This is a genomic window from Lonsdalea britannica (assembly GCF_002111595.1).
GTDB lineage: Bacteria > Pseudomonadota > Gammaproteobacteria > Enterobacterales > Enterobacteriaceae > Lonsdalea > Lonsdalea britannica.
This window is the reverse complement of record NZ_LUTN01000024.1, coordinates 1-48,178: the sequence shown is the minus strand read 5'-3', so window position 1 is coordinate 48,178 and position 48,178 is coordinate 1. Positions and strand designations below refer to the sequence as shown.

The 48,178-nt window shown below is 53.1% G+C and carries 33 protein-coding genes, 1 tRNA gene and 8 pseudogenes; 24 read left to right on the top strand and 18 right to left on the bottom strand.

Annotation, left to right across the window (positions count from 1 at the left end):
* Nucleotides 1–476: 476 nt before the first annotated feature.
* Nucleotides 477–989 (bottom strand): molybdopterin-guanine dinucleotide biosynthesis protein MobB, encoded by a 513-nt coding sequence (gene mobB, locus AU509_RS16350; RefSeq protein ID WP_094118832.1) that lies wholly within the window; start codon nucleotides 987–989, stop codon nucleotides 477–479.
* Nucleotides 982–1,560, bottom strand: coding sequence for a molybdenum cofactor guanylyltransferase MobA (gene mobA, locus AU509_RS16345; protein WP_094118831.1), 579 nt, complete (start codon nucleotides 1,558–1,560; stop codon nucleotides 982–984). Before mobA ends, mobB begins: the two co-directional genes overlap by 8 nt.
* A gap of 114 nt (nucleotides 1,561–1,674) precedes the next feature.
* Between mobA and AU509_RS16340 the strand changes: the two genes are divergently transcribed.
* From AU509_RS16340 to AU509_RS19150, 5 genes and pseudogenes are all read left to right on the top strand, one after another.
* Nucleotides 1,675–1,944, top strand: coding sequence for a YihD family protein (locus AU509_RS16340; RefSeq protein WP_085652541.1), 270 nt, complete (start codon nucleotides 1,675–1,677; stop codon nucleotides 1,942–1,944).
* A gap of 63 nt (nucleotides 1,945–2,007) precedes the next feature.
* Nucleotides 2,008–2,994, top strand: coding sequence for a serine/threonine protein kinase (locus AU509_RS16335; protein WP_085652536.1), 987 nt, complete (start codon nucleotides 2,008–2,010; stop codon nucleotides 2,992–2,994).
* Nucleotides 2,995–3,016: 22 nt separating this feature from the next.
* Nucleotides 3,017–3,640, top strand: coding sequence for a thiol:disulfide interchange protein DsbA (gene dsbA, locus AU509_RS16330; protein ID WP_085652535.1), 624 nt, complete (start codon nucleotides 3,017–3,019; stop codon nucleotides 3,638–3,640).
* A gap of 367 nt (nucleotides 3,641–4,007) precedes the next feature.
* Nucleotides 4,008–6,796, top strand: a pseudogene (polA, locus tag AU509_RS16325) (DNA polymerase I).
* Between the two features lie 296 nt (nucleotides 6,797–7,092).
* The gene (locus AU509_RS19150; protein WP_071892919.1) at nucleotides 7,093–7,140 is read left to right on the top strand and encodes a spot 42 RNA, inhibition of DNA synthesis; all 48 of its coding nucleotides are present in this window, start codon (nucleotides 7,093–7,095) and stop codon (nucleotides 7,138–7,140) included.
* Nucleotides 7,141–7,231: 91 nt separating this feature from the next.
* Here AU509_RS19150 and yihA read toward each other — a convergent pair whose 3' ends face one another.
* Nucleotides 7,232–7,888: a ribosome biogenesis GTP-binding protein YihA/YsxC gene (gene yihA, locus AU509_RS16320; RefSeq protein WP_303393921.1), complete on the bottom strand. Its 657-nt coding sequence runs from the start codon at nucleotides 7,886–7,888 to the stop codon at nucleotides 7,232–7,234.
* A gap of 217 nt (nucleotides 7,889–8,105) precedes the next feature.
* On the opposite strand from yihA, the gene yihI reads away from it, so the two are divergent.
* Nucleotides 8,106–8,642 (top strand): Der GTPase-activating protein YihI, encoded by a 537-nt coding sequence (gene yihI / locus AU509_RS16315; RefSeq protein ID WP_085652533.1) that lies wholly within the window; start codon nucleotides 8,106–8,108, stop codon nucleotides 8,640–8,642.
* 187 nt (nucleotides 8,643–8,829) lie between these two features.
* On the top strand, nucleotides 8,830–10,203 hold the full coding sequence (gene hemN, locus AU509_RS16305) for an oxygen-independent coproporphyrinogen III oxidase (protein ID WP_094118829.1): 1,374 nt from the start codon (nucleotides 8,830–8,832) through the stop codon (nucleotides 10,201–10,203).
* A gap of 83 nt (nucleotides 10,204–10,286) precedes the next feature.
* On the opposite strand, the gene AU509_RS18035 is transcribed toward hemN, so the two are convergent.
* From AU509_RS18035 to glnA, 4 genes and pseudogenes are all read right to left on the bottom strand, one after another.
* Nucleotides 10,287–10,409, bottom strand: coding sequence for a YshB family small membrane protein (locus AU509_RS18035; RefSeq protein ID WP_139171511.1), 123 nt, complete (start codon nucleotides 10,407–10,409; stop codon nucleotides 10,287–10,289).
* Nucleotides 10,410–10,555: 146 nt separating this feature from the next.
* A pseudogene (glnG, locus tag AU509_RS16300) lies at nucleotides 10,556–11,966 on the bottom strand (nitrogen regulation protein NR(I)).
* Nucleotides 11,929–13,022, bottom strand: a pseudogene (gene glnL / locus AU509_RS16295) (nitrogen regulation protein NR(II)). Before glnL ends, glnG begins: the two co-directional pseudogenes overlap by 38 nt.
* Before the next feature lie 202 nt (nucleotides 13,023–13,224).
* Nucleotides 13,225–14,633: pseudogene (gene glnA, locus AU509_RS16290) on the bottom strand (glutamate--ammonia ligase).
* 370 nt (nucleotides 14,634–15,003) lie between these two features.
* On the opposite strand from glnA, the pseudogene typA reads away from it, so the two are divergent.
* The 4 genes and pseudogenes from typA to fabY all read left to right on the top strand — a co-directional run bounded on the left by typA (nucleotide 15,004) and on the right by fabY (nucleotide 19,105).
* Nucleotides 15,004–16,826 (top strand): annotated as a pseudogene (typA, locus tag AU509_RS16285) (ribosome-dependent GTPase TypA).
* Between the two features lie 205 nt (nucleotides 16,827–17,031).
* Nucleotides 17,032–17,643, top strand: coding sequence for a glucose-1-phosphatase (gene yihX / locus AU509_RS16280; protein WP_094118828.1), 612 nt, complete (start codon nucleotides 17,032–17,034; stop codon nucleotides 17,641–17,643).
* Between the two features lie 47 nt (nucleotides 17,644–17,690).
* Nucleotides 17,691–18,128, top strand: a complete 438-nt coding sequence (gene dtd / locus AU509_RS16275) for a D-aminoacyl-tRNA deacylase (RefSeq protein WP_085652525.1) — start codon at nucleotides 17,691–17,693, stop codon at nucleotides 18,126–18,128.
* Between the two features lie 35 nt (nucleotides 18,129–18,163).
* Entirely contained in the window at nucleotides 18,164–19,105 is a 942-nt protein-coding gene (fabY, locus tag AU509_RS16270; RefSeq protein WP_085652524.1) for a fatty acid biosynthesis protein FabY, read from the top strand.
* Between the two features lie 104 nt (nucleotides 19,106–19,209).
* On the opposite strand, the gene AU509_RS16265 is transcribed toward fabY, so the two are convergent.
* From AU509_RS16265 to gmk, 7 genes and pseudogenes are all read right to left on the bottom strand, one after another.
* Nucleotides 19,210–20,910, bottom strand: coding sequence for an AsmA family protein (locus tag AU509_RS16265; protein WP_085652523.1), 1,701 nt, complete (start codon nucleotides 20,908–20,910; stop codon nucleotides 19,210–19,212).
* Nucleotides 20,911–21,070: 160 nt separating this feature from the next.
* Nucleotides 21,071–22,474, bottom strand: a complete 1,404-nt coding sequence (locus tag AU509_RS16260; RefSeq protein ID WP_085652522.1) for a nucleobase:cation symporter-2 family protein — start codon at nucleotides 22,472–22,474, stop codon at nucleotides 21,071–21,073.
* 130 nt (nucleotides 22,475–22,604) lie between these two features.
* A complete protein-coding gene (gene recG, locus AU509_RS16255) occupies nucleotides 22,605–24,686 on the bottom strand; it encodes an ATP-dependent DNA helicase RecG (RefSeq protein WP_094118827.1) in 2,082 nt (693 codons plus the stop codon).
* The gene (gene trmH / locus AU509_RS16250) at nucleotides 24,686–25,378 is read right to left on the bottom strand and encodes a tRNA (guanosine(18)-2'-O)-methyltransferase TrmH (protein ID WP_085652520.1); all 693 of its coding nucleotides are present in this window, start codon (nucleotides 25,376–25,378) and stop codon (nucleotides 24,686–24,688) included. The genes recG and trmH overlap by 1 nt, the downstream gene beginning before the upstream one ends.
* 6 nt (nucleotides 25,379–25,384) lie before the next feature.
* Nucleotides 25,385–27,483 (bottom strand): annotated as a pseudogene (gene spoT / locus AU509_RS16245) (bifunctional GTP diphosphokinase/guanosine-3',5'-bis pyrophosphate 3'-pyrophosphohydrolase).
* An 18-nt stretch (nucleotides 27,484–27,501) separates the two neighbouring features.
* Nucleotides 27,502–27,777: a DNA-directed RNA polymerase subunit omega gene (rpoZ, locus tag AU509_RS16240; RefSeq protein WP_026740808.1), complete on the bottom strand. Its 276-nt coding sequence runs from the start codon at nucleotides 27,775–27,777 to the stop codon at nucleotides 27,502–27,504.
* Between the two features lie 56 nt (nucleotides 27,778–27,833).
* Entirely contained in the window at nucleotides 27,834–28,457 is a 624-nt protein-coding gene (gene gmk, locus AU509_RS16235; RefSeq protein ID WP_094118826.1) for a guanylate kinase, read from the bottom strand.
* Between the two features lie 311 nt (nucleotides 28,458–28,768).
* Here gmk and ligB point away from each other — a divergent pair, with 311 nt between their 5' ends.
* The 4 genes and pseudogenes from ligB (at nucleotide 28,769) to AU509_RS16210 (ending at nucleotide 33,917) form a co-directional block, all read left to right on the top strand.
* Nucleotides 28,769–30,466 (top strand): NAD-dependent DNA ligase LigB, encoded by a 1,698-nt coding sequence (gene ligB / locus AU509_RS16225; RefSeq protein WP_094118824.1) that lies wholly within the window; start codon nucleotides 28,769–28,771, stop codon nucleotides 30,464–30,466.
* A gap of 381 nt (nucleotides 30,467–30,847) precedes the next feature.
* Nucleotides 30,848–32,526 (top strand): annotated as a pseudogene (gene eptB, locus AU509_RS16220) (kdo(2)-lipid A phosphoethanolamine 7''-transferase).
* A 131-nt stretch (nucleotides 32,527–32,657) separates the two neighbouring features.
* A tRNA-Pro gene (locus AU509_RS16215) sits at nucleotides 32,658–32,734 on the top strand.
* Between the two features lie 223 nt (nucleotides 32,735–32,957).
* The gene (locus tag AU509_RS16210; protein ID WP_094118823.1) at nucleotides 32,958–33,917 is read left to right on the top strand and encodes an arsenic resistance protein; all 960 of its coding nucleotides are present in this window, start codon (nucleotides 32,958–32,960) and stop codon (nucleotides 33,915–33,917) included.
* Between the two features lie 4 nt (nucleotides 33,918–33,921).
* Here AU509_RS16210 and AU509_RS16205 read toward each other — a convergent pair whose 3' ends face one another.
* Nucleotides 33,922–35,109, bottom strand: a complete 1,188-nt coding sequence (locus AU509_RS16205) for a BaiN/RdsA family NAD(P)/FAD-dependent oxidoreductase (protein WP_094118822.1) — start codon at nucleotides 35,107–35,109, stop codon at nucleotides 33,922–33,924.
* Nucleotides 35,110–35,382: 273 nt separating this feature from the next.
* Here AU509_RS16205 and pitA point away from each other — a divergent pair, with 273 nt between their 5' ends.
* Nucleotides 35,383–36,888, top strand: coding sequence for an inorganic phosphate transporter PitA (gene pitA / locus AU509_RS16200; RefSeq protein ID WP_085652513.1), 1,506 nt, complete (start codon nucleotides 35,383–35,385; stop codon nucleotides 36,886–36,888).
* 111 nt (nucleotides 36,889–36,999) lie between these two features.
* Here pitA and uspB read toward each other — a convergent pair whose 3' ends face one another.
* Nucleotides 37,000–37,338: a universal stress protein UspB gene (uspB, locus tag AU509_RS16195; protein WP_026743665.1), complete on the bottom strand. Its 339-nt coding sequence runs from the start codon at nucleotides 37,336–37,338 to the stop codon at nucleotides 37,000–37,002.
* A 591-nt stretch (nucleotides 37,339–37,929) separates the two neighbouring features.
* On the opposite strand from uspB, the gene uspA reads away from it, so the two are divergent.
* Both uspA and yidA read left to right on the top strand, forming a co-directional pair.
* Complete coding sequence (uspA, locus tag AU509_RS16190; protein WP_085652512.1) at nucleotides 37,930–38,367, top strand: universal stress protein UspA; 438 nt, start codon at nucleotides 37,930–37,932, stop codon at nucleotides 38,365–38,367.
* 668 nt (nucleotides 38,368–39,035) lie between these two features.
* A complete protein-coding gene (yidA, locus tag AU509_RS16185) occupies nucleotides 39,036–39,851 on the top strand; it encodes a sugar-phosphatase (protein WP_085652510.1) in 816 nt (271 codons plus the stop codon).
* Between the two features lie 78 nt (nucleotides 39,852–39,929).
* Here yidA and bhsA read toward each other — a convergent pair whose 3' ends face one another.
* On the bottom strand, nucleotides 39,930–40,187 hold the full coding sequence (bhsA, locus tag AU509_RS16180) for a multiple stress resistance protein BhsA (RefSeq protein WP_085652509.1): 258 nt from the start codon (nucleotides 40,185–40,187) through the stop codon (nucleotides 39,930–39,932).
* 237 nt (nucleotides 40,188–40,424) lie between these two features.
* Here bhsA and AU509_RS16175 point away from each other — a divergent pair, with 237 nt between their 5' ends.
* Nucleotides 40,425–41,726 carry a DUF3748 domain-containing protein gene (locus tag AU509_RS16175; protein WP_094118821.1) on the top strand — a complete coding sequence of 434 codons (1,302 nt, stop codon included), beginning with the start codon at nucleotides 40,425–40,427 and terminating at the stop codon, nucleotides 41,724–41,726.
* A gap of 52 nt (nucleotides 41,727–41,778) precedes the next feature.
* Here AU509_RS16175 and AU509_RS16170 read toward each other — a convergent pair whose 3' ends face one another.
* Nucleotides 41,779–42,138: a YceK/YidQ family lipoprotein gene (locus AU509_RS16170; RefSeq protein ID WP_085652539.1), complete on the bottom strand. Its 360-nt coding sequence runs from the start codon at nucleotides 42,136–42,138 to the stop codon at nucleotides 41,779–41,781.
* A gap of 348 nt (nucleotides 42,139–42,486) precedes the next feature.
* Between AU509_RS16170 and ibpA the strand changes: the two genes are divergently transcribed.
* The 5 genes and pseudogenes from ibpA (at nucleotide 42,487) to dcuR (ending at nucleotide 48,020) form a co-directional block, all read left to right on the top strand.
* Nucleotides 42,487–42,906 carry a small heat shock chaperone IbpA gene (gene ibpA, locus AU509_RS16165; RefSeq protein ID WP_026743660.1) on the top strand — a complete coding sequence of 140 codons (420 nt, stop codon included), beginning with the start codon at nucleotides 42,487–42,489 and terminating at the stop codon, nucleotides 42,904–42,906.
* 140 nt (nucleotides 42,907–43,046) lie between these two features.
* Nucleotides 43,047–43,502 carry a small heat shock chaperone IbpB gene (gene ibpB, locus AU509_RS16160; protein ID WP_094118820.1) on the top strand — a complete coding sequence of 152 codons (456 nt, stop codon included), beginning with the start codon at nucleotides 43,047–43,049 and terminating at the stop codon, nucleotides 43,500–43,502.
* A 646-nt stretch (nucleotides 43,503–44,148) separates the two neighbouring features.
* Entirely contained in the window at nucleotides 44,149–45,561 is a 1,413-nt protein-coding gene (locus AU509_RS16155; protein ID WP_026743658.1) for an anion permease, read from the top strand.
* 131 nt (nucleotides 45,562–45,692) lie between these two features.
* Nucleotides 45,693–47,305 (top strand): annotated as a pseudogene (locus tag AU509_RS16150) (sensor histidine kinase).
* Nucleotides 47,298–48,020: a two-component system response regulator DcuR gene (dcuR, locus tag AU509_RS16145; RefSeq protein ID WP_085652346.1), complete on the top strand. Its 723-nt coding sequence runs from the start codon at nucleotides 47,298–47,300 to the stop codon at nucleotides 48,018–48,020. The pseudogene AU509_RS16150 and the gene dcuR overlap by 8 nt, the downstream one beginning before the upstream one ends.
* Nucleotides 48,021–48,178 lie beyond the last annotated feature (158 nt).

Sequence of the window (48,178 nt, the reverse complement as noted above, 5' to 3'; positions counted from 1 at the left end):
TGGACGTGAGTCGGGTTCTGCAAGTGTCTGCGTGGCTCAAAAGACCGTTGTGATGACCTATTCCTGCTCAACAGCTTGCTCCCTTTACCCATCCTGACCCCATGCTCCCTTGATTCTGCACCTGGACCTATTTATCCCGCCGGTATCAGTCCTGAGTGAGGTTAAACTCTCTTTTGCCCCTGCTTTGTGATGACTCGGTACTGACCACGCCGATGAGGCGTCGCGCGAAGAGTCTGGCGTGAAATGCGAAAGGGCCGTCATACAGTGGATAAGCCCGCTGATGTCCACCATCATGAAGATCCAGATGCGCCAGCTTTAATACTGGCTCGAGGTGCTTATCGTTAAGGATTTTCTTGGTTGCTCCATAAAGGGAGCTATCACAGAGCGCTACTCTTGCCTTCCCCACCGACCCCTCTAATCCTTGTAGCGTTAAGTCACGGGCTAAGATCTGGAGGGGGGCTCACTCATATCCACGGCTATTGGGCATCGAGCCATTGGCATATAAAGGCGGCGATAGCGGAAGGATGGTTCAGATTGAGTTGAGGCACGGGGACGTTTAAGGGCACATCGCTGGCGATCGCCAGAGTGTCATTATCGATCAAATCAGCCACATTATGACCCGTATCCTGCCTATACAGGACGATTTTGGGGATCTTCTCGCGGCGAAAGCCTTCGACCAGCACCAGATCGAGCTTTGTATGATCCATTCTGCTCGCCAGCCACGCAAGATCAGGTTCTGACTGATCCGGCGTTTCCGTCATCAATGCCCAGCGTTTTGCGCTCGCGACCAGCGTCTGATCAGCCCCCGCTTTGCGGAGGCGATAACTATCTTTCCCCGGTGTATCGATATCCATCTCATGGTGCGTATGTTTAATCATGCCGACGCGAATACCAGATGCTTTGAGTAAGGGAATTAACTGCGTTAACAATGTCGTTTTTCCGGTACCGCTGTATGCGGCGATCGCCAGAAGCGGTACGGCGCTACTCATCTTTTAGGTCCTCTCGCCAATCAGCAAGTTCTTCTGGCGTATTAATATTGCGAAATGCCTTACGTTGATCGCCGAATGACACGGGTTGCACATCAATGTGATTGAGAAACAGCATCAGTTTGCGGTCACCCTTCGACAGAAAGGCCTCAAGCGCGCGGGTCTGGCTTTTATTGATAAGAAGTAACGTCGGATGGTCGCGTTCGCCGTCGGTCGCATAGGCCGCGGGATGATGTCCAATGTGCTGTTGTAAACGAGAGACGAGATTTAACGGTAGCGCTGGCACATCACAGGGAGCAAAAAGCGCCCATTCGCTTTCCATGAGGGCTAATCCCGAGTACATCCCCGCTAACGGTCCGGCAAATTGGCGGTTAATATCACCGATCACCGGATACCCGCTTTGCTGGTAACGTTCATGGTGCCGGTTGGCATTGATGAGTACGTTATCCACCTGGCTGACCAGCCGTGTTAAAACGTGTTGATACAGCGGAATGCCCTTCAGCAGGAGCAGACCTTTATCGTGGCCGCCCATCCGCGAGGATTGTCCGCCAGCCAGAATGATTCCCGTGATCATGATGTGTTGACCTGAAAATAAATGATGCTGACTGAGGGAAAACAATGGCGTAACGCCAAGCGCTTTCCTCATACTAAGTACACGACTATTAACGTTGAGTATGGAGAACCGACCATGAAATGTCATCGCGTGAATGAGTTAGTTGAACTGCTGCACCCGGCCTGGCAGCAGGAACCTGATTTGAATTTGATGGAATTTTTACAAAAACTTGCAAAGGAAGCAGGGTTTGAGGGGGCGCTAGGGGATCTGACTGATGATATCCTTATCTACCATTTGAAAATGCGTGGCTCCAACCAAGATCAACCGATCCCAGGGTTGCAGAAAGACGTAGAAGTGGATTTCAAAACGGCGATCCTGCGAGCCCGTGGAGTCATCAAAGACTAATGAAAAGCTCGTTTTTCGCGTCGATGCGCGCGTACGCCTTTTGCAACGGGAGCGTTAAACGCAATGCATGATGCTGTATTCAATTTTCATACCCTGTCGCCCGACGTCATCATGGATGCGCTTTGGTCTGCAGGCGTACGCGTCGACTCCGGATTAATCGCGCTCAATAGCTACGAAAACCGGGTATACCAGCTTAGCGATGAAGATCGTAAGCGCTACGTGGTCAAATTCTACCGTCCTCAGCGCTGGAGCAAGGCTCAGATCGACGAAGAACATCAGTTTGCTGCTGAACTGGCGCAGGACGAAGTGCCGGTTGTTGCGCCTTTGGCGCTGCAGGGGGAGACCTTGCATGAGCATGATGGCTTTTTCTTTACCGTCTTTCCCAGCGTAGGGGGAAGGCAGTATGAAATGGATAACGACGACCAGCTGGAAGGGGTTGGTCGTTATTTGGGACGTATTCATCAAACTGGTCGTAAACGCGATTTCGCCGCGCGGCCGACTATCGGCCTACAGGAGTATCTGTATGAGCCGTTTGATGAGTTATCCCGATGCGCTTTGATACCAGCTTCGCTGCGGGAAACCTTTCTGAACGCGACCAATCGTCTGATTCAAGAAGTGAAACGCTGCTGGCATGACGACTCGACGTCGGCCCGACTGCACGGAGATTGCCATCCCGGCAACATTCTGTGGCGTGACGGCCCTTTGTTCGTTGATTTGGATGATGCCCGCAACGGACCCGCCATTCAGGATTTGTGGATGCTTTTGCACGGCGAGCGGCGTGAGCAGCGAATACAGCTGGATATTCTGTTGGACGCTTACAGCGAGTTTTCTTCTTTCGATGAGAAGGAACTGGCACTCATCGAGCCGTTGCGAGCGATGAGAATGATTCACTATCTGGCCTGGGTTGCCCGTCGTTGGCAAGACCCTGCGTTTCCAAGGAGCTTTCCCTGGATGCAGGATGCCGATTTCTGGTCGAAACAAGCCTCCACCTTTGTCGAGCAGGTTAAGCTGTTGCAGGAACCGCCTTTGCAGCTGACGCCGATGTACTAAAGTTAACGGAGAAAAGAGTGATATGAAGAAAGTATGGCTAACACTGATTGGTGTCATCATGGCGTTCAGTGCTTCCGCTGCGGATTTCACCGAGGGGAAACAGTTTGTCACGCTGGATAGAACCGCGACGCAGGAGCCGCAGGTCCTGGAATTTTTCTCTTTCTATTGCCCGCATTGCTATCAGTTTTCCCAGATTTATCACATCCCTGATGCGATACAGAAAGGGTTGCCGGCTGGCACTAAAATGGTTAAGTACCATGTGGATTTCCTGGGGGACTTGGGAAAAAACCTGACGGAAGCGTGGGCGGTCGCTATTGCCTTGGGTGTTGAGGATAAAATCAGCCCGCTCATGTTTGATGCGGTACAGAAAAACCAGACGGTGCAGAAACCGGAAGATATTCGTAACGTCTTCATCTCTGCTGGGGTTAAAGGGGAAGACTACGATAGCGCGCTTAATAGCTTCGTCGTGAAATCTCTGGTGGTTCAGCAGGAAAAAGCAGCGGCGGATTTACAGCTGCGCGGGGTTCCGTCTCTGTTTGTGAACGGCAAATATATGGTTAAGAACGACGGTCTGGACACCAGCTCAATGGACGTTTACGTCCAGCAATATGCTGATGTCGTAAAATTCCTGATTTCTAAAAAGTAATTTAAGTCGACGCCATAAGGTGAGAGCCGTATGGCGTCGGTTTTTCTGAAAGCGAATCTTTTGGCAAAAATAACCGCGTGAAATTGAGTTTTATTTTCATAGGTATCCACAAATTATATGTTTTCCGTTAACGACAAGTGAATACAAGTTTCTATTTTAGTTAACTGATTTTGCTTAACAATTTAATTACCCCTCGCGATATTTATTCTCCTGTTAATTATTTAAGTATTTCTATGCACAAACTTATCCACAGGAGTTTCTGCGATACGTCACGAAAGCGTTGCCGTATTGACGCGTTATTATTCGTCTCTTCTTGTCACCTATGGCATGCTTATATGATGGCTGGAAATAACAATTGAAACAGATTATGGCTCAAATAGCAGACAACCCTTTAATTCTTGTCGACGGTTCATCTTACTTATACCGCGCCTATCACGCTTTCCCTCCGCTGACGAACAGTGCAGGCGAACCTACCGGGGCGATGTACGGCGTGCTGAACATGCTGCGCAGCCTGTTGCTTCAATATCATCCCAGCCACGTTGCGGTTGTGTTTGATGCGAAAGGAAAAACCTTTCGTGATGAGCTGTTTGAACATTACAAATCTCACCGTCCCCCGATGCCGGATGACCTGCGGGCTCAGATCGAGCCGTTGCATAAAATGGTCAGGGCGATGGGCCTGCCGCTGTTAGCGGTTTCGGGCGTGGAAGCGGACGATGTCATCGGCACTCTGGCTCAGCAGGCTGAGTTGAAGTCGACGCCGGTGCTGATCAGCACCGGTGATAAAGATATGGCGCAGCTGGTGACGCCCAACATTACTCTAATCAACACCATGAACAACGCTATCCTGGGTCCTCAGGAAGTGTGTGACAAATATGGTATTCCGCCGGAACTGATGATCGACTTCCTTGCGTTGATGGGCGATGCCTCCGATAACATTCCCGGCGTGCCGGGCGTGGGTGAGAAAACGGCTCAGGCGCTGCTGCAAGGGCTGGGCGGTTTGGATACGCTGTACGCCAATCTGGATAAAATCGCCGATCTTTCCTTCCGCGGCGCTAAAACCATGGCGGCTAAACTGGAACAGCATAAAGAGGTGGCTTATCTCTCTTACCAGTTGGCTACCATCAAAACTGACGTCGAGCTGGAGCTGAGCTGTGAACAGCTGGCGGTCACCGAGCCGCAAGTGGACGAGCTGAGTGAGCTGTTCAAGCATTATGAGTTCCGGCGTTGGCAGATTGAACTGGAATCAGGCGTCTGGTTGCAGGGCAAAAAGAGTCCGGTCGCAGCGAAAAACAAACCTGCAGCGGTTGAAGAAAAAAGTGTGGCGGCGGTTGAGCGCTCACTGTCGCAGGAAGGCTATGTCACCATTTTGGATGAGAAGACGCTCGAGACGTGGATCGACCGTCTGAAGTCTGCTGACGTTTTCGCGTTCGATACTGAAACCGACAGTCTGGACACGTTGAGCGCCAATCTGGTCGGTATCTCATTCTCTGATAAGCCGGGCGAGGCCGCCTATCTGCCGTTGGGTCACGATTATTTGGATGCTCCGGAACAGATGACGTGCGACAGAGCGTTGGAACTGCTTAAGCCGCTGCTGGAAGATCCTGCCGTACTGAAAGTTGGTCAGAATCTGAAGTATGACCGCGGCGTGCTGGCCCGCTACAACATTGAGTTGCAGGGCATGGCGTTCGACACGATGCTGGAATCTTACGTATTGGATAGCGTGAGCGGCCGTCATGATATGGACAGCATGGCATCACGTTACCTGCAGCATAAAACTATCTCGTTTGAAGAGATCGCCGGCAAAGGCAAAAACCAGCTCACCTTTAATCAAATTCCGCTGGAACAGGCGGCGGTGTATGCGGCGGAAGACGCCGATGTCACGCTGCACTTGCACCAGAAGCTGTGGGAAAAACTGGAAAAAGAGCCTGAGCTACGAAACGTTTTTGACAACATTGATATGCCGCTGGTGCCGATTTTGTCGCGCATGGAACGCAATGGCGTATTGATTGATGCCGGCATTCTTGCCGAGCACTCCAAAGAGTTAACGAAGCGGCTTGCGGAGCTTGAAGTTGAAGTTCATGAGCTGGCTGGCGAGCCTTTCAACCTCTCCTCTACCAAGCAGTTGCAGCATATCCTGTATGAAAAACTGCAGCTGCCCGTCAGGAAGAAAACCCCGAAAGGAGCGCCGTCCACCAACGAAGAAGTGCTGGCGGAACTGGCGTTAGATTATCCGTTGCCGAAGCTAATTCTCGAGTACCGCGGCCTGTCGAAGCTGAAATCCACCTATACGGATAAGCTGCCGGTGATGATCAACCCGCTGACGGGAAGGGTGCACACGTCCTATCACCAGGCGGTGACGGCGACCGGTCGATTGTCTTCCAGCGATCCCAACCTGCAAAACATTCCGGTGCGTAACGAGGAAGGACGACGTATCCGCCAGGCGTTTGTCGCTCGCGAAGGCTACAGCATTGTCGCGGCGGACTATTCACAAATCGAACTGCGTATCATGGCCCATCTCTCACGGGATACCGGACTGCTGCGGGCCTTCTCCGAAGGATTGGATATTCACCGCGCCACGGCGGCGGAAGTCTTTGGTTCTTCGTTGGATAAAGTGACGTCCGAGCAGCGCCGCAGCGCCAAGGCGATTAACTTTGGCCTCATATACGGTATGAGCGCCTTTGGTCTGTCTCGACAGCTCAATATTCCGCGTTCTGAATCTCAGAAATACATGAATCTCTACTTCGAGCGTTATCCGGGCGTTCAGGAGTATATGGAGCGCACGCGTGAGCAGGCGGCTGAACAGGGTTATGTTTCTACGCTGGATGGTCGACGCCTCTATCTGCCGGAGATCAACGCCCGAAACGCCATGAGCCGTAAGGCGGCGGAACGTGCGGCGATCAACGCACCGATGCAGGGGACGGCGGCGGACATCATTAAGAAAGCAATGATCGCCATCGACGGTTGGTTGCAGCAACAGGACGAACCGTTGGTGACCATGATCATGCAGGTTCACGATGAATTGGTGTTCGAAGTGCATGACTCCGTGCTGGAGCAATCCAAGGCGAAAATCAAGGCGTTGATGGAAGGATGCATGAAGCTGGATGTGCGCTACGGGTGGATGTGGGAACCGGTATTAACTGGGATCAGGCACACTAATACATCTCTCTTTCCTGACTGAAATCGTTCGATTCCGCCTGCCCTTGGGTCGACCTGGGGCAGGCAAACCTGCCTAATTAATGCCCGTAATTCATCGTGTTATCTAGTGTGGTGGTGGACAAACTTGAGTCAATTTCATCAGAAAATGGCCCGTTTTGTAATTAAGCTACAAGATCATGCGGCGATGTCCGCTTTTATGGCGATGCTTTACGCAATGCGTGAAAGTAAACAACAAAAAAATCTTTGTAGCCGTAAAAAAATAGGGTAGAGTTATTTCCGTAGGGTACAGAGGTAAGATGTTCTATCTTTCAGACCTTTTACTTCACGTAATCGGATTTGGCTGAATATTAGCCGCCCCGCTCGGTTTTCTGAGCGGGGCGTTTTTTATTGGGTCGCTGAAATACTGACCGCGATGGGGAGTCATGCCGGCGGACTTTATGCCCGTGATATCAGGGTATTATTCGCCTGATCAGGAAAATCTTCGTACGGGGTTCCGTTGAACCAGCTGTCCAGTTTCTCGCTCAGCTTATCTACGCCGCTCTTTTTCAGGGAGGAGAACGTTTCCACCTGAATATCGCCCATCAGCGGCAGTATGGCTTCACGCACCATGTTCAGCTGCGCTTTGCGCGCGCCCTGAGCCAGCTTGTCGGCCTTGGTCAATAGAACCAGCACAGGTAGTTCAGCGGCAACCGCCCACTCCAGCATCTGTTGGTCGAGATCCTTGAGCGGATGACGGATATCCATCAGCACCACCAATCCCTGCAAGCATTGACGTTTCTGCAGATATTCGCCCAAGGCGCGCTGCCATTTCCGCTTCATTTCTTCCGGCACTTCCGCGTAGCCGTAGCCGGGCAAGTCCACCAGTCGTACGCCGTCGACCACCTCAAACAGGTTGATCAGCTGAGTGCGCCCTGGGGTTTTACTGGTTCTGGCCAGGCTTTTCTGATTGGTTAGCGTATTAAGAGCACTGGACTTTCCGGCGTTTGAACGTCCAGCAAAGGCGACTTCAATACCGCTATCTGCGGGCAAATGGCGAATGTCCGGGGCACTGGTAACGAAATGGGTCACCTGGTAGTTGTATTGATGGGTCACAATCTTCGTCTCTGTCTGGATTAATAGTTACTCAGCGATTATACCTGTAACTTGCCGTGGCTGTGGTCTTTATCTGTATCGTCACTTTGACGACGTCAGCGTAATATTGTGAAAAAATAAAAGCCTCTTCCGTGAAGTTGGGTGCTTTTTTATTCGTACGCTTTCTGCTAGATTCCGCCGCAATTCCCTACATTCTTAATAATCTGAGAGCGATGCCATGAAACAGCCATTCAAACGGCCGGGCGGTAAGGCCGCCAAACCTAAAATCAAAAGAAAAACCCGTGAAGAATTGGATACCGAAGCTCGTGCACGCAAGCGTCAGAAAAAACGCCGTGGACTGGCTGCGGGAAGTCGCGCCCAGGGTGGAAACGATAACAAGACGACCTCCGGGCTGGGAAAAGTTGTCGATCCGCGTATTGGCAGTAAGAAAAAGATCCCACTGACCACGGCTGATGCCGCGCCGGTTTCCTCTATTCCTGAGCCGGAACTGGAGAAAAAAGTGGTGCTGTCTCCTGAAGCCGAGCTGGAAATGCTGGAAAACGATCCGCGACTGGACGAACTGCTGGATCTGCTCGAGAAAGGGGAAACGCTTTCAGTGAAAGACCAGTCTTGGGTTGATGAGAAACTCGACCGCATCGATGCACTGATGGAGCAGCTGGGCATTGAGTTGGGCGATGACGAGGACGATGAAGAAGAACCTCAGGAAGATATGCTGCAGTTGCTCAAACGGAATAACCCTAAAGACGGATATTGATGTTTAAAGGGCTGTTTCTGATTTTAACCTTGCTGGTTATGTGTTTTTTGCTGAGTCTGTTGGCTAAACTGTGGTGTCTGTCGAACAGGAAGACGCGATTGCTGCGACGCAGCCTGTCTTCCCGACAGCAGCCAATACCGCAGAGACGGTCAGGCAATAAACGATACCGCAAGGAGTAAGCAGCAATATGTCTGGAACGAGCATCGATTGGGATCTGGAGCTGATACAAAAGTATAATTATTCCGGACCCCGCTATACGTCTTACCCTACCGCGCTGGAATTCACCGAAAGCTACGATGAATCCGCTTTTCTGCAAGCGGCCGCTCGTTACCCCGAGCGACCACTTTCCCTGTATATCCACATCCCGTTTTGCCATCGTCTGTGCTATTTCTGCGGGTGCAACAAGCTGGTGACGCGTCAGCTGCATAAGGCGGACGAGTATCTGGATGTCCTTGAACTGGAAATTCGTCAGCGGGCGCCCCTGTTCGCCGGACGAACGGTCACTCAGATGCATTGGGGCGGCGGAACCCCGACGTTTCTGAATGCAAAACAAATCACCCGATTAATGGCGCTGTTGCGCGAGCAGTTTACGTTTGACGCTCATGCGGAGATGTCGCTAGAGATAGACCCGCGTGAAATCGAGTTGGATATCGTGGATCACCTGCATCAGGAAGGGTTCAACCGCCTGAGCATGGGGGTACAAGACTTCAATAAAGAGGTTCAGCGATTAGTCAATCGTGAACAGGATGAAGCGTTTATCTTTGCCCTGATCGAACGGGCCAAGGCGCTTGGGTTCGCCTCCACCAATATCGATTTGATTTACGGCCTGCCGAAACAGACGCCGGAGAGTTTCGCCTATACACTGCAACGCGTGGCGGAGTTAGGTCCGCACCGGTTGAGCGTGTTCAACTACGCCCACCTCCCGACGCTATTTGCCGCGCAGCGGAAAATAAAAGAGGCGGATTTGCCTGGCGCCGAGCAGAAGCTGGATATTTTACAGCAAACAATTCATGACCTGACCGCCTCGGGCTATCAGTTCATTGGTATGGATCATTTCGCGCGTCCCGATGATGAGTTAGCTGTGGCGCAGCGCGAAGGGAAGCTGCATAGAAACTTTCAGGGCTATACGACGCAGGGCGAGACCGATTTGCTGGGAATGGGCGTTTCCGCGATTAGTATGATCGGTGATAGTTATGCTCAGAATCAGAAGGTTTTGAAGGACTACTACACTCAGGTGCAGACCCAGGGCAACGCGCTGTGGCGCGGTGTGCAGCTGACGCGTGACGATTGCATTCGTCGGGACGTCATTAAAACGCTGATCTGCAACTTCCGGCTGAGCTACTCCGCGATAGAAATGGATTATCAGATCAATTTTGATGATTATTTCTCAGAGGATCTGACCTTGCTGGAGCCGATGGTGGCGGATGGTCTGATCGAGGTGACGTCTCGGGAGTTGATTGTGACGCCGAAGGGACGCTTGCTAATCCGTAATATTTGCATGTGTTTCGACATCTATCTGCGCAGTAAGATGCGAACTCGCCAGTTTTCTCGGGTGATATAAGTCCTGATAGAAACAAAAACAGCCGCTAAGCGGCTGTTTTTATCTTTCCTGCCAGCGTGAACCCACGATGATGGCCTGCGGGATCAGCTAAAAAAGTTAATCAAGGCGGCACACAACACGGCTGCGATGGCCGTCTGCGGGGAGTGTCCCACCGCATTGCCCATTTCAGCGCCGTGTGACAACGCCGAAAAAAGTGATTCCAACATGGTTACATTCTCCTGTCAGCGCAGTGATCATACTGCTAGTGATGATCATGTAAAGTATAAAATGACGACAATAATACCTGCGCTGAGATGCCCCTTTCCCGCTCCCCCGACCGACTAAAAAGCCGATAAGAAGAGCGGCAATCCGACTACTCCATCCCCAACTCTTTCAGTTTGCGTGTAAGCGTATTACGCCCCCAGCCCAACAGACGCGCGGCTTCCTGTTTATGCCCCTGTGTGTGACGGAGCGCGGTCGTCAGCAGCGTTCTCTCCATTTCTGGCTGGCTTCCGCCAACAGGTTTTGATGACCGGAACGCAACGCCCGGTCAGCCCATTGCGCCAGCAGGGTTGCCCAGCTGTCTGGCTGAACATGTACCGTGGCGTCAGGCGCGGTGGTTTCAAACAGCTCCGGCGGCAAATCCTGAATCAGCACTTCCTGACCCGCAGCCATGACGGTCAACCAACGGCAGGTATTTTCCAGCTGGCGGACGTTGCCAGGCCACGGCAGACGCGTTAGCGCCGCTTCCGTCTCGGGATGCAGGTTCTTCGGTTCAACGCCCAGCTCCTTGGCGGTCGCCTGCAGGAAGTAGCGGGCGAGGCGAGGAATATCTTCCCGACGCTCCCGCAGCGGCGGCAGATGTACGCGAATGACGTTCAGGCGATGGAACAAATCTTCGCGAAATTTGCCTTCCTGTACTCGCAGCTCCAGATTCTGGTGGGTTGCAGCAATAATCCGGACATCAACTTTGACCGCCGCATATCCCCCTACGCGGTAGAACTGCCCATCGGCCAGTACGCGCAACAGTCGAGTCTGCACATCCAACGGCATGTCGCCGATTTCATCCAGAAACAGCGTACCGCCATCGGCCTGCTCAAAGCGGCCCTGGCGAATCTGATTCGCGCCGGTGAAGGCGCCTTTCTCATGGCCGAACAGCTCTGATTCGATCAAATCCTTGGGGATGGCGGCCATATTCAGCGCGATGAAAGGGGCTTTAGCGCGAGGGCTGTGGCGATGCAACGCATGCGCGACCAGCTCTTTACCCGTACCGGATTCCCCGTTGATCAAGACGCTGATGGAAGAGCGCGAAAGGCGTCCTATGATCCGGAAAACGTCCTGCATTGCGGGCGCTTCCCCGATGATATCCGTCGTCGGCCCGCTGATCGGCTGATTACGGACCGGTTGCTGCTGTTCCATGTAGTGGCTGATGGCGCGTTCGACTAGCGCAACCGCTTCATCGATATCGAACGGTTTGGCAGGTAGTCGAAAGCACCCTGCTGATAAGCGCTGACGGCCGCATCTAAATCGGAATGCGCCGTCATAATAATGACCGGCAGCATGGGGTGGCGCTGTTTAATTTGTTGCAGCAGGGCCAGCCCGTCCATTCCCGGCATACGGATATCGGAAAGCAGTACATCCGGTGTTTGCGTGGATAATGCGTTTAATACCTGATTCCCGTTATCAAACGTCGCGCAGGTTAAGCCGGCTCCTGTGAGCGCGCGTTCGAGCACCCAGCGGATGGAGCTATCGTCGTCGACAATCCAGACTATCCCTCGTTGCATCATGGACCTCACTGGCGGATGGCAGATAGACCGAAAATTCGGTGTGACCTGGCCAACTGTTAAATTCAATTTTACCGGAGTGTTGATCGATAAGATTACGGGCGATCGACAATCCTAGTCCGGTGCCCCCTTCGCGTCCGCTTACCATCGGATAAAACAAGGTATCTTGTAAATGAGCGGGGACACCCGGGCCATCATCTGCAATATCGATACGGGCCACTAAACGATAGCGGACGCCGTGCAGCGTGAGCTGGAAGGCCGTGCGGGTACGGATGGTGATGGAACCGCCTTCTTCACCCAACGCCTGCAATGCGTTGCGGGTGATATTCAGCAGGACCTGTTCAATCTGATCCGGGTCGTGCATCAATTCCGGCAGGCTGGGGTCGTAATCCCTGACCAGCGTGACGTTATCGGCTTTTTCCAGTGAAACCAGCTGGAAGACGCGCTCCGCGACCTGATGAATACTTTGCGTGACGTGCAGCCCCGGTTGCTGCGGCCCTAACAGACGATCGACCAGATTACGCAAGCGATCCGCCTGTTCGATAATGACTTTGGTATATTCCGTCAAAGACGGGTCGGGCAGTGCTTTGGACAGTAGCTGCGCCGCGCCGCGCAAGCCTCCCAGCGGGTTTTTAATTTCGTGAGCAAGACCACGAACCAAATCTCGTGCCGCCAGCTGCTGCGCGTGTTGTAGCTGCTCCTGGCTGAGTTTGCGCTGGTTATCCATCGGCGCCATTTCCATCAAAATATAATCATTCTGAATACGCTGCGCCGTTAGCGACATGATGTGGCTCTGCCGTCCACCACGATGGTGACTTCGTTATCCGTAAAGCCCTGCCCGGAGTTGAGGCTTTCCAGCATCAAATCGATATTTAGCGAGAAATAGCCAAGCAGTTCAGGCAATGGCGTTCCCGATAGTTTCCGCGAGCTTTGCGCCAGTAGTTGTTGGGCTGCTGGGTTCGAATAATGGATCGCCAGATTTTTATCCAGCAGTAGGATGCTGTTAATTAAAGAATTGAGGATCTGCCCAGCATCGGGCAGCGTGCCTGTTGCCATAACGCAGACTCCTGCACTTTTTTAGTGCGTTACATTCTGGATTGATAAATATTGCTTAGCAACCGTACGATGCCGCGCGGAGAAAAAAGCCCATCCGAAGATGGGCTGAAAAGTTTCCACGGCAACAAATAAACAAGAAATCTTGTTGGTGACGGCAGCTTCAACATCGTTATTATTCGGGCTGCCGTCATTGCGCGAACACTTACACGCTGTAGTACAGTTCGAACTCTACCGGATGCGGAGTCATGCGTACGCGATCATTTTCCGCACGACGCAGTTCGATGTAAGCATCGATGGAGTCTTCGGTGAAGACGCCGCCGCGGGTCAGGAACTCACGGTCTTCGTTCAGCGCATTCAACGCTTCTTCCAGTGAGCCTGCTACGGTTGGGATTTCACTCGCTTCTTCCGGTGGCAGATCGTACAAGTTCTTATCCATGGCATCGCAGGATGGATCTTGTTGATGATACCGTCCAGACCGGCCATCAGCAGTGCGGTGAAAGCCAGGTACGGGTTGGCTGCCGGATCCGGGAAGCGGACTTCGATACGGCGCGCTTTCGGGCTTGCGACCACCGGGATACGGATAGAGGCAGAACGGTTACGCGCGGAGTATGCCAGCATGACCGGTGCTTCGTAGCCAGGAACCAGTCGTTTGTAAGAGTTGGTCGCCGGGTTGGTCAGTGCGTTGATCGCTTTTGCGTGTTTGATAACGCCGCCGATGTAGTACAGCGCCATTTCGGACAGGCCGCCGTATTTGTCGCCGGAAAACAGGTTTACGCCGTCTTTGGACAGAGACATGTGGCAGTGCATACCAGAACCATTGTCGCCGAACATCGGTTTCGGCATGAACGTTGCGGTTTTACCGAAAGCGTGTGCAACGTTGTGGACGACGTATTTATAAATCTGAATTTCGTCGGCTTTTTTGGTCATGGTGTTGAAGCGAGTAGCCACTTCATTCTGACCTGCCGTCGCGACTTCGTGGTGATGGGCTTCAACCACCAGACCCATCTGCTCCATGGTCAGACACATGGTGGAACGGATGTCCTGAGAAGAGTCGACAGGAGGAACCGGGAAGTAACCGCCTTTCACGGACGGACGATGGCCTTTATTGCCGCCTTCGTATTCTTTGCTGGAGTTCCAGGCACCTTCGATATCGTCGATAGTGACATGGGAGCCGGAGATGCTGCTGCCGAAGCGAACGTCATCAAACAGGAAGAACTCGGGTTCTGGCCCGAACAGTACGGTATCCGCGATACCGGAAGAACTCAGGAAGTCCTCTGCGCGTTTAGCGATGGAACGCGGGTCGCGATCGTAGCCCTGCATTGTGCCTGGCTCGAGGATGTCACAGCGGATGATCAGCGTCGACTCTTCGTAGAACGGGTCGAGAACGGCGGTTGTGACGTCAGGCATTAACACCATGTCTGATTCGTTGATGCCTTTCCATCCGCCGATAGAAGAACCATCGAACATTTTGCCGTCTTCGAAGAAATCTGAATCTACCTGATGGGAAGGGATCGTGACGTGCTGTTCTTTACCTTTAGTATCGGTGAAACGAAGGTCGACGAATTTCACCTCATGTTCTTTCAGCAGCGTCAAAACGTGTTCAACTGACATACTTGGTTCTCCCGGGTTATATCATTTATCGTCGTGGAACGAATATCGTTGTGGCATGTTGTTGTTACCGTACGTAGACTATAGCTAAATCTGTGCCAACTTTAGTATTTGTGCCCGAGAGCCCATTCTCTGGTTTTCTCAGTGTCTTCGACTGCACCAATATAGTAATCTGCACCAAAATAGTGCTTTATTTTGCATTGTTAGCACCATATTGGTGCTCTTCAATGTGTTTGTAGCGCAATTGCACCGTGAAAGGGATCACAACCTCCTCAATGTGAGGTTGTTTGCAAGAGATGTTTGTGATCCTGTTTAGTCCCTCGATTAATCCGTGTACAATAGCGCGCTATTTCTAAATGCCTGAGGCAAAGCTGTGATCGAAAATTTGCGTAACATCGCTATTATTGCGCACGTTGACCATGGGAAAACCACCCTGGTCGACAAGCTGCTACAACAGTCCGGTACGTTTGATGAACGTAGTGAAGCCACCGAACGTGTTATGGACTCCAACGATTTGGAGAAAGAGCGTGGGATCACCATCCTCGCTAAAAATACCGCCATCAATTGGAAAGACTACCGCATTAACATCGTTGATACCCCAGGACACGCCGACTTCGGCGGTGAGGTAGAACGTGTTATGTCGATGGTTGACTCGGTGCTACTGGTCGTTGATGCAATGGATGGCCCGATGCCGCAGACCCGTTTCGTGACCAAAAAAGCATTTGCCAATGGTCTGAAGCCGATCGTGGTCATCAACAAAGTTGACCGTCCGGGCGCACGCCCTGACTGGGTTGTCGATCAGGTATTCGACCTGTTCGTAAACCTGGATGCTACTGACGAGCAGCTGGACTTCCCGATCGTTTACGCTTCCGCGTTGAACGGTATCGCCGGTCTGGATCACTCCGACATGGCCAGCGACATGACTCCGCTGTTTGAAGCGATCATCGAACACGTTGAAGCGCCGAAAGTGGACCGCGACGGCCCGCTGCAGATGCAAATCTCCCAGCTGGACTACAACAACTACGTCGGTGTTATCGGTATCGGCCGTATCAAACGCGGCATGGTTAAGCCTAACCAGCAGGTTACTGTCATTGACAGCGAAGGCAAAACGCGTAACGGTAAAGTCGGTAAAGTCTTGGGCCACATGGGTCTGGAGCGTATCGAATCCACGCTGGCTGAAGCGGGCGATATCATCGCTATCACCGGTCTGGGCGAACTGAACATTTCCGATACTATTTGCGATCCGGCTACCGTTGAAGCGCTGCCTGCGCTGAGCGTCGACGAACCGACCGTGACCATGTTCTTCTGCGTCAACACGTCTCCTTTCTGCGGTAAAGAAGGTAAGTTCGTGACGTCGCGTCAGATCCTTGAGCGTCTGAACAAAGAACTGATCCACAACGTTGCGCTGCGCGTGGAAGAGACTGAAGATGCGGATGCTTTCCGCGTATCCGGTCGTGGTGAGCTTCACCTGTCCGTTCTGATTGAAAACATGCGTCGTGAAGGCTTCGAAATGGCCGTTTCACGTCCGAAAGTTATCAACCGCGTGATCGACGGTCGCAATCAAGAGCCGTTTGAAAACGTGACGCTGGATATCGAAGAACAGCATCAGGGCTCCGTCATGCAGGCGATGGGCGAGCGTAAAGGCGACGTTAAAGATATGGTTCCGGATGGCAAGGGCCGTATTCGTCTCGACTACGTTATCCCAAGCCGCGGTCTGATCGGTTTCCGTACCGAGTTCATGACCATGACATCGGGTACTGGTCTGCTGTACTCCACGTTCAGTCATTACGATGACGTGCGTCCGGGCGATATCGGTCAGCGTCAGAACGGCGTACTGATCTCTAATGGTCAGGGTAAAGCGGTCGCATTTGCTCTGTACGGTCTGCAGGATCGCGGTAAATTGTTCCTGGGTCACGGTGCCGAAGTTTATGAAGCCAGATCATCGGTATTCACTCACGTTCTAACGACCTGACCGTGAACTGCCTGACCGGTAAGAAACTGACCAACATGCGTGCTTCCGGTACGGATGAAGCCACGACGCTGGTACCGCCGGTCAAGATGACTCTGGAGCAGGCTCTGGAATTCATCGATGACGACGAACTGGTAGAAGTGACGCCGACGTCTGTTCGTCTGCGTAAACGTCACCTGACCGAAAACGACCGCCGCCGCGCGGGTCGCTCGAGCAAAGAAGACTAAGTGTCTTTTCTGTAACGACGGTCTCGTTTCAGAAAAAGCCAGTCAGCGAAAGCTGACTGGCTTTTTTTATTTATTTTCATTGGGTTATCCTTATTTGGCAGAGTAAGACCACGCCCGAAAACGGTGTGTGAGGCCTTAGATCTTCTCTGTTCAGTTCTCCTTTTTACCGTTACAGTGAAAGCCTACTCACTCATCAGGAGGACCTATGTTGTATATCTTTGATTTGGGCAACGTCGTCATTGATATCGATTTCAAACGGGTGCTGGGAGTATGGAGCAACCTTAGCGGTGTCCCCCTGGCTAGCCTGAGCGAACGCTTTGTTATGGGGCATGCGTTTGAACAACATGAGCGCGGCGAGATCGATGATGAGGCATTCGCCTCTGAGCTGTGCCACGAAATGGGGATTGCCCTCAGCTTTGAGCAGTTTGCCGCAGGCTGGGAATCGATCTTTATCGGAGTACGTCCTGAAGTGTTGGATATCATGCAGCAGCTACGGCGCGACGGGCAGCGGGTCGTGGTACTTTCGAACACCAACCGCCTGCATCATCAGCAGTGGTCTTCGCTTTATCCTGAGATAGAGCAGGCGGCCGACCATATGTATTTGTCGCAAGAACTTGGCATGCGTAAACCTGAGGCTGGCATTTACGAATATGTGTTGCAGCAGGAAGGATACCTCGCTCAAGACACTATCTTCTTCGATGACAATGCGGACAATATCATCGCGGCTTCCGCGTTGGGCATCCATGCCATTCAGGTCAACGATCGTCAGGTTCTGACAGACTTCTTTTCTTCTCATTCCGCCACGGTGAGTGAATAGCGCCAGGCCGTTTCCATTCAGTATCAGACAGGAGCAGCAACGTTTTTATGATTGGGTTAATTCAGCGCGTCTCCAGAGCCAGCGTTACCGTGGATAATGAAGTTATCGGTAAAATCGATGCGGGATTGGTCGTATTGCTGGGCGTTGAGCAGGGTGATGACGAAAAGAATGCCGAGCGGCTATGCGAACGGGTGATCGGGTACCGAATTTTCGGCGATGAGCAGGATAAGATGAACCTGAATGTGCGTCAGGCTGGCGGCAGCCTGCTGGTGGTATCGCAGTTTACGCTGGCGGCCGATACGAAGAAGGGGATGCGTCCTAGTTTTTCGCGTGGAGCCGCGCCTGCCGAAGCCGAACGGTTATATCACTATTTTGTCGGCCGATGCCGGGAGCAAGGCATGACCACCGAAACGGGTCGTTTTGCCGCCGATATGAAGGTTGAATTGGTCAACGATGGCCCCGTGACCTTCTGGTTACAGGCATAGATCGCAATGCATCTCTTGGTTAACCGAGGCTGTTTATGTATCACTTGAGAGTGCCGGAAAGCGCCAAAGAGCTGGACGCCTACTACCAGTTTCGCTGGGAGATGCTGCGTAAACCGTTGCAGCAGCCGTTAGGCTCCGAACGCGACGCCTATGACTCGCTAGCCCATCATCAGACCGTCGTTGACGTCCAAGGGCGTCTGGTCGCCGTGGGACGGCTCTATATCAACGCTGACAATGAGGCCTCTATCCGTTTTCTGGCGGTTCACCCCGACGTTCGACGTAAAGGGTTGGGCACCTTGCTGGCGATGGCACTGGAGTCAGTGGCGCGTCAGGAGGGAGCCAAGCGTGTGGTATGTAGCGCGCGTGAAGAAGCGAAAGCCTTTTTCGCCAAGCTGGGATTTGTGGATCAGGGCGAGATCACGACGCCGCAGACAACGCCAATTCGGCATTTCCTGATGATTAAACCGGTGGCGACGCTGGATGATATTTTGCACCGCCCTGACTGGTGCGGACAGCTACAACAAGCCTGGCACGATCATATACCGCTGAGTGAAAAGATGGGTGTGCGCATCAGTCAGTACACCGGCAAGAAGTTCATTACCACGATGCCGGAAGTCGTCAATCAGAACCCCCATCACACCATCTTCGCTGGCAGCCTGTTTTCTCTGGCGACTTTGACCGGCTGGGGGCTGATTTGGCTACTGCTGCGGGAGCGTCAGTTGGGCGGCACTATCGTTTTGGCGGATGCGCATATTCGTTACAGCTCACCGATCACCGGCCGTCCCAGCGCGGTGGCTAATCTTGGGTCGCTCAGCGGCGATCTGGACAAGCTGGCTCGCGGTCGTCGGGCAAGGGTGCATCTGAACGTTGAATTATTCGGTGAAGGGTCAAAAGGAGCATTATTTGAAGGCGTGTACATGGTCTTGCCGCCGACACCGGATGATCCTCTGGAGCCTTCGGGTTTATCGGGCGACTGAGTGATTTACGGCGCAGATATCGATGGTTTCGGGAATAACTCTTCACGAATAACAGAAGGCCGGATGACGAATCCGGCCTTCTGTTTGTCATCGCCTCGCTTGACTTAGGGCGTCGGCGCTCCTTCCTGCAGAATACCCTGATACAACCGTTGATAAACCGGTTGCCCATCGTTGTCTGTTCCCTGCAAAACGCCGTTTAGGGTGGGCTTCAGCGGCGAGGCATTCTCCATCTGACCTTTCAGCTTTAACTGAAAATTGAGATTACCCGATGGCGTGCGAGTCGGCGTCGGCCAGCCCCAGAGAAGCAATGTGTCGAATGCCGCGGATTTGGCATTCATATCCAGCGTAAATTCACGCGCAGGGGACTGACCGATATCGGCTTTTGCTTCCAACAGTCCCCCCGGCGTAAAGGCGCTGAGATCGGTAAACGTGATCCGTTCGTTGTCCGCCGTCAATGCCAGCGATGGGCGTCGAATATCCACTTTATTGAACGTGGCATCGCTGGCGTTCAGGTTAAGCGAGCCTGCCCAGATTCCCCACTGGTGCTCGCGGGCCAGCATCAGGTCGCTGCCATAGCCGTCAAGCGCGGTTACTTGGAACGGGAAGTCTGGATTGATATCGATCAGCAGGTTACGGTTGGCGGTAAATTTTTTGACGGAGACCGTTTCCAGCCACGACGGCAATGTCTGTTGCCAGCGTTGACGCCAGTCTCCCGGCAGGGTGTATTCCATTCCCGCGATCACCAGCTCATCCAGCGTCAGCCGGCGGTCGCTGCGCTGCCAGTTGCCGCTGGCACGCAGCAGTCCTCTTTCCCAACGGGTCGAGAACTGGCGGATGGCGATCCCCTGGGCGGACAGGTCCAGATTGATAATCGGATCGATCAGATGCATGTCGCCGTTGATAAGATCGGATGCGTTGAACGACAGCGAGCCGTCCTCACTCTGCCAGTTATCCTGTTGAAAAGTGACGTGTTGCAGTGTGGCGTCAAGATCGCTGGCGGCCCAGCCCGGCCCCTCGATGCGGGCATCTATCAGATCGAAACGCTCAATGCTGATGGCGGGCAGCGGTGCGGCAGGTCGCCAGAAATCGGAGAGGGAGCGCGAAGTTTGCAGCCTCACATTACTCAACCTGAGGCGATCAATCTTCCAACTACCATCGTCCGCGCGCTGCGCGCTGCCAGTCAGCTCCCCCCGGGCGACATTGGCGCCGAAGTTGCTAAGCGTCAGGCGCTGATTGTCGAATGTGCCTTCAACAAACACCTGACTGACGGGCATATCATTCAGCGTCAGCGAGCGGGCACTGAGTTGGAAACGCGCATTGTTTCCCAGCAGATGACCGGACTGCGGCTCCCACGGTGTGATGCCGCCGTTGATCTGCTGTCCGTTGAGCCGCCAGTCGCCGTCTTGCACCTGTAGCGCCATGTCCTTGAACTGCAACACGTCAGCCTTAAAAGGCAATGCGTAACCGGTTTGACTCAGATTGAGCGTTCCGCCTTCCAACTGCAGGCTGGCGAAATGAGACGGCGTAGTAATTTGGCGGACGCTAAGCCCGACGGAGACCTGTTTGGCGACCAATGTCGTCGGCTGATTTTCACGGCCGAATGAAACCTCTGCGAGCTGGAATACGCTGGGCGACGTCCAGTCCAGAGACACCTTTTTCAGCGATAGTCTGTATTCGGTATGTTGACTAACCCAACGGCTGATCCAGTTGGCTCCCCATTCGGTCTGCAGCGCGAGATAAAGCGCCACCAAAACCAGAAAGGTCAGTAACAGCAGTGAGATGAGTAGTTTCCCGATCAATTTCATCGTATCAGTCCGTGCCTGTCGTCGAGGATAGAAATGTTATGCCGCAATGTCTGCAGCGGCTCAAGTCGGTAATCATACTCCTGACAAGAATCAGGGTCCGATGTTGCATCATGGGACCCTGATTAGCACGGTAAATACGAAATATCTGGAAGCAGGCTCCCTATTCTTTTTCTTCTTGCTCTTGCGGGAACACCAGATTCAAGACGATGGCGGTGATCCCGCCCGCAGCGATGCCGGAAGACAGCAGCGTTTTCAGCCAGTCTGGCGCGAATTGCAGGATCAGCGGCTGCTGCGCAACACCCAGACCCACGGCCAGCGAGAGGGCGATGATCATAATCGCCCGGCGGTTTAACGGTTCGCGAGACACGATGCGCACGCCTGAGGCGGCGATCGTGCCGAACATCACGATGGTCGCGCCTCCGAGCACTGGTTCCGGGATGTGTTGAACGAATCCGCTGACGGCCGGGAATAGGCCCAGCACAATCAGCATTAACGCTACGACGAAACCGACATGGCGGCTGGCGACGCCGGTCAGTTGGATTACGCCATTGTTCTGACCGAAGCAGGAGTTGGGAAAGGTATTGAATACCGCGGAAAGCATGGAGTTTAGGCCGTTGGCCAGCACGCCGCCCTTCAGGCGTTTCATGTACAGCGGTCCGCGGACGGGTTGTTCAGAGACGTCGGACGTCGCTGTGATGTCGCCAATGGTTTCCAGTGACGTCACCATAAATACCAGCATCAGCGGTACGAGCAGGCTCCAGTCGAAGCCCAGACCGTAATACAGCGGTGTCGGCACCATGATGGCGGACTGTGTCGTGCTGGACATTTCTTTCGGCAGCATGCCCATCAGCCACGCCACCAGATACCCGACGGCCATAGCGATGACCAGTGAGGCGACCCGCAGATAGGGATTACGCTGGCGATTCAGCAGGATGATAACCAGTAGGACCACGCCTGCCAGCAGCAGATTTTTGGGCGCGCCGAACGAGTGGTCGTTCATCGCCGCGAATCCACCACCAATCGAGGTCAGCCCAACCTGAATCAGCGACAAGCCAATGATCATGACGACCACGCCGGAAACCAGCGGGGTGATGATTCTCCGGGCCAGATGAAGAACGCGGGACAGCAGGATCTCGGTACAAGAGGCGACCATCAGTGTGCCGAACAGCGCGGCCATCATGGTGGGAACATCTGCACCGCCGTTTTTCAACGCCAATCCGCCCATAATCAGCGGCGTCACAAAGTTAAAGCTGGTGCCCTGAATCGACAGCAGCCCGGAACCCACAGGCCCCCAGGTTTTGATTTGCAGTATGGAGGCCAGACCGGATGCAAACAGCGACATGCTGATAATGTGTTGCGTATCTTGCGCGGGTAGCCCGAGCGCCTGACAGATCAGTAACGCCGGTGTGATAACGGCGACGAACATGGCTAACAGATGCTGGCCGGCGGCAAACAGCGTTTGCGGCAACGGAGGGCGGTCTTCAAGGCGGTAGATGAGTTCGCTGCGTGGATGAACAGCGGCGGGTTCTTCCGGGCGCAAAGGTTCGGCAGAGGGAATACGCATGGCGGTTGGCACTCCAGAACGACAAAAAACGCATTTTAATGATCTGCCTAATAAAAGCAAACGGTTGCGCGTGTCATTTTGATGCACGAACGCAAAGGAGAATGTGGAAGGAAGTGATCGCCGTCGACAGTCAGGCGTTGGTGTAGCGCGCGCTTTCCGGCAGCCAGCGTTCAATCAGTGCTTGCGCGTGGTCGGGGTAGTGCTCATGAATATGGCGTGCAATCCGCTGAACTTGGGGGATTAACGCCTGATCCCGCAGCAAATCGGCGACCTTGAATTCGGCGCTGCCGGTTTGACGGGTGCCTAGCAGTTCACCCGGTCCACGAATCTCAAGATCGCGTTGTGCGATCACAAAGCCATCGTTGCTATCCCGTAATACCTGCAATCGCTTCTGGGCGGTTTTGCTGAGCGGAGATTTGTACAACAGCACGCAGTGGGAGGCGACCGAGCCGCGGCCTACACGTCCGCGTAGCTGGTGCAGCTGCGCCAGACCGAGTCGTTCGGGGTTTTCGATAATCATCAGGCTGGCGTTGGGGACGTCTACGCCGACTTCAATCACGGTCGTGGCGACGAGCAGCTGAATTTGGCCTGACTTGAACGCTTCCATTACCTGCTGTTTTTCCTGCGCCCTCATCCGCCCATGCACCAGCCCGATGGTGAGTTCAGGCAGCGCTTCGCGCAGTTCCTGACAGGTCGCTTCCGCCGCCTGCGCTTCCAGAAGGTCCGACTCCTCAATAAGGGTACATACCCAGTAGGCCTGACGGCCTTCCTGCTGGCAGGCATTGTCGACACGCTGGATGATATCGCTGCGGCGAGTGTCGGGGATGGCGACGGTCGTGACGGGGGTTCGGCCCGGAGGAAGTTCATCGATGACGGACGTTTCCAGGTCAGCGTAGGCCGTCATCGCCAGCGTACGCGGGATCGGCGTCGCCGTCATAATCAGCTGATGGGGGTGAAATCCTTGCTGCTCGCCTTTTTCCCACAGGGCAAGCCGCTGATGGACGCCAAACCGATGCTGCTCATCGATAATCACCAGCGCCAGACCGTTAAACTGAACCTGCTGTTGGAAAATGGCGTGCGTGCCGACGACCATACCGACATCGCCGTTGGCGATGGCGTCCTGCTGAGCCTGCCGTGCCTTGCCTTTCTGCTTTCCGGCCAGCCATCCAACGTTGATGCCGAGAGGCGCAAACCATTGACGGAAATTGTGCGCATGCTGTTCTGCTAACAGCTCGGTCGGCGCCATGAGGGCGACCTGTTTACCGTGAGCAATAGCGCGCAACGCGGCCAAAGCCGCCACCAGCGTTTTGCCGGAGCCGACGTCGCCCTGCACCAGTCGCATCATGGGATAGGGGTGATTCAGATCCTGTTCGATTTCGGCGACGACGCGTTCTTGCGCCTGAGTCGGCGAAAACGGCAGGGCGGCCAGCAACTGCTGTTTTAGCGAATCGCGAGGAGGCAACGCCAGCGCGTGGTAACGCTGCGCGCCGGCCCGTGCAGCCAGCATGCTCAGGTTGTGAGCCAGAAGCTCTTCCATGATTAGCCGTTGCTGGGCCGGATGCTTACCCTGTTCCAGCTCGCTCAACTGCATGTTGGGCGGCGGCCGATGTAGCGTATGCAACGCTTCCGTCAGGCTCATCATCGTGTGATTGAGCTCCTGGGGAAGAAGCTCATCAATCGGGTGGCGGTCGAGCAGTTTCAGCGCCTGATCGGTCAGCTTGCGCAGTGTGGCCTGACGGATGCCGTCGGTGGCGGGATAGACCGGCGTCAGTGTCTCCTGTAATGCCACATCGCTTTCTTCGCCCTGTACCCGATACTCGGGGTGAATAATTTCAGCCCCCAGCTTGCCGCGGCGGATTTCGCCATAAGCGATAACCCGTTGGCCCGTAGCCAGGCTGTTCTTCATGGCGGCGTTGAAGTTGAAAAAACGCAGCGTGAGCATGCCGCTGCCGTCGCTGATCTGGCAGGTCAGCATACGTCGGCTGCCGAAGGTAACGTCGCAGCGCAGAATTTCACCTTCTACTGTGGCATAGATGCCCGGCAGCAGGTCGTTGATGGGGTAAAGTTGGGTGCGATCTTCATAGCGTAGCGGTAGATGAAACAGCAGGTCTTCCACCGTCTCCAGGCCGATGCGGGCCAGTTTATTTGCCTGACTGGGCCCGACGCCGACAAGCGTGTTCAGCGGTTGGGTATTCAGCAGGCGTCCGCGCATTATTGTTCCGTGGACTGCATGGCGGCCCACCACGGGGTGTCGGCAATCACCTGACCCTGCTGGTCTATACGCGGTCGTGGAAGTCCTTTGCGTTTCGCCACGCGGGCGAGAACGGGGTAACCGCCCTCAAACAACAGGCGCTGTTGCTCCTCTTCGTCCAGCGGGCTGGTATCCCGATGATACATGCCAGCCATCTGTCGTTGACGCTGCGCTTCATACAGAATTAGCGCGGAAGCAACGGAAACATTGAGAGATTGAACCATGCCGGTCATCGGAATAATGATGTCCTGGTCTGCCAAAGCCAGCGCTTCGGCGGAGATGCCGTTTTTTTCCTGTCCAAGAAGAATGCAGGTCGGGCGGGTGTAATCAATGTCGCGAAAATCAACGGCTTTGTCAGAAAGGTTGGTGGCCAGAACTTGCATACCCTGGGTCTTCAGATGTCCGACGGCGTCTTTAATCGTGGCGTGCGTTTTGACTTTTACCCAGCTATTGCTGCCCGCGGCGGTGGAAACCAGCGTTCTCATATGGCCGGTCGGCCATATGGCGTGAACTTGATGCACGCCTACAGCATCCGCCGTACGAATAACGGCGGAGACATTATGAGGCTTATGGACCTGTTCCATACACACCGTCAGATCGGGTTGGCGGTGATTCAGCATCTCTCTGATGCGCGCATAGCGTTCTGGCGTCATAACAGATTAGTTTCGGTTACGGTTAACTTTAATCACATCCGGCATCACGCGGATTTTGCGCATGATGTTCGCGAGATGAACACGGTCGCGCGCTGTCAGGCGTATGAAGGCACTGTACACCCTGCCGTCTTTTTCTTCCGTATTGATGCTCTGGATATTGGCATTGGCGGTGTTTATAGCTGCAGTCAGGTTGGCCAGTACGCCTGATGGTTGAGCATGTCCACCTTGATTTCGGTCAGGAATTCCTGCTCGGTGACCTTGTCCCACTCTACCGCCATGAATTTTTCAGGTTCTTTCTGGTAACCGCGGATATTGCGGCAGGATTCATGGTGGATCACCAGACCTTTACCGGGGCTGACGTGCGCAATAATCGGGTCGCCCGGAATGGGGCGACAGCATTTGGCGAAGGTCACCAACACGCCGTCGGCGCCTTTGATCGGGAGTTTGCGGATACCGGAACTGCTCAATCCGGTATCTTCTTCCAGCAGATTTCTGGCCACCACGATGCTCATGGCGTTGCCAAGGCCGATTTCCGCCAGCAGATCGTCCAGCGAGGAAAGCTTCATCCGGTCTAGCTCGCGCTGAATATTAGGCGCGGGAACTTCAGACAGCTTGCGTCCGTGACCCAGCGCATGATTCAGCAGACGACGTCCTAAGCTGACGGAATCGTCGCGCTTCAGGTTCTTCAGTAGCTGACGAATTCTGGCGCGGGCTTTGGAGCTGACGACGAAATTCAGCCAGGCGGCGTTAGGCCGTGCGCCAGGAGCCGTAATGATCTCAACCGTTTGGCCGCTTTTCAGTGCCTGAGACAACGGATACGGCTGCCGGTCGACACGTGCGCCCACGCAGGCGTGGCCGATGTCGGTATGCACCGCGTAGGCGAAGTCCACCGGCGTGGCGCCGGAGGGCAGTTCGACAATGCGGCCTTCGGGCGTGAAGACGTACATTTCGTCTGGAAACAAATCCGACTTCACGCTTTCGATAAATTCAAATGAACTACCTGCGCTTTGCTGTAGTTCCATCAGGCTTTGCATCCAGCGGCGCGCGCGAACCTGTGCGGTTGTGCTGCTTTCGCCTTCTTTATAAGCCCAGTGCGCGGCGACACCCATCTCAGCCATTTGATCCATATCTTCCGTACGGATCTGCACTTCAACGGGGACGCCGTGCGGCCCGATCAAAGAGGTATGCAGAGATTGATAGCCGTTGGCTTTTGGGATGGCGATATAGTCTTTAACGCGACCGGGGCGCGGTTTGTACAGGCCGTGAACTTGGCCCAGCACGCGGTAGCAGGTATCCAAATCGCGGACGATCACCCGAAAAGCGTAAATATCCATAATGGAATGAAAACGCTGTTCTTTCAGGTGCATCTTGCAATAGATGGAGTAGAGATGTTTTTCCCGGCCGCCGACGCGACAGGGGATACCGGCTTCCAGCAAACGCCCTTCGATTTCCGAGAGGATCTTCTGAATCATTTCCTTACGGTTGCCGCGCGCGGCTTTCACCACTTCTTTGATGACGCGGTAACGGTTCGGATAGAGCGCTTCAAACCCCAGCTCTTCCAGTTCGGTTTTTAGGTGATGAATACCGAGCCGATGAGCCAGCGGGCTGTAGATTTCCAGCGTTTCCCGGGCGATGCGGCGGCGTTTATCCGGCCTTAGTGCCCCCAGCGTCCGCATGTTGTGCGTGCGGTCGGCAAGTTTGATCAGGACGACGCGGATGTCTTGCACCATCGCCATGATCATTTTGCGAAAGTTTTCTGCTTGCGCTTCTTTCTTGTCGCGAAATTTCAGCTTATCCAGCTTGGAAACACCTTCCACCAGTTCGGCGACGCTTTTGCCGAACAGCTGTTCCATATCCTGATAGGTGGCGGGCGTATCTTCGATCACGTCATGCAGTAGCGCCGCCATGAGCGTTTCATAGTCGAGACGCATCTCGGCCAAAATGCAGGCTACGGCTACTGGATGGGTGATGTAGGGCTCGCCACTGGAGCGAGTCTGTCCCTCGTGAGCATCACGTGCGACAAGGTAAGCCTGCCGGAGACGTTTTATCTGGTCTTCGGGCAGGTAATTCTGAATCAGCAGATTAAGGCTTTCAAACAGATACAAGGGCGACTCGTGGTGTTATTAGCGGCGACCTTCAGCAATTGCGGTGACCGCCTGAATTTCTGCGGCTTCCTGCTCCTGCTGCTCCTGACGTTCACGGGCGTCCAGAATCTGCGAAGTGATCAGACCTTCTTCGATCTCACGCAGTGCGATAACCGTGTATTTGTCGTTTTCTTCAGGAACCAGAGCATCTTTGCCCCCAACCTGGATCTGACGGGCGCGACGGGCAGCGACCAACACCAGGTCAAAACGGTTACCAATTTTTTCTACAGCGTCTTGAACAGTTACGCGTGCCATAATGAGGTACTCCACAGGGAAATAAAAAAAGACTGGGCATGATACTGAATGTGCCGTCAGTCTGCCAATAGTTTGGTGATTAAACCGTCATGCCGCACTTTCTGGCGGGATAAACGCAGACGTTCAGCGCGTATGATGGTTTTCAAGTCCTGCAGCGCCAAGTCAAAGTCATCGTTAACGAGAAGATAATCGTATTCAGCATAGTGGCTCATTTCGGCGATCGCCTGTGCCATGCGTCGATTAATCACTTCTTCGCTGTCCTGACCTCGGCCGCGCAGGCGACGCTCAAGCTCTTCTTTGGAAGGCGGCAGGATGAAAATACTGCGTGCGGAAGGCATCCGCTCGCGAATCTGCTTGGCGCCCTGCCAGTCTATGTCCAGGAATACATCCACGCCGGTAGACAGCACTTGTTCAATGGCGGTACGAGATGTTCCGTAATAGTTACCGAAAACCTCGGCATATTCCAGAAACTCGTCGTTTCCAATCATGCTTTTAAACTCATCAACCGGCACAAAATAGTAGTGCTCGCCGTGATTCTCTCCCGGCCGCTTATCGCGGGTTGTATGAGAAATGGAAACCTGTGTGTCATACAGCGGCTGCGTTTTCAACAGCGCAGTAATCAAACTGGATTTTCCGGCACCGCTCGGTGCGGAAACAATATATAACGTGCCTTGAGCCATAGTGAATGTATCTGATTCAGTATTTAGAATTGATGCAGCGGAACGCGCAGTTCCCCGCATTATACATGCCGCGCCGCCGTCAGTCGCGCAGCGTAAGTATTGAACCCGCCTTGTTTGACAAATTGGCTTATTTTTTTGCCGTCATCAAATCCCTTTGTTTTTCCTTGCGAAGCGCTCCGCCGTTTTTTCTCTCCTTGCTGTCATTGCGCTAATTGTCTGCGAAACGGCTCGCAAAGGTACGTCTCTGACCTCGTTTAGTGTTCGGACTATGTGCTTTACTGCCGCTGCGTTGAACGGAGGCTGGGGGATGTATGCGATATGGATATTGGCTGGGTGTCGCGGCGGTACTGTTGACGGAGCTGGCTTCGGCTACCGACATTTGTCCTGAGTGGGCGCCCCTGCGGGCGCGGGAGGAAATGCAGCGTCTGGGGCAGCAATTGACGCTGTGGGATAAGGCATATCATGAAGAGGGCTACAGCCCGGTTCCCGATGATACGTACGACCAGATGCGGTCGATGTTGGCAAGCTGGCAGCGCTGTTTTCCATCGCAGAACATGGGGTTCGAGGTGCGCCTATCCCGCCAGGGTAAAACGCTTCACCCTGTGGCGCACACCGGCCTAAGAAAACTTTCCGACGAGGGCGAGCTACGGCAATGGATGTCGGCCCGGCATCATCTTTGGGTCCAACCCAAGGTCGACGGTGTGGCGGTGACGCTGGTTTATGAGCAAGGTCGCCTGATCTCTGCCGTCAGTCGAGGCAATGGGCGGCAGGGAGAAGATTGGACGGAGAAGGTTCGGCAGATTTCGGCGGTCCCTCAGCAAATTACCCGAGGCCGCCACCTCGAGATACCGGAGCGTGTGGTTTTCCAGGGCGAGATTTTTCTTCCGATGGAAAATCATCGTCAGAATCAGCTTGGCGGCCTTAATGCCCGGGCGCTGGTTGCAGGCGAAATGCGGCGTATACAGCCGTCACCTCGGCTGGGACAGATGGGGATTTTTATCTGGGCATGGCCCGATGGCCCGCGCAGCATGACACAGCGGTTGACGGCGCTGCGGAAAATGGGGTTTGCGCTGGCGGAGCGCTATTCCAAGCCTGTCACTTCGTTGGCTGAGGCTCGCCGCTGGCGTGAGCATTGGTATCGGTCGCCATTGCCTTTCGTTACCGATGGCGTGGTGATCCGTCAGGACAAGGAACCCGAAGGGCGCTATTGGCAGCCAGGAGGCTCTGAGTGGGCGATTGCCTGGAAATATCCCCCGATTCATCGCGTCGCAGAGGTCACGGGAATTGAATTCCCGGTGGGGCGAACCGGGAAAACAGGGGCTGTTTTGATGCTGAAAACGGTGACGCTGGATGATAAGCAGGTCAGCCGAGTGAACGTTGGGTCTGTAGCTCGCTGGCGGCAATGGGATGTTGTGCCGGGAGATCGCGTGACAGTGAGTCTCGCAGGGCGGGGTATTCCCCGGCTTGATGGCGTTGTGTGGCGTAGCGTGGAGCGTCCGACGGTGGATACACCCGACGCCGCGCAGTTCGACGCGTTTTCCTGCTTCCGGTGGAGCAGAGACTGCCATCCGCAATTTCTGGCCCGTCTGGTCTGGCTCAGCAGCGATGAGGGATTGGCAATCCGGGGATTACGCGAAGGTATGTGGAAACGGTTGATGCAGGGTGAGCCGTTGAAGGATTTGGTTGCCTGGCTTGCTCTGGACCGCCGCCAGATTAGCGCCGCGACCTCTGTCGGTGAAGCGCGTGCGGCGGAGTTACACCAACAATTTCAGTCAACGCGCCAGCTGCCGCTCTCACGTTGGCTTCTGGCCTTGGGGATACCTTTGCCGCAATCAGCGCAGGGCGCATTGCAAGGACAATCTTTTGTCCAGCTTCAACAGCGTAGCCTTGATGAGTGGCAGCTGTTTTCCGGTGTGGGTCGCCTTCGTGCGCGTAAGATAAGTCAGTTTTTACATCATCCAGAGGTGCAATCAATGATGCGGCAACTTGAGTCCTACGGTATTAAATAGCGAGGAATTTTATTCTTTCAGCGAGAGTTAAAGGGTTATCATAAAAAAGTAAGTGAGATAACCAATAAATAATTTTATTAAAGGTGAATGTTGCTGATGAAATCGTAGGGAATTATTTATCATGGCATTCAAATTAAGATACCAACCCTTTTATTCACACATGAAAACTAGTGACTTAGGCCATTATCCTTACAGAATAGATTAATTGACCTAATCATTTTATGAATACCTCTGTCAATTAAACGGTCAGATACGACAACCTGAAGGCGGGGGGCTTGCATTACATAGCATTAATTACCGTATCTTGCTCAAAGATAATGAACTCCGAGGGGGGCTACGGTGTCTGTTTACAAACGTGAGCCTCTGGAGCAGATTATAAGAATGAAAGTGTCGATGTCATTTCCCCAACCCAAAGTTTCCTGGATATTAGCTTTTTATATAGCTTATTCCTGAATCTATCCGTTTATTACCGCCGTTTTGATTCTCTGGCTATTTTCGACCTTAAACATGCCACGCATTTTCTTTCTGCCGTAGCGGAGCTGCTGGCTTGCATTCTGTTTACTTTTTTCCTGATGCGGCTTATTTCTCTGGGTGGGAAAAAATGCTTTCGTATTCTGGCTTCGTTACTGACATTAATTTCAGTGGCTGCCAGCTATTACATGACCTTTTTTAATGTGGTTATCGGATATGGCATCATCGCTTCAGTGATGACGACAGATATCGATCTCTCTCGAGAGGTGATTGGCATCAATTTCGTACTGTGGATGATACTCGTCAGCGTGCCGCCGCTGGCGCTCATCTGGACAAGTCGCCTACACCAAACGTTGCTAGAACAGTTGAAGACACCAGGGAAGCGTCTGCGAGCGGCGCTGGGTTTGGCGGTTATCGTCGCGCTGGTCTGGCTGCCTATGGATTATATGGGCAAGGTCAACGCTGATGCGGAGAAAGCGTCCAATCAGGATTTACCCAGCTATGGCGGCGTAGTGGCTCACTCATATCTACCGTCGAACTGGTTGTCTGCCTTGGGACTGTTCGCTTATGCCCATTACGATGAAAATCAGGACGCATCTTCCCTGTTTGACCCAAGTACTCATTTTACCTATCAGGCGCCCAGCGATATTGATGACACCTACGTCGTATTTATCATTGGCGAGACGACGCGGTGGGATCATCTGGGGCTGTTAGGCTATTCGCGCGATACAACGCCTCTGTTGGATAAAGAAAAAAACCTACTGGCGTTTCGCGGGAGATCTTGCGACACCGCCACCAAGCTCTCGATGCGTTGCATGTTTGTGCGTGAAGGTGGGACCGAAGATAATCCCCAGCGGACGCTAAAAGAGCACAATATTTTTTCCGTGATGAAAGGATTGGGATTCTCCTCGGAGCTGTTCGCCATGCAAAGCGAGGTGTGGTTCTACAACAATATTCGGGCTGATAACTACTCTATCCGCGAGATGATTGCCTCTGAAAAACGCAACGATGGAAAATCAGTGGACGACATGCTGTTGGTGGATGAGATGAAGGCCTCATTGGCGCGTTATACCAAAGGTAAACATCTGATCGTCCTGCATACCAAAGGGTCACACTACCAGTATTCGATGCGCTATCCGCGCAGCTTCGCCCGCTATCAGCCGGAGTGTATGAGTGTGGACGCTTCTTGTACCCGAGAGCAGCTCATCAACTCTTTCGACAACAGCATTCTCTACACGGATGCGTTTATCGAGCAGGTCATCGATCAGATGAGAGATAAGAAAGCGTTGGTGTTCTATTCGTCCGACCATGGCGAATCAATCGATGAGAACTCACACTTGCATGGAACGCCACGCCATGTCGCGCCACCGGAGCAGTTCCGTTCGCCGATAATGATGTGGGCATCTGACAAGTTCCTGGCTGAGTCAGAACATCAGCAAGCCTTCGCGAATTTGAAGGCCAGAAAGGAGGCGGGTGAAATTCTGCGCCACGAGGAGATCTTCGACTCGGTATTGGGATGCTTGGGCTATACCTCTCCAGATGGCGGCATCAATCAGAGCAACAACTGGTGTTCGAAACCGGTTCATTGATTAAAATCAATAAGATGCAGGTTCCGCTTTTTCCCGGAAATTGCGTCGCACACTTTGTCGCCAACTCCATGGCCGTTTGTTAAAAAGGGATTGACGCGTTATCAGGGGCGCAGTAATATGCGCCCCGCATTCGGTGAGTGGCGCAGCCTGGTAGCGCACTTCGTTCGGGACGAAGGGGTCGGAGGTTCGAATCCTCTCTCACCGACCAAATTTAAAGAAGACAAGACCCGGTTGTCTTCATCAATAAACCCGCTAACGACAGCGGGTTTTTTTGTTTTTGTCTCCTTCTGACGCAGACAATTCTCTATTTCACGTTGCCATCGCTATTCACTCCAATGCAATACCGGCCCCCACTCCGGGTGCTAATAGGCAATGCCGGTTATTTCTGACATGATGCCAGCCGTTTTCTCATTAAGTATGTCCGACTTCCTATGAGCCAGATAAAAGACACGCTGGAAAACCGGCAAACCGGAATTTATTTTTTGACCATGGTCGCGGCGGCGGTCATTGCTGCCTGCTGGCCTACGGCGTCGGGCGTGGTGGTGGCACTCAACCCGGCCTTGGCATTCATGCTGTTCGTGACTTTTTTGTCGCTGCCGTTGGGAGAGATGCTTTATGCCTTTCGCCATGTGCGCTTCCTGCTGGCTCTGTTTATCGCCAATTTTGTCGCGATCCCTGTGCTAGTGGCGTTGTTGTTGATGCTATTTCCCTTGCCGCCGGTGGTGGCCTATGGGGTCGCGATGGTGTTGCTATGTCCCTGCATCGATTACGTGGTGACGTTTTGTCAGCAGGGTCAGGCGGACTCCCGTCTGTTGCTTGCCGCAACGCCACTATTGCTGCTTTTACAAATGTTGCTGTTGCCGCTGTATTTGGGCCTGTTGTTCGATACGGCGCAGACCATCAGCATCGCGCCTTTCCTGCATGCTTTTATCACCATGATTGCCATTCCGCTGCTGTTGGCATGGATCTTCCAACGCTGGAGTCAGGCGTCCTCCGCGGGGCGGGTTATGACGCACTGGCTTGGATGTCTTCCCGTACCGGCGACGGCGCTAGTGTTGGCGGTGATTACGGCGTTTGTCGTACCGCAGCTAACGCAGTCGCGCGCGACTGCGCTGGCGGTGTTGCCCGTTTATGTCTTGTTCTCGGTTTTTGCGCCGCTGGTGGGCTGGGGCGTGGGGCGGCTCTTGACGTTGAAGGCGGCGGCGGGAAGGGGCGTGGTGTTCAGCGCCGCGACGCGCAATTCACTGGTCATTTTGCCATTGGCGCTGGCGGTTCCCGGCGCGTTACCGCTGATGCCGGTCGTGGTAGTTACGCAGACGTTGGTCGAACTGATCGCCGAATTGATTTACGTTCGTTGGGCGCCGCGCCTGCGCTTTCACGCAGGCAAATGAGCCGTTACTTCCCTAAAGCCTGAGCGCAGGCCCAGGCAGAGCTCCAGGCCCATTGGAAGTTGTAACCGCCGAGCCAACCGGTGACGTCCACGACTTCTCCGATGAAGTACAGCCCCGGCACCTTGCTGGCTTCCAGCGTTTTTGAGGAAAGCTCGTGGGTATCGACGCCACCCAGCGTCACTTCTGCCGTACGGTAGCCTTCGGTACCATTGGGCTGGACTCGCCACTGCTGTAGCGTGCTTTCTACCTGTGTTTGCTGCGGTTTTTGCAACTGCTTGAGCGTCACATCCGGCAACTGCCCCAGCGCCTGAAGACACTCCACCAGCCGTTTGGGTAACCACTGCGCCAGCGTATTTTTTAGACTCTGATTGGGATGTGCGAGGCGTTCCGCATCAAGCAGTGCGGTCAGATCGTGATCGGGCAGCAGATTGATGGTGACGAATTCGCCCGGCTGCCAGTAGCTGGAAAGCTGAAGTACCGCGGGACCAGACAGTCCGCGGTGGGTGAACAGGATATTCTCACGGAAGGTTACGCCGTTTTCCGCTTCGATGAGAGACGGAACTGAGACGCCGGACAGCGTTTGTAATTGTTCTAACAACGGTTTGTGCAGCGTGAAGGGCACCAGCGCCGCGCGGGTGGGCAGCACGTTGATGGAGAACTGCTGCGCAAGCTGATAACCGAAGGGCGTGGCGCCGAGTCCAGGCATCGACAGACCGCCTGTCGCGATCACCAACTCCGGGCTCTGAACTGCACCGTTGTTCAAGCGGATCGTAAATGCATCGCGCTTTTCAACTTCCAGCACTTCACTGCGCAAACGCAGCGTCACCTGGCCTTGCTCACACTCTTTAAGCAGCATGTCGGTGATTTGTTGAGCCGAGTCATCGCAAAACAGTTGTCCGAGGGTTTTCTCGTGATAGGCGATGCCGTGGCGATTCACCAGATCGATAAAGTCCCACTGGGTGTAGCGCGCCAGAGCGGACTTGCAGAAATGCGGGTTTTGAGACAGGTAAGCGCCTGGCTCTGCATACAGGTTGGTGAAGTTGCAGCGTCCGCCCCCGGACATCAAAATTTTGCGTCCCGGTTTTTTACCATTATCCACAAGCAGCACCCGCAGGCCTTTCTGTCCCGCCTGCGCCGCGCAGAAAAGTCCTGCCGCGCCAGCGCCAATTACGACTACATCATAGTGTTCCACGTGTTTTGCTCCCCGCAATTCGTCGGGTTTCGGCCTGCGGCCGAATTGCCGTTCAGGGCGGCAGATTGTAGTGCTCGTCCTGTGATCTGACCAGTGTTACAAATTGCAGAATTTCGTAATAAGGTCCAATTGTCTGATTTTTATTGAATAAATTATTAGCTGAAGGATGATTGGGTTAAAATAAGTCAAAATAATGTCAGATTTTCCTTTTCCCAAGCCCTGCTTGTCGCCGATAATGCGCCGCGTTGATGACCACTATATGGCCTAACGCTTATGCTACATTTATTTGCCGGAATTGATTTCCACACCGGTCTGATGTTGATTTTGGCTTTGCTGTTTGTATTGTTTTACGAAGCCATTAACGGCTTTCACGATACTGCCAATGCTGTTGCTACCGTTATTTATACTCGTGCCATGCGCGCCCAGCTCGCTGTGGTGATGGCGGGAATATTTAACTTCCTTGGGGTACTTTTGGGCGGATTAAGCGTTGCTTACGCCATCGTCCACCTGCTGCCTACCGATCTGTTGCTGAATGTCAGCTCTGCTCACGGCCTGGCTATGGTCTTTTCCATGCTGCTGGCTGCGATCATCTGGAACCTGGGGACCTGGTACTTCGGGTTGCCGGCGTCTAGCTCTCATACCCTGATCGGCTCTATTATCGGTATCGGTTTGACCAATGCACTGCTGACGAATACGTCGGTTGTGGATGCGCTCAATATTCCGAAGATGGTCAGCATTTTCCTGTCGCTGATTCTGTCGCCGATTGTGGGCATGATTATCGCAGGGCTGATGGTGTTCCTGCTACGTCGCTACTGGAGCAACACCAAGAAAAGAAAACGGGTTCACCTCACGCCAGCCGAACGTGAGAAACAGGATGGCAAGCGCAAACCGCCGTTCTGGACGCGTACTGCCTTGATCCTGTCCGCCGTCGGCGTCAGTTTCTCCCACGGCGCCAACGATGGTCAGAAAGGTATCGGCCTGATTATGCTGGTGCTGATCGGCGTCGCGCCCGCAGGTTTCGTGCTGAACATGAATGCGTCGGGTTATGACATTAGCCGAACCCGCGATGCGGTCGTTAATCTGCAGGGATACTACCTTGCGCATGGCGAAGCGCTGAAACATGTCATCGACCTGTCTCCACCGTTGATTCCGGCGCCGGAAAAAACCATTCCTGTCGAGGGTAAATCAGATTTCCATTGTGATAGCTCTCGCGTGATGCTGGCGATCGATCACTCTTTGGGTTTGCTGAACAACCTGAAAGACTACAGCGAGTTGTCTAGCGACGACCGTGGTCAGGTTCGCCGTTTGCTGATGTGTATTTCCGATACCATGGACCGCATCATCAAGCTGCCGGAAACGAACACCGAAGACAAACGCCTGCTGACCAATTTGCGTACCGATTTGCTGCATACCGTTGAGTATGCGCCGCTGTGGATTATCGTCGCTGTGGCATTGGCTCTGTCTCTGGGAACCATGGTGGGGTGGAAACGTGTTGCCGTTACGATCGGTGAGAAGATTGGTAAGAAAGGGATGACCTATGCTCAGGGCGTCTCGGCTCAGGTCACGGCCGCGCTCTCGATTGGGGTCGCCAGCTATACTGGAATGCCGGTGTCCACTACGCATGTGCTCTCGTCCGCCGTGGCGGGGACGATGATCGTAGATGGTGGCGGTGTCCAGAGTAAGACGGTGAAAAGCATCCTGCTGGCCTGGATCTTTACGCTGCCGGTATCGCTGGTACTGTCCGGCGTGCTGTACTGGTTGACGCTGAAGCTGATTTAACGCTGAACGACAGCAATACGTACGATAAAAAGGCGACCTCAGGTCGCCTTTTTATATGGGCAAAATTCAAGAAAATGTCGTCCGCGACGCCCCTTAAACGCTTGCGAATCTCTAGTGCCAAACGAGTAGGGCGATAAGGCTCACGACGACCAGTCCGCACAACGCGGATGTGAGCAGGAACTGCCCGCGAACGCGTTCACAGCGACGGATGAATTCGGGGTCGTGGTGGTCGAGATAACGTTGGCTGTAGATGTAACGAACAAGCCTCAGCTGCTTGCTGGGCTGGCCGTGAGCGGTGAAGAAACCGCGTCCATCCACGTACTGATATAGCAGCGGATCGCAGTCTCGCAATACCAGCAGCAACACTCGCAAAGAAGAGTAATAACGCGCCATATTGATGACGCAGATGATGCATAAAGCCCAGAAAAGCGCAAACGTGCTGATTACCATGCTCCCCTCCCGCTTAGCTATTCGGCAGGTGTTTTTACGTCACGAATCTCCGTTGTTTACACCTGTGAATAGTCATCCCAAATATCATGTATGCGATGTTTCCGAGCGGCCCGATCGTTGCATATCAAGGCGCGGTCTGCGGATATTGTCTACTGCTGGCGGTCTTCTTGTTCTCCACGCGGAGTTAACGACGCGGGATTATTTTCATTGTAGAAGACCGTTTCATTTTTTTACTATAACGCCGTTAATGTCTCTTAGACATGCTAATGTGATGAAAAATTGGCAGGATCCCCCCATCATCTCAGCCTGTTTTGTTAGCCTTATCGCGTGCGATCTTTAACTATACTTATGCGTTCACGTGATTTTTCGTCGGTGGTGCCGCTTATCGGCGTACACTGACGTTAACTTCAGGATAGGGAGGCGTGGTGATGGGTTCCGTGACTACAGCTAACCGCCACTCTACGGCGTTGTGATCTGCTGAACATCTCCCGATTGATGGCGAGTGTTATGATGCAGATCGCCAGTAAGTATCAGTTTGGCAGGAGAAATATCTGCCGACCCATTCATTAGTCTTTATGGAAGGAGCTTATTATGGCTTATAAACATATTCTTATTGCCGTCGACCTGTCGCCGGAAAGCAAAATGCTGGTCGAGAAGGCGGTCTCAATGGCCAAGCCGTATAATGCCAAGGTTTCCCTGATTCATGTCGATGTTAACTATTCCGACCTCTACACCGGACTGATCGACGTCAACCTCGGCGATATGCAGCAGCGCATCTCTGAAGAAACGCAAAATGCCTTGAAAGACCTGTCGCAGAACGCGGGATATCCTATTGCGGAGACCCTAAGCGGGAGCGGCGATCTGGGCCAGGTACTGCTGGATGCTATTCACAAGTACGATGTCGATTTAGTGATGTGCGGACACCATCAGGACTTCTGGAGCAAGCTGATGTCCTCTGCTCGTCAGCTGATCAATACCATTCATGTCGATATGCTGATTGTCCCGCTGCAGGATGACGAAGAAGTTTAACGTGTTATCACCCGCTGCTTCAGGATTAGAGTGGCGGGTGTGTTGAACGGCTATGGTGACGCGCCGCGGGAGGTTCCTGCCAAAGGCGGTGTTTTCTCTCCGGTGGCTTTATTTTCTGCTATTCCCTTTTTTGTCGGCGTCTGACCCGACGTTGCGTGAGACTCCCTGCTTTGGGGGCACCGTTTTATCATTCACTTCCCCACCATTGCTCGACTGGCAGAGCACGGCGACGGGTTCTCTTGGACACCGATTGGATGCTTTTCCCGGTTTTATTTGCGGATAGCCGATGAAATTCGCGTCTTATTTCAATTTGCTAAAAATACCCTTGAACGACTTCAGCGGTGCCAAGAAAATTCGTGAGAGATATTCCGTGACATTCGTAGTTTATTCCCGGGATATCTTCACCATAAAAGCGTGTGCATACGCGGACTCAGAAAATTAAAAAGCGAAGAAAGCGTCCCGTTATTTTAATTCGCGGTTATGTCGACTGAGCGGGGTTATTTCCGTTCTCGCCGCGGCATAATATGATCAATGTCACACTTTTAAATGGCAACTCAGCGTGATTTTGCACCTGTCCCAGGAAACCCTGTCCTTGTTCTATATTCACTGGCATCGCTGCATAAAGGCGCGTTAGCATACGATTTATTATTCCGACACCGGTACGAATTATGACAATCAAACTTATTGCGATCGATATGGACGGCACGTTGCTTAATCCACAAAACGTCGTATCTCCGGCGGTAAAAGAGGCGATTGCCGCCGCGCGGGATAAAGGGGTACACGTCGTTCTCGCGACCGGAAGGCCTTATATTGGCGTGAAGCGCTATCTGGAAGAGTTGGATTTATATCAGGACGATCACTTCTGCATCACCAACAACGGTGCGCTGGTTCAGAAAGCCGCGAGTGCCGAGTGCGTTGCTGAGACGACGCTGAATTTCGATGACTATCTCTATTTTGAACAGCTGGCGCGGGATCTGGGCGTTCATTTCCACGCGTTAGATTTTAACTTTGTCTACACCGCCAATAAGAACATCAGCGCTTATACGGTGCATGAGTCTTTTCTCACTAAAATGCCGTTACGGTACCGGTCCGTGGAAGAGATGGATCGTAAGTTGCGTTTCCCCAAACTGATGATGATAGACGAACCGGCGCTGTTGGATGAGGTCATAAAAAAGATTCCGGCCGACGTTTTCGAACGCTATACCATTATGAAAAGTGCTGATTTCTATCTGGAAATTCTGGATAAGCGCGTGAACAAGGGCAAGGGCGTCAAGATGTTGGCGGAACACCTGAATCTTGAACGCGATGAAGTCATGGCGCTGGGCGACCAGGAAAATGATTTGGCGATGTTGGACTACGCAGGACTTGGCGTGGCAATGGGGAACGCGATCGAGAAGGTGAAAGCGGCCAGCCAGTTCGTCACCAAAACCAATCAGGAAGATGGCGTGGCTTATGCCATTGAGAAGTTTGTCTTAAAGGGATAATACGAGACGGCATATCGTATTCACTTCCCCGGTATATCCGGCTGAGACGGATATACCGGGATAAGGCCAGCGCCAGGACTATTTGTAGAAGTTTGCCGTGCCGTGCAGTACCTGATCACCGGTGGTTTTGGTGATGGTGTAAGACGTAGCGCCGGCTTCATCGGCTTTGACTGAGAATTTGTGCTGAAGGGTACTTAAGTCTCTGCCGGTATCAGAGGCTTCGCCGATTTTTTCCATATTTTGTGCCTGTTCCACGCTGATGTATTTGGCCGCATACGAGCCAAACGAAAGGGTGGAAAGTACAGCGGCTGCAACGATAATTTTAACGTTTTTCATAGTCTTATACCTTCTATATCGATAACGAAAAGAAATGGCGTGCCTTCCTTCACCAAAAACGCCCGCCTTGCTGGTACGACAGATAAACTGTAATCAGTTGCGACTATATTCCTCCTGTTTTAACGAGAAAAAAGTCAGGTAGTGTAAATAACAAGTTGTTTTATCTATTTAATTTTTTATTTTCCGCATAGATTTTTATTATAGGTTAATAATCGATACACCTTGTGGATTTTTATAATGAATGAAGAATTTCAATTAACGTCGGGCTCCATTTCCCATCAGCTGACCAACGTCAATATTTGGACATGTGACGGTCAATGGGTGCTGTACGACGTCAGACCCACGGGCTCTTCATTCACCGGTCGGCGGGTAGAGCGGGTGAACATTTATACCCGGCAGACTGACGTCGTCTATGAGGCCAGAGAAGGCGCATGTGTTGGCGTGATCACCGGCAGTCCCGCGCTGCCTCAACGCTATGTCTTTATCCACGGTCCGGAACATCCGGATGACGACTGGCACTATGATTTCCATCATCGTCGCGGCGTTATCGTCGCTGATGATGAACGTTGTCAGGCGGTCACGCTGGATGCGTTATCAATCACTTCTCCCTACGTCTCCGGCGCGCTGCGCGGCGGGACGCATGTCCACATTTTCAGCCCTGATGGAACGCGTTTGAGCTTTACCTACAACGACCACGTACTGCATGAGCGGGATCCCGCTCTCGATCTGCGCAACGTCGGTGTGGGCGTACCGTTGCGACCCGTGATCGTGCCGAAACGTCATCCGAGAGAATATGGCGGCAGTCATTACTGTGTTCTTGTCAGCCGCACTACGCCTTACCCTCGCCCGGGCAGCGATGAGATTAACCGCGCCTATGAGGAGGGCTGGATCGGCGAGAAAGGATATCTCCGGCCGGACGGCAGCCGCCAGCGATGGGCATTGGCATTTATCGGCGATACCGTCTCGGCGACGGGGCAACGAGTACCGGAAGTATTCATCGTTGATCTGCCGGAAGCGCTGGAAGCCTATGCGCAACCCGATTCTGAACCGCTTGCCGGGACCGCCGACACGCTGCCGTCTCCCCCGATGGGCGTCCGCCAGCGACGTCTGACATTCAGCGCCGACAGACGTTACCCCGGCGTGGTGAATCAGCCGCGTCATTGGTTAAGAATTTCGCCGGATGGCAGCCAAATTGCGTTTTTGATGCAGGACGATAACGGTATCGTTCAGCTGTGGACGGTATCGCCGAACGGCGGCGCCCCGCGTCAGATCACCTGTGGGCCTGACTCAATACAATCCGCCTTTACCTGGCATCCCAATGGGGAATACCTCACTTTTGTCTGTGATAACAGCATCATGGTGTGTGATGTTTCGACGGGGCGTTTATTCCGCCAGACGCGGCGTAGTGCGGTGGCGCCGTCAGGGGATGCCGTTGTTTTTTCTCCCAGCGGCAAGGACATTGCTTATCTGCGGGAGATAGATGGCGTAAATCAGATTTTCAGGGTTAGCGTTCAACTTGAAGATGTCACAGAAAGGTGATCATAGCTGCCCAAAACAGCTGTCGCTGAGGCCTCTCAGCGACGATGGCGACTCAGTGTTGGGATTGGCTGGCTATCGCGGGCGTGGCGGGAGTCGAGCTGAAAGGCGCGTGTGTATCGCTGTCGCTGACTCTGTCGTGCAAGGATTTCTCGGGTTTATCATTAGAATGATAATAGTCGTAGGGCAGCAACAACGTGTCTAGCGCGGCAGAGAAGGGGATATCAATCGCGACCAAGGGCATCATCGCCCAACTGGTGTGGTCGTCTTCCAGCATGTTGATACCCGCTCGGGTACCCGAATAATAGCCTTGGTCGCCTCCTGTTCGGGTCATCACGCTGGAGCATCCGCTTAATGCGATGATGATGCCAGCGGCCAGAACAAAAGCAGATAAGACACTTTTCAATATGGTCATAACGTTATCCACAGGGAAACCGCTCCGCAAATTCTCTTGAGCCTGCATACCCACAAATCGTTGTCGCGTTTGTGCTGTTGTCGAAGTGTGCCGATGATAATAATGATTTAGGCAAAATGTGCTTTGTTCAGTGTAAGCGATAACTGTGTCATGCGTGAGATCCACTTTGGTTAATTTCCACGCTTCCCCGCAAAAAATTTTTCGACCCTCTTGAAAAAAAGCGAGTGGCCGCCATATCGATTACAGAGCCGCAGAAAGAAGTATGCCGACAGGGTATTTCTTTCCGGCAAGGGGCCTGTCCTGATGGAAGGCCGTCGTGAGCACCTCGCTGAAGCTTAGGAGGCTATAATGCGTAACCCCGATTTTTCTCCCCTGTATCGTTCCGCTATCGGCTTCGATCGTCTGTTAAACCTGCTGGAAGCTGGCCAAAGCCAGGGTAACGGCGGTTATCCCCCTTACAACGTCGAGCTTGTCGACGAAAATCAGTACCGAATCGCTATTGCCGTTGCCGGTTTCGCTGAAGACGAACTGGATATCACCGCGCATGACAACATGCTGATCGTTAAAGGCGCACACGGCGGAGAGGCTGCACCGGCGCCTCGCAATTACCTCTATCAGGGGATCGCCGAACGTAATTTTGAGCGCAAATTCCAGCTGGCTGAGCACATTCAAATTAAAGGCGCTCACCTGGAAAACGGGCTGTTGTACATCGATCTGGAACGAGTGATCCCTGAGACGTTGAAACCGCGTCGTATCGAAATTAAGTAAGAAACCCGACGAACCGATGTCAGCACTGGCGAGAGATAACCCACGTCTCGCCCTGACATGCCGCGCCTGCCGACAGGGGGCGCGCCCGGAATGTGTGACACTCCGGATAAATTTCTCGCTTCAAAGAAGGAGTTATGACTATGCGTAACTATGATTTATCCCCGCTGCTGCGTCAGTGGATTGGCTTCGATAAATTGGCTAGCTCTATGGGCAGTCAGGAAACGGCTGAGTTTCCCCCTTACAACATCGAAAAACAGGACGATGATCGCTACCGTATCACGTTGGCTCTGGCTGGCTTCCGGCAGCAGGATCTGGATATAGAAATCGAAGGGCCGCGTTTGACGATCAAAGGTTCGCCGGTCCCGGCGGACAAATCCGTGAAGTATGTCCATCAGGGGCTGGTGTTTAAACCCTTTACTCTGAGCTTCACGCTGGCCGAACATATTCGCGTGGCGGAGGCGAAGTTCGAACACGGGTTGTTGCATATCGACCTTGTCCGCGAAGTTCCTAAAGAGCTGCAGCCGCAGCGTATCTCCATCGGCACGTCGCGCAACGAACCGCTGAACAAACCCTCAGAAGAGGTGATTGACGCTTAACCTCCGCGTCTGGAATCGTAGATGACCGCCCATTGCTCGCCGCCGTGGGCGGTTTTTTTTTGCGTGTAGGTTTGCAGGGGGACGATTGAGAAAAATGGGGCGGTGATGGTAAGCCGTGAGGTTTTTTGCGCAAAGATGTCTGATTTTATCTGTGTCGTAATGCATATTTTCTCTAACGGACTCTCTACTATTGGGTATTATTTCTGCGTATCAACGCAGAGATATTAAATTAACGTATAATCAATATTACAGGCTATGAAGTGTTTAATTGCCAGATAGATAAATATCACTTATTACGTTAATTTTATGTTCTATTGTTGTGAGAGTTTTGCTGGTCGTGAACTGACTGTTTTTATTTGTTAATACCCAAATTATTAAATCATAATTAAATTATTAAACACATTTAGTAATTAAAGTAAGGGGTTCGGCTACGCCATTTATAATACTATCTGGACCGTTGAACATTCATCGAATTTATAGGGCAAGAGGATCGCTGAAACGCTATTATTTTCTTGCCTTTTTTTACTGTCGTTGTACCCGTTGTATTTATTAATGGGGAAATAAAAGAGAATAACGACCCCCCACTCATGACAGGGTACACCCGGTAAAAACGTCTAGATTTCGTTTTAATATGAGTGGTGTATGTATGTCTGCGAATAATAGCAGGTTAGTTAAACTTCTGTTCATCCTCGGCATTGCCGTCGGATTATGGTTTGTTCCCGTCCCCGAGGGCGTTAGCCCCTCAGCCTGGCATTTGATGGCCATCTTCATTGCGACCGTCGTGGGTTTGATACTTTCTCCCTATCCGTTGGGAGCCATCGCGATATTCAGTATCACGGCGGTTGCCGCCATGGGACTGCTGAGCGTCAAGGATGTACTGGCTGGTTTCAGCGATCCTACCATCTGGATGATCGCCTGCGCCTTCTTCATCTCGCGCGGTTTTATCAAGACAGGGTTTGGCCGCCGCATCGGTTTGCTGTTTATCAGCAAGCTAGGCAACAGCAGTTTGGGTCTGGCCTACGGCCTGGTCTTCACCGACCTGCTGTTTGCGCCGGCGATGCCGTCCACCTCAGCGCGCTGCGGCGGTATCATCACCCCGCTGTTCCGTTCTATCGCTGAGGCTTACGGCTCGACGCCGGCTCAGGGAACGCAAAAACGTATCGGCGCGTTTCTGGTGCAAACCATCTTCCAGTGTAACTCTGTAACGTCCGCGATGTTTATGACGTCAATGGCCGGTAACCCGATGATCAGCAAACTGGCCGGACAATTCGGTGTGCACATTAGCTGGACGCAGTGGGCGATGGCGACATTGCTGCCGGGGATTGTTTCCCTGATTGTCATCCCGCTGGTGATGTACCGTTTCTATCCCCCCGAGCTGAAAAAAACGAGCGAAATGCGCGCCATGGCAGTCGAAAAACTGCGTGAAATGGGGTCAATGAGCCGTGATGAGTGGGTCGTGCTGGGCGTGTTCCTGGGGCTGGTCACCTTCTGGGTTCTGGGCTCTACGCTGCATATCGACGCGACTCTGACTGCGCTGGCGGGCTTGAGCGTGCTGCTGTTGACTCGCGCTTTAACGTGGGACGACGTGGTCAGCGAGAAAGAAGCCTGGCACACCGTGGTATGGTTCGCGGTGCTGATCATGCTGGCGACGCAGTTGAATAAATTGGGCCTGATCGGCTGGCTGGGCAACATGGCGGGCGATTCCGTCAAAGGTATGCATTGGCTGCCTATGTTGGGTCTGCTGCTGTTGGTCTACTACTACAGCCATTACCTGATGGCGAGCGCAGTCGCGCATATCAGCGCCATGTATGCGATTTTTGTTTCCATCGCTATTGCCGCAGGCGCTCCTCCCATGCTGACGGTTCTGGCTTTTGCCGCCTTCAGTAACCTGTTCATGTCGACGACGCACTACTCCGGCGGTCCGGCGCCCATCTTGTTCGGCTGTGGCTACATGTCGCTGTCTACCTGGTGGAAAATCGGTTTCCTGACTGGGCTGGTCGTTATCCCCATTTGGCTGATTGTCGGTAGCTTCTGGTGGAAAGTGCTGGGCCTGTGGTAACAGGCAACAAGCATCCGCTAGTGAAATAAACTACCGCCGCCGCTTTATGGCGGCGGTATGTTATATGAACTGCGCGAAATCAGCTTAAACGGTATAAGATAATGGGTTACGACATTCTTTCGGAGCGCGCCATGAGTAAGAAGAAGACTCCGCTGAAGCTGAGTACGTCCATCATCCTTATGGTGTCGGCGGTGATTGGTTCCGTACTGCTGGTAGTGTATGCCCTGCTGTTTTTCCGTATCAGTGAGCTGACGGAAAACCACCTCAGAGAGAAGGCCTTCGCCATCGCTCGCACCGTCGCTTATGCTCCCGTGGTCATCCACGAGTTGAGCAATCTCGGCAACCCGGAAGAAGTACAGCGCTTTTCGGAAGAAGTGAAATGGCGCAACCACTTGCTGTTTGTCATCGTGACCGACATGAAAGGGATTCGCCATTCGCATCCAGAGTCCGATCAGATTGGCCGCCACTTTATCGGTAACGACCTCTATCCGGCGCTGATGGGTCTTGAGAACTCGGCGGTGAACCGTGGAGTGCTGGAACCCGCTCTGCGAGTCTTTGTCCCGGTCTTCGATCACGGCGGCAAACAGTTGGGCGTTGTCGCCGTGGGGATCTCGTTGACCAGCGTGCAGTCGCTGATTAATGAAAACCGCTGGATTATTCCGTGGACTATTCTTTTTGGAGCGCTGGTAGGATTGTTGGGCACCTATTTTCTGGTCAAAGCCCTCAAACGAATCATGCTTGGTTTCGAACCCTTTGAAATTTCGAATTTGTTTGAGCAGCGTAACGCCATGCTTAAGCAGATTAAGGAAGGGGTCATCGCGGTCGATACTGATTTACGCGTGACGATCGTGAACGATGAAGCCCAGCGTTTGTTCAGCCAGCACTCTGCCAGCAATGAGCTCACTATCGGCAGTACGATCAGCCGCTGGCCAGCGCTGATGAGTCTCGAAAAAGCCGTCAAATCCGGCAAGCCACAGCGAGACGAAGAGATCAATTTTAACGGCAATCAGCTACTGACCAATACGGTGCCGGTTGTGGTGAATGGCGAAACGATAGGCGCTATCGCCACGCTGCGGGATAAAACCGAGATCAGTCAGTTGGTGCAGCGCTTGACCGGAATGTCGTATTACGCCGACGCCTGCGCGCGCAGTCTCATGAGTTCATGAACAAACTGCACGTTATTCTGGGTATGCTGCATTTGAAATACTACCCGCAGTTGGAAGAGTACATTCTCAAAACGGCGAACCATTATCAGGCGGAAATTGGCGCTATTATCCGTAAGATAAAATCCCCCGTGATCGCCGGATTTTTGCTCGGCAAGATTAACCGGGCGCGGGATTTAGGTATCAATCTGTCGATTAGCGAAGACAGTCTGCTGCCGGATACCGATGATGTGGAAGCGACAAATGAACTGATTACGGTTCTGGGGAACCTGATCGAGAATGCATTAGACGCGATGACAGGCCTTGAAAACCGCGAGATTCGCGTGACGTTCCATCATAAAAAAGGCCATCTGCACTGTATGGTCAGTGATGATGGCCCTGGTATACCGTTAGATATTCAGCAAAAGATTTACCAGGAAGGATTCTCGACCAAAGGCAGTGGACGCGGCATTGGCTTGTATTTGACTAAACAAAGTCTGGAAAAAATTGGCGGCACCATCGATCTCGATTCTGAACCCGAGGTGTATACGCAGTTTTTCGTGAATATTCCTTATAAAGCAAGGCAGATTGACCATGATTAATGTACTGATCGTTGACGACGATGCCATGGTGGCTGAGTTGAATAAGTGTTACCTGAATCAGGTTTCCGGATTCAACTGTTACGCTACTGTCTCCACGTTGCAGCAGGCCAGAAATCTGCTGATGCAGCCAGATTGTGAAATTGATCTGGTGCTGCTGGATATTTACATGCAGCAGGATAACGGGCTGGATTTGTTGCCAGCTATCCGCGAATTCAGCGAGCATACTGACGTGATCATTATCTCGTCAGCCAGCGACGTCTACACCATCAAAAAAGCGCTGCACTACGGTGTGGTGGACTACCTGATCAAACCATTCCAGTTTGCTCGTTTTGAGCAGGCGTTGACCGCTTACCGCGAAGAAGCAAACCTGCTCAAACACCGTGAATTCGTGGCGCAAACGGACATCGATAACTTGATTCGACGCACCAGCGGAAATCCTGTCGCCGAGCGTAAAAAGCTGCCTAAAGGGCTAACCAGCCTGACGCTGCGTACCGTATGCGAGTGGATTGAAGGGAATCAGGGCGCAGAGTTCTCCACCGAAATGCTGGCTAATGCCATTGGCATCTCGCGTGTGTCTTGCCGCAAATACCTGATCTATCTGGCGGATACCAGCATTCTCGCCACCAATATCCTGTACGGTTCGACAGGGCGTCCGGTATATCTCTATCGGCTGTTGCCTGAAAAGCAGGATGCGTTGCGCCAATACTGCGAATAAATCGTTATAACGCTGTAGCGCATGTCCTCTGGACAACTGACCCATAAGCCGTCGTTCAGCCTGAACGAAACAGTGGCTCAACGAACAAAATGAAAATCCGCCACCTTGATGCGTTGGCGGATTTTTTTTTTGCCTTGTGACACGGCCTATAGCGATTG

Coding starts and splice junctions, on each gene's coding strand:
- mobB (WP_094118832.1), bottom strand. CDS start 989: ATGAGTAGCGCCGTACCGCTTCTGGCGATCGCCGCATACAGCGGTACC.
- mobA (WP_094118831.1), bottom strand. CDS start 1,560: ATGATCACGGGAATCATTCTGGCTGGCGGACAATCCTCGCGGATGGGC.
- AU509_RS16340 (WP_085652541.1), top strand. CDS start 1,675: ATGAAATGTCATCGCGTGAATGAGTTAGTTGAACTGCTGCACCCGGCC.
- AU509_RS16335 (WP_085652536.1), top strand. CDS start 2,008: ATGCATGATGCTGTATTCAATTTTCATACCCTGTCGCCCGACGTCATC.
- dsbA (WP_085652535.1), top strand. CDS start 3,017: ATGAAGAAAGTATGGCTAACACTGATTGGTGTCATCATGGCGTTCAGT.
- yihI (WP_085652533.1), top strand. CDS start 8,106: ATGAAACAGCCATTCAAACGGCCGGGCGGTAAGGCCGCCAAACCTAAA.
- hemN (WP_094118829.1), top strand. CDS start 8,830: ATGTCTGGAACGAGCATCGATTGGGATCTGGAGCTGATACAAAAGTAT.
- AU509_RS18035 (WP_139171511.1), bottom strand. CDS start 10,409: ATGTTGGAATCACTTTTTTCGGCGTTGTCACACGGCGCTGAAATGGGC.
- yihX (WP_094118828.1), top strand. CDS start 17,032: ATGTTGTATATCTTTGATTTGGGCAACGTCGTCATTGATATCGATTTC.
- dtd (WP_085652525.1), top strand. CDS start 17,691: ATGATTGGGTTAATTCAGCGCGTCTCCAGAGCCAGCGTTACCGTGGAT.
- fabY (WP_085652524.1), top strand. CDS start 18,164: ATGTATCACTTGAGAGTGCCGGAAAGCGCCAAAGAGCTGGACGCCTAC.
- AU509_RS16265 (WP_085652523.1), bottom strand. CDS start 20,910: ATGAAATTGATCGGGAAACTACTCATCTCACTGCTGTTACTGACCTTT.
- AU509_RS16260 (WP_085652522.1), bottom strand. CDS start 22,474: ATGCGTATTCCCTCTGCCGAACCTTTGCGCCCGGAAGAACCCGCCGCT.
- recG (WP_094118827.1), bottom strand. CDS start 24,686: ATGCGCGGACGCCTGCTGAATACCCAACCGCTGAACACGCTTGTCGGC.
- trmH (WP_085652520.1), bottom strand. CDS start 25,378: ATGACGCCAGAACGCTATGCGCGCATCAGAGAGATGCTGAATCACCGC.
- rpoZ (WP_026740808.1), bottom strand. CDS start 27,777: ATGGCACGCGTAACTGTTCAAGACGCTGTAGAAAAAATTGGTAACCGT.
- gmk (WP_094118826.1), bottom strand. CDS start 28,457: ATGGCTCAAGGCACGTTATATATTGTTTCCGCACCGAGCGGTGCCGGA.
- ligB (WP_094118824.1), top strand. CDS start 28,769: ATGCGATATGGATATTGGCTGGGTGTCGCGGCGGTACTGTTGACGGAG.
- AU509_RS16210 (WP_094118823.1), top strand. CDS start 32,958: ATGAGCCAGATAAAAGACACGCTGGAAAACCGGCAAACCGGAATTTAT.
- pitA (WP_085652513.1), top strand. CDS start 35,383: ATGCTACATTTATTTGCCGGAATTGATTTCCACACCGGTCTGATGTTG.
- uspB (WP_026743665.1), bottom strand. CDS start 37,338: ATGGTAATCAGCACGTTTGCGCTTTTCTGGGCTTTATGCATCATCTGC.
- uspA (WP_085652512.1), top strand. CDS start 37,930: ATGGCTTATAAACATATTCTTATTGCCGTCGACCTGTCGCCGGAAAGC.
- yidA (WP_085652510.1), top strand. CDS start 39,036: ATGACAATCAAACTTATTGCGATCGATATGGACGGCACGTTGCTTAAT.
- bhsA (WP_085652509.1), bottom strand. CDS start 40,187: ATGAAAAACGTTAAAATTATCGTTGCAGCCGCTGTACTTTCCACCCTT.
- AU509_RS16175 (WP_094118821.1), top strand. CDS start 40,425: ATGAATGAAGAATTTCAATTAACGTCGGGCTCCATTTCCCATCAGCTG.
- AU509_RS16170 (WP_085652539.1), bottom strand. CDS start 42,138: ATGACCATATTGAAAAGTGTCTTATCTGCTTTTGTTCTGGCCGCTGGC.
- ibpA (WP_026743660.1), top strand. CDS start 42,487: ATGCGTAACCCCGATTTTTCTCCCCTGTATCGTTCCGCTATCGGCTTC.
- ibpB (WP_094118820.1), top strand. CDS start 43,047: ATGCGTAACTATGATTTATCCCCGCTGCTGCGTCAGTGGATTGGCTTC.
- AU509_RS16155 (WP_026743658.1), top strand. CDS start 44,149: ATGTCTGCGAATAATAGCAGGTTAGTTAAACTTCTGTTCATCCTCGGC.
- dcuR (WP_085652346.1), top strand. CDS start 47,298: ATGATTAATGTACTGATCGTTGACGACGATGCCATGGTGGCTGAGTTG.